General features: G+C 71.7%; 53 protein-coding genes (1 of these 53 only partly in view). 26 read left to right on the top strand and 27 right to left on the bottom strand.

What is annotated here, in order from left to right; genetic code table 11:
- From ACZ56U_RS18795 to ACZ56U_RS18780, 4 genes are all read right to left on the bottom strand, one after another.
- Positions 1 to 159 carry the 5' portion of a hypothetical protein gene (locus tag ACZ56U_RS18795; RefSeq protein WP_469085115.1) on the bottom strand. It extends 711 nt beyond the left edge of the window, so only the first 159 of its 870 coding nucleotides appear in the window; it begins with the start codon at positions 157 to 159; its stop codon lies off the left edge, out of view.
- A gap of 64 nt (positions 160 to 223) precedes the next feature.
- Positions 224 to 877, bottom strand: coding sequence for a zf-HC2 domain-containing protein (locus tag ACZ56U_RS18790; protein WP_469085114.1), 654 nt, complete (start codon positions 875 to 877; stop codon positions 224 to 226).
- Positions 878 to 1048: 171 nt separating this feature from the next.
- On the bottom strand, positions 1049 to 1558 hold the full coding sequence (locus tag ACZ56U_RS18785; protein WP_469085113.1) for a hypothetical protein: 510 nt from the start codon (positions 1556 to 1558) through the stop codon (positions 1049 to 1051).
- A gap of 176 nt (positions 1559 to 1734) precedes the next feature.
- Entirely contained in the window at positions 1735 to 2280 is a 546-nt protein-coding gene (locus ACZ56U_RS18780; protein WP_469085112.1) for a sigma-70 family RNA polymerase sigma factor, read from the bottom strand.
- 203 nt (positions 2281 to 2483) lie between these two features.
- On the opposite strand from ACZ56U_RS18780, the gene ACZ56U_RS18775 reads away from it, so the two are divergent.
- The gene (locus ACZ56U_RS18775; protein ID WP_469085111.1) at positions 2484 to 3641 is read left to right on the top strand and encodes a CapA family protein; all 1158 of its coding nucleotides are present in this window, start codon (positions 2484 to 2486) and stop codon (positions 3639 to 3641) included.
- Positions 3642 to 3667: 26 nt separating this feature from the next.
- On the opposite strand, the gene ACZ56U_RS18770 is transcribed toward ACZ56U_RS18775, so the two are convergent.
- Complete coding sequence (locus ACZ56U_RS18770) at positions 3668 to 4141, bottom strand: MarR family winged helix-turn-helix transcriptional regulator (RefSeq protein WP_469085437.1); 474 nt, start codon at positions 4139 to 4141, stop codon at positions 3668 to 3670.
- A 72-nt stretch (positions 4142 to 4213) separates the two neighbouring features.
- On the opposite strand from ACZ56U_RS18770, the gene ACZ56U_RS18765 reads away from it, so the two are divergent.
- Positions 4214 to 5032, top strand: a complete 819-nt coding sequence (locus ACZ56U_RS18765) for an alpha/beta fold hydrolase (protein ID WP_469085110.1) — start codon at positions 4214 to 4216, stop codon at positions 5030 to 5032.
- A gap of 6 nt (positions 5033 to 5038) precedes the next feature.
- On the opposite strand, the gene ACZ56U_RS18760 is transcribed toward ACZ56U_RS18765, so the two are convergent.
- Positions 5039 to 5500 (bottom strand): universal stress protein, encoded by a 462-nt coding sequence (locus ACZ56U_RS18760; protein WP_469085109.1) that lies wholly within the window; start codon positions 5498 to 5500, stop codon positions 5039 to 5041.
- Positions 5501 to 5589: 89 nt separating this feature from the next.
- On the opposite strand from ACZ56U_RS18760, the gene lysX reads away from it, so the two are divergent.
- Together lysX and ACZ56U_RS18750 are read left to right on the top strand one after the other, a co-directional pair.
- On the top strand, positions 5590 to 8868 hold the full coding sequence (lysX, locus tag ACZ56U_RS18755) for a bifunctional lysylphosphatidylglycerol synthetase/lysine--tRNA ligase LysX (protein ID WP_469085108.1): 3279 nt from the start codon (positions 5590 to 5592) through the stop codon (positions 8866 to 8868).
- A gap of 89 nt (positions 8869 to 8957) precedes the next feature.
- The gene (locus ACZ56U_RS18750; RefSeq protein WP_469085107.1) at positions 8958 to 9806 is read left to right on the top strand and encodes a polysaccharide deacetylase family protein; all 849 of its coding nucleotides are present in this window, start codon (positions 8958 to 8960) and stop codon (positions 9804 to 9806) included.
- 30 nt (positions 9807 to 9836) lie between these two features.
- On the opposite strand, the gene ACZ56U_RS18745 is transcribed toward ACZ56U_RS18750, so the two are convergent.
- Positions 9837 to 10505, bottom strand: a complete 669-nt coding sequence (locus tag ACZ56U_RS18745) for a class F sortase (RefSeq protein WP_469085106.1) — start codon at positions 10503 to 10505, stop codon at positions 9837 to 9839.
- A 332-nt stretch (positions 10506 to 10837) separates the two neighbouring features.
- Between ACZ56U_RS18745 and ACZ56U_RS18740 the strand changes: the two genes are divergently transcribed.
- On the top strand, positions 10838 to 11350 hold the full coding sequence (locus ACZ56U_RS18740) for a hypothetical protein (RefSeq protein WP_469085105.1): 513 nt from the start codon (positions 10838 to 10840) through the stop codon (positions 11348 to 11350).
- 115 nt (positions 11351 to 11465) lie between these two features.
- On the opposite strand, the gene ACZ56U_RS18735 is transcribed toward ACZ56U_RS18740, so the two are convergent.
- From ACZ56U_RS18735 to ACZ56U_RS18725, 3 genes are all read right to left on the bottom strand, one after another.
- On the bottom strand, positions 11466 to 11996 hold the full coding sequence (locus ACZ56U_RS18735; RefSeq protein ID WP_469085104.1) for a hypothetical protein: 531 nt from the start codon (positions 11994 to 11996) through the stop codon (positions 11466 to 11468).
- 199 nt (positions 11997 to 12195) lie between these two features.
- Complete coding sequence (locus ACZ56U_RS18730) at positions 12196 to 12960, bottom strand: bestrophin-like domain (protein ID WP_469085103.1); 765 nt, start codon at positions 12958 to 12960, stop codon at positions 12196 to 12198.
- Between the two features lie 16 nt (positions 12961 to 12976).
- A complete protein-coding gene (locus tag ACZ56U_RS18725) occupies positions 12977 to 13105 on the bottom strand; it encodes a hypothetical protein (protein WP_469085102.1) in 129 nt (42 codons plus the stop codon).
- Between the two features lie 10 nt (positions 13106 to 13115).
- On the opposite strand from ACZ56U_RS18725, the gene ACZ56U_RS18720 reads away from it, so the two are divergent.
- The 5 genes from ACZ56U_RS18720 (at position 13116) to ACZ56U_RS18700 (ending at position 18427) form a co-directional block, all read left to right on the top strand.
- Complete coding sequence (locus tag ACZ56U_RS18720; RefSeq protein WP_469085101.1) at positions 13116 to 13595, top strand: hypothetical protein; 480 nt, start codon at positions 13116 to 13118, stop codon at positions 13593 to 13595.
- 222 nt (positions 13596 to 13817) lie between these two features.
- Entirely contained in the window at positions 13818 to 14768 is a 951-nt protein-coding gene (locus ACZ56U_RS18715) for an SCO0930 family lipoprotein (RefSeq protein WP_469085100.1), read from the top strand.
- A gap of 271 nt (positions 14769 to 15039) precedes the next feature.
- The gene (locus tag ACZ56U_RS18710; protein WP_469085099.1) at positions 15040 to 15861 is read left to right on the top strand and encodes an SAM-dependent methyltransferase; all 822 of its coding nucleotides are present in this window, start codon (positions 15040 to 15042) and stop codon (positions 15859 to 15861) included.
- Positions 15858 to 17993 (top strand): putative bifunctional diguanylate cyclase/phosphodiesterase, encoded by a 2136-nt coding sequence (locus ACZ56U_RS18705; protein WP_469085098.1) that lies wholly within the window; start codon positions 15858 to 15860, stop codon positions 17991 to 17993. Before ACZ56U_RS18710 ends, ACZ56U_RS18705 begins: the two co-directional genes overlap by 4 nt.
- Before the next feature lie 50 nt (positions 17994 to 18043).
- Entirely contained in the window at positions 18044 to 18427 is a 384-nt protein-coding gene (locus ACZ56U_RS18700) for a nuclear transport factor 2 family protein (RefSeq protein ID WP_469085097.1), read from the top strand.
- 19 nt (positions 18428 to 18446) lie between these two features.
- Here ACZ56U_RS18700 and ACZ56U_RS18695 read toward each other — a convergent pair whose 3' ends face one another.
- Positions 18447 to 19331, bottom strand: a complete 885-nt coding sequence (locus ACZ56U_RS18695) for a LysR family transcriptional regulator (protein ID WP_469085096.1) — start codon at positions 19329 to 19331, stop codon at positions 18447 to 18449.
- Positions 19332 to 19451: 120 nt separating this feature from the next.
- On the opposite strand from ACZ56U_RS18695, the gene ACZ56U_RS18690 reads away from it, so the two are divergent.
- The 6 genes from ACZ56U_RS18690 (at position 19452) to ACZ56U_RS18665 (ending at position 25379) form a co-directional block, all read left to right on the top strand.
- On the top strand, positions 19452 to 20123 hold the full coding sequence (locus ACZ56U_RS18690) for a succinate dehydrogenase (protein WP_469085436.1): 672 nt from the start codon (positions 19452 to 19454) through the stop codon (positions 20121 to 20123).
- Positions 20124 to 20125: 2 nt separating this feature from the next.
- Positions 20126 to 22075: a fumarate reductase/succinate dehydrogenase flavoprotein subunit gene (locus ACZ56U_RS18685; protein WP_469085095.1), complete on the top strand. Its 1950-nt coding sequence runs from the start codon at positions 20126 to 20128 to the stop codon at positions 22073 to 22075.
- Positions 22072 to 22818: a succinate dehydrogenase/fumarate reductase iron-sulfur subunit gene (locus tag ACZ56U_RS18680; RefSeq protein ID WP_391238809.1), complete on the top strand. Its 747-nt coding sequence runs from the start codon at positions 22072 to 22074 to the stop codon at positions 22816 to 22818. Before ACZ56U_RS18685 ends, ACZ56U_RS18680 begins: the two co-directional genes overlap by 4 nt.
- A gap of 216 nt (positions 22819 to 23034) precedes the next feature.
- The gene (locus tag ACZ56U_RS18675; protein WP_469085094.1) at positions 23035 to 23802 is read left to right on the top strand and encodes a GNAT family N-acetyltransferase; all 768 of its coding nucleotides are present in this window, start codon (positions 23035 to 23037) and stop codon (positions 23800 to 23802) included.
- Positions 23802 to 24608, top strand: coding sequence for a lysophospholipid acyltransferase family protein (locus tag ACZ56U_RS18670; protein ID WP_469085093.1), 807 nt, complete (start codon positions 23802 to 23804; stop codon positions 24606 to 24608). The genes ACZ56U_RS18675 and ACZ56U_RS18670 overlap by 1 nt, the downstream gene beginning before the upstream one ends.
- A 222-nt stretch (positions 24609 to 24830) precedes the next feature.
- On the top strand, positions 24831 to 25379 hold the full coding sequence (locus tag ACZ56U_RS18665) for a DUF1062 domain-containing protein (protein WP_469085092.1): 549 nt from the start codon (positions 24831 to 24833) through the stop codon (positions 25377 to 25379).
- Between the two features lie 42 nt (positions 25380 to 25421).
- On the opposite strand, the gene ACZ56U_RS18660 is transcribed toward ACZ56U_RS18665, so the two are convergent.
- The 4 genes from ACZ56U_RS18660 to rpmF are packed head-to-tail and all read right to left on the bottom strand — an operon-like array spanning position 25422 to position 30224.
- Positions 25422 to 27776, bottom strand: a complete 2355-nt coding sequence (locus tag ACZ56U_RS18660; protein WP_469085091.1) for an ATP-binding cassette domain-containing protein — start codon at positions 27774 to 27776, stop codon at positions 25422 to 25424.
- A gap of 11 nt (positions 27777 to 27787) precedes the next feature.
- The gene (locus tag ACZ56U_RS18655; RefSeq protein WP_469085090.1) at positions 27788 to 28786 is read right to left on the bottom strand and encodes an LLM class flavin-dependent oxidoreductase; all 999 of its coding nucleotides are present in this window, start codon (positions 28784 to 28786) and stop codon (positions 27788 to 27790) included.
- A gap of 49 nt (positions 28787 to 28835) precedes the next feature.
- A complete protein-coding gene (locus ACZ56U_RS18650) occupies positions 28836 to 30047 on the bottom strand; it encodes a GTP-binding protein (protein ID WP_469085089.1) in 1212 nt (403 codons plus the stop codon).
- Positions 30048 to 30053: 6 nt separating this feature from the next.
- On the bottom strand, positions 30054 to 30224 hold the full coding sequence (gene rpmF, locus ACZ56U_RS18645) for a 50S ribosomal protein L32 (RefSeq protein ID WP_353691126.1): 171 nt from the start codon (positions 30222 to 30224) through the stop codon (positions 30054 to 30056).
- A 187-nt stretch (positions 30225 to 30411) separates the two neighbouring features.
- Between rpmF and ACZ56U_RS18640 the strand changes: the two genes are divergently transcribed.
- Entirely contained in the window at positions 30412 to 30903 is a 492-nt protein-coding gene (locus tag ACZ56U_RS18640; RefSeq protein ID WP_469085088.1) for a phosphatase domain-containing protein, read from the top strand.
- A gap of 134 nt (positions 30904 to 31037) precedes the next feature.
- Here ACZ56U_RS18640 and ACZ56U_RS18635 read toward each other — a convergent pair whose 3' ends face one another.
- From ACZ56U_RS18635 to egtA, 5 genes are read right to left on the bottom strand one after another with little or no spacing between them, the layout of a single operon-like run.
- Positions 31038 to 31253 carry a dodecin gene (locus ACZ56U_RS18635; protein WP_469085087.1) on the bottom strand — a complete coding sequence of 72 codons (216 nt, stop codon included), beginning with the start codon at positions 31251 to 31253 and terminating at the stop codon, positions 31038 to 31040.
- A 43-nt stretch (positions 31254 to 31296) separates the two neighbouring features.
- The gene (gene egtD, locus ACZ56U_RS18630) at positions 31297 to 32259 is read right to left on the bottom strand and encodes an L-histidine N(alpha)-methyltransferase (RefSeq protein WP_469085086.1); all 963 of its coding nucleotides are present in this window, start codon (positions 32257 to 32259) and stop codon (positions 31297 to 31299) included.
- Positions 32256 to 33032 carry an ergothioneine biosynthesis protein EgtC gene (egtC, locus tag ACZ56U_RS18625; RefSeq protein ID WP_469085085.1) on the bottom strand — a complete coding sequence of 259 codons (777 nt, stop codon included), beginning with the start codon at positions 33030 to 33032 and terminating at the stop codon, positions 32256 to 32258. Before egtC ends, egtD begins: the two co-directional genes overlap by 4 nt.
- Positions 33032 to 34342, bottom strand: a complete 1311-nt coding sequence (egtB, locus tag ACZ56U_RS18620; RefSeq protein ID WP_469085084.1) for an ergothioneine biosynthesis protein EgtB — start codon at positions 34340 to 34342, stop codon at positions 33032 to 33034. The genes egtC and egtB overlap by 1 nt, the downstream gene beginning before the upstream one ends.
- The gene (gene egtA, locus ACZ56U_RS18615) at positions 34339 to 35628 is read right to left on the bottom strand and encodes an ergothioneine biosynthesis glutamate--cysteine ligase EgtA (RefSeq protein ID WP_469085083.1); all 1290 of its coding nucleotides are present in this window, start codon (positions 35626 to 35628) and stop codon (positions 34339 to 34341) included. Before egtA ends, egtB begins: the two co-directional genes overlap by 4 nt.
- A gap of 277 nt (positions 35629 to 35905) precedes the next feature.
- Here egtA and ACZ56U_RS18610 point away from each other — a divergent pair, with 277 nt between their 5' ends.
- Positions 35906 to 36715 (top strand): TIGR02452 family protein, encoded by an 810-nt coding sequence (locus tag ACZ56U_RS18610; RefSeq protein ID WP_469085082.1) that lies wholly within the window; start codon positions 35906 to 35908, stop codon positions 36713 to 36715.
- 6 nt (positions 36716 to 36721) lie between these two features.
- Here the strand turns inward: ACZ56U_RS18610 and ACZ56U_RS18605 are convergent, their stop codons facing one another.
- The 4 genes from ACZ56U_RS18605 to ACZ56U_RS18590 all read right to left on the bottom strand — a co-directional run bounded on the left by ACZ56U_RS18605 (position 36722) and on the right by ACZ56U_RS18590 (position 40499).
- Entirely contained in the window at positions 36722 to 37168 is a 447-nt protein-coding gene (locus ACZ56U_RS18605) for a type II toxin-antitoxin system PemK/MazF family toxin (protein WP_469085081.1), read from the bottom strand.
- Positions 37169 to 37211: 43 nt separating this feature from the next.
- Positions 37212 to 38693 (bottom strand): SPFH domain-containing protein, encoded by a 1482-nt coding sequence (locus ACZ56U_RS18600; RefSeq protein WP_469085080.1) that lies wholly within the window; start codon positions 38691 to 38693, stop codon positions 37212 to 37214.
- Between the two features lie 133 nt (positions 38694 to 38826).
- Complete coding sequence (locus ACZ56U_RS18595) at positions 38827 to 39045, bottom strand: hypothetical protein (protein WP_391238756.1); 219 nt, start codon at positions 39043 to 39045, stop codon at positions 38827 to 38829.
- A 26-nt stretch (positions 39046 to 39071) separates the two neighbouring features.
- Positions 39072 to 40499: an amidase gene (locus ACZ56U_RS18590; RefSeq protein WP_469085079.1), complete on the bottom strand. Its 1428-nt coding sequence runs from the start codon at positions 40497 to 40499 to the stop codon at positions 39072 to 39074.
- A gap of 283 nt (positions 40500 to 40782) precedes the next feature.
- Between ACZ56U_RS18590 and ACZ56U_RS18585 the strand changes: the two genes are divergently transcribed.
- Positions 40783 to 42162 carry a glycoside hydrolase family 43 protein gene (locus ACZ56U_RS18585; RefSeq protein WP_469085078.1) on the top strand — a complete coding sequence of 460 codons (1380 nt, stop codon included), beginning with the start codon at positions 40783 to 40785 and terminating at the stop codon, positions 42160 to 42162.
- Between the two features lie 10 nt (positions 42163 to 42172).
- Here the strand turns inward: ACZ56U_RS18585 and ACZ56U_RS18580 are convergent, their stop codons facing one another.
- From ACZ56U_RS18580 to ACZ56U_RS18570, 3 genes are read right to left on the bottom strand one after another with little or no spacing between them, the layout of a single operon-like run.
- Entirely contained in the window at positions 42173 to 43222 is a 1050-nt protein-coding gene (locus tag ACZ56U_RS18580; RefSeq protein WP_469085077.1) for a TolB family protein, read from the bottom strand.
- The gene (locus ACZ56U_RS18575; protein WP_469085076.1) at positions 43219 to 44646 is read right to left on the bottom strand and encodes an MFS transporter; all 1428 of its coding nucleotides are present in this window, start codon (positions 44644 to 44646) and stop codon (positions 43219 to 43221) included. Before ACZ56U_RS18575 ends, ACZ56U_RS18580 begins: the two co-directional genes overlap by 4 nt.
- Positions 44647 to 44671: 25 nt before the next feature.
- A complete protein-coding gene (locus tag ACZ56U_RS18570; protein ID WP_469085075.1) occupies positions 44672 to 45526 on the bottom strand; it encodes a glycosyltransferase family 2 protein in 855 nt (284 codons plus the stop codon).
- Between the two features lie 246 nt (positions 45527 to 45772).
- On the opposite strand from ACZ56U_RS18570, the gene ACZ56U_RS18565 reads away from it, so the two are divergent.
- The 7 genes from ACZ56U_RS18565 (at position 45773) to ACZ56U_RS18535 (ending at position 55931) form a co-directional block, all read left to right on the top strand.
- The gene (locus ACZ56U_RS18565) at positions 45773 to 47212 is read left to right on the top strand and encodes an exopolysaccharide biosynthesis polyprenyl glycosylphosphotransferase (protein ID WP_469085074.1); all 1440 of its coding nucleotides are present in this window, start codon (positions 45773 to 45775) and stop codon (positions 47210 to 47212) included.
- Between the two features lie 23 nt (positions 47213 to 47235).
- Positions 47236 to 48291, top strand: coding sequence for a Gfo/Idh/MocA family protein (locus ACZ56U_RS18560; RefSeq protein ID WP_469085073.1), 1056 nt, complete (start codon positions 47236 to 47238; stop codon positions 48289 to 48291).
- A gap of 56 nt (positions 48292 to 48347) precedes the next feature.
- Positions 48348 to 49322 (top strand): NAD-dependent epimerase/dehydratase family protein, encoded by a 975-nt coding sequence (locus ACZ56U_RS18555; protein ID WP_469085072.1) that lies wholly within the window; start codon positions 48348 to 48350, stop codon positions 49320 to 49322.
- Positions 49319 to 50458, top strand: coding sequence for a DegT/DnrJ/EryC1/StrS family aminotransferase (locus ACZ56U_RS18550; RefSeq protein ID WP_469085071.1), 1140 nt, complete (start codon positions 49319 to 49321; stop codon positions 50456 to 50458). The genes ACZ56U_RS18555 and ACZ56U_RS18550 overlap by 4 nt, the downstream gene beginning before the upstream one ends.
- Positions 50455 to 51144: an acetyltransferase gene (locus ACZ56U_RS18545; protein WP_469085070.1), complete on the top strand. Its 690-nt coding sequence runs from the start codon at positions 50455 to 50457 to the stop codon at positions 51142 to 51144. Before ACZ56U_RS18550 ends, ACZ56U_RS18545 begins: the two co-directional genes overlap by 4 nt.
- Complete coding sequence (locus ACZ56U_RS18540; RefSeq protein ID WP_469085069.1) at positions 51141 to 52259, top strand: DegT/DnrJ/EryC1/StrS family aminotransferase; 1119 nt, start codon at positions 51141 to 51143, stop codon at positions 52257 to 52259. Before ACZ56U_RS18545 ends, ACZ56U_RS18540 begins: the two co-directional genes overlap by 4 nt.
- A 69-nt stretch (positions 52260 to 52328) precedes the next feature.
- A complete protein-coding gene (locus tag ACZ56U_RS18535) occupies positions 52329 to 55931 on the top strand; it encodes a DUF4082 domain-containing protein (protein WP_469085068.1) in 3603 nt (1200 codons plus the stop codon).
- Positions 55932 to 56070: the final 139 nt, after the last annotated feature.

The raw sequence follows: 56070 nt of genomic DNA, 5'->3' as shown, positions 1-56070 counted from the left end.
CTCGGCCGCCCGGGAGCCGTCCCAGGCCTCGGCGACCTTCCGGGCGCGGGACTCGGAGCCGCGCGTCTGCGCGCGTGAGCCGTGTTCGTCGCCGCAGCCCGCGAGCAGCAGGGCGAGTGGGACCAGCAGGCCGATGGTGCGGGCGGCGCGTGTACGCATGTGTTCCCCCAGGACCGAACGGATGTCGTTCCTGAGACGTGGGAACCGTCTCGCGCGTTCGGGCTCAGGCGGACTTCAGGGTCACCAGTCGCTCGCCGTCCATGGTGCGGACCTCGTACCGGGCGATCTGGTCGGAGCGGTAGGACGAGGCGCCGTTCATGACGAGCTCACGGGCGTCGTGGCGCGGGACGCCCCAGGTGGTGACGGTCTCCTCGGAGCCGTCGTGACCGACGACCACCAGCCGACAGGTGCGGGGGCCCGCCCCGTCCTTCACCTTCAGCTCCACCTGGGTGCCCGAGGTCTCGTCCGCCGCGGTGACCTGGGCCCATACGCCGGAGCGCGCGTCGGTCGCCTCCATCCGCGAGGCGCCGTCACCGCCCCGGCCGGCGGCGACCACGACGCCGGGCCCCGCCACCGCGAAGGCCACGGTCGCCGCCACGGCGCACAGGAACCGCCTGCGGCCGGTCCGGTGGCGCGTCCCGACCTCGGAGAGCAGCCGGTCCAGCATCCGGGGGCCGGGCTGGGCCAGCGGGCTGACGAACTGCGGGGTGGAGCGCCGGTACAGCATCAACTGCCGGGTGATGGGGCCGAATTCGGTGACGGAAGCCGCGCACCGAGGGCACTCCATGAGGTGATCCTCGAAGCGGAAGGCATCCGCCTCGTCCAGCACGCCGAGCGCGTACGCGGCGACGTCGCGATGCCTCTCCTGGGACCTCATGCGGAATCCTCGTGCCGTTGGGTGGGGGTGGGGTCACTCCTTGCTCCCACCCGTACGCACCGGACCGCCGAATCACTCAAGCACCGCACAGAATCGCAACCAAGGGATTCGGAGCGGGCCGGAGCGAGGATTGGTCCCGTCCGAAAAAAGTCCGGGACCGTGCGTTCGTGGCTAGAACAGGTGAATCGCGAGGTGCCCCAGCGGCAGTCCGAGCTGCCAGGCCTTCGTCCACACCTGGGGGCCCTCGTCCTCTCCGACGCCCGGTCCGCCGCCCGGTACCGCGTTGAGGTCGGGGGCCAGCAGCTCGGTCTCCTCCAGCCACTGCCAGGCCAGCTCGGCGAGGTCCAGGTCGGGGGAGGGGGACTCGGAATCCATCACCTCGGCCGCGAGCACCGCCATGCGTTCGCGCACCCAGTCCTGCCAGGGCTGGTCGTACGCGGTCAGGGACAGCCAGGTCTCCAGCTGGGTGACGACCCGGATGCCGGAGAGCTCGCCGTCGGTGTCGGCCAGGAAGATGGTCAGCGCCAGCGCGTCGCGCCCGGCACGGAACTCGAAGGACGTCGGCGGCATCAGATCGCCGGTCCGCAGCAGCTCGTCGGCGATGTACTCGGCGTACAACCAGGCCATGGGAACGGTGAGTTCGCCGCCGCCGTCCGTGCTCTCTTGACCTCTGTGCAGCATCCCTTCCTGCCTTCCTCCGGTGCGTGCGCGTCGCCCGTTACCGGGCCTCGGGGGCCTGGCGCGGGATTCCCACCTGCCGCGTCGGACCCCGTCCGGGAACACGGATGAAGACAGCCGATTACTCAACCATGGTCGTCAGCAAGGCACTTTACGGAGCCTTTGCCGCACCATGAGTTTCACCGCAGGTCGGCCGCGTATCCCGGGAGGACCCGGCGCAGGGCGCGCAGCGCGTAGTACGCGCGGGACTTCACGGTACCGGGCGGAATCCCGAGGGCTTCCGCGGCCTCCGCCACACTCGCCCCCTGGAAGTACACGAGCACCAGGACGTCACGGTGCTCCCGAGTGAGTGTCTTCACAGCCTCGCGTACGTCGATGCCCGCCGCCGCCCGCTCGGCGTGGTCCGCGCACACCCGCGCGTTCTCCAGGACCGCGTCCCCGACCTCGGGCGGACGCGCCTGCCGGGCCCGCCGCGCGTCGATCGCGAGCCGCCGTCCCACGGTCAGCAGCCACGGCCGGACGGACTCGAAGTCGTCGGCGCGCAGCGCCTCGGGGTGCTGCCAGGCCCGTACGAGGGTCTCCTGCACCAGGTCCTCGGCGCGCTGCCGGTCCCCGTCGCACAGCCGGAGGAGCAGGGCGAAGAGGGGCCGGCCGTGCTCCCGCTGCAGTGCGGCGAGCTCGTGCTCGGCGGTCGTCGCGTTCGTGAGTGTGATTCCGGCCGTCATGGCCGTATGGCATCGCAGCGTGACCGTGAGGGACAGGCCATCTACCCGGATCTGCGGCGGACGGTCGATCGCGTCGACGAACGGTACGACGAACGGTTCCCTCCGCCTCGCCCATCGGGCGAATGAACAGGCCCGGGCAGTTTGCGGCTGTGCTCATCTTCGTACCTATTTGTAAGGAAATATGATTACAGAGGGGTGAGCCGATGATTGCACGCAGACGACAGGTGGCCCTGGCCCTCACGGCCCTCCTGGCCGCGGGCGCCGCCTGCCAGGCCCGGCACCAGGACCCACCCGAACACCCCGGCCGCCCGGCCCCGTCCGCCGATGGGCCGCGCGGCTTCACCCTCGTCGCCTCCGGCGACGTCCTCCCGCACAGCTCCATCATCGACCGCGCCCGCTTCGACGCGGGCGGTACCGGCTACGACTTCCGCCCGATGCTCGCCGGCGTCGAACCGGTCGTCTCCCGCGCCGATCTGGCGCTGTGTCACATGGAGACCGTCTACGGCGCCGACGGCGACTACACCGGATACCCCGCGTTCAAGTCCCCGCCCGAGGTCGCCAAGGGCCTCGCCGCGACCGGCTACGACGGCTGCTCCACCGCCTCCAACCACAGCCTCGACGACGGCGCCGACGGCATCCGCCGCACCCTCGACGCACTCGACCGCGAAGGGGTCAGACACGCCGGTTCCGCGCGCACCGAGGCCGAGGCGGGCACGGTCACCATCCTGCGCGCGGGCACCGCGAACGTCGCCCACCTCGCGTACACCTACGACACCAACGGCTACCCGCTGCCGCCGGGGCAGCCCTGGGCCGTCGGTCTCGTCGAGGAGAACAAGATCCTCGCCGACGCCCGTGCCGCCCGGCGGGCCGGTGCCGACGTGGTCGTCGTCTCCGTGCACTGGGGCACGGAATGGCAGGACGCCCCCGACGACCGGCAGCTGACCCTGGCCCGCTCGCTCACCGCGTCCCGCACCGCCGGGCGCCCCGACATCGACCTGATCCTCGGCACCCACGCCCACGTCCCGCAGGCGTACGAGAAGGTCAACGGGACCTGGGTGATCTACGGCATGGGCGACCAGATCGCGGGCGAGATGTTCAACCACGAGGGCGCCCAGGACCCACGCGGCAACCAGTCCACGATCGGCCGCTTCACCTTCGCCGCGCCGGTGAAGCCGGGCGGCCGCTGGGAGGTGAGGAAGGCCGAGTTCGTCCCGCAACTGTTCGACGTCGACGCCGGCCGGGCGCTGAACCTCAACGAGGCGATCGCGGCGGGTGCCGAGCTGACCGGCGTGCGCGACCGCATCCGGGAGGTCGTGCTCAGCAGGGGCGCGGCGAAGGACGGGCTGACGATGGGGCGCTAGTCTTCTCTCTCACAACAGGCCCTGGGTCACTCCGCGTCGGCGTGGTCGAAGGTGCGCAGCATCTCCTTCAGCACCCGGGTGCACGCCCGCAGTTCGGCCTCGGTCAGCTCGCCGCCGACCTGCCGGTTCAGGGCGTGCTCGCGGTCGAGGACCGCGGTGACGACGGCCTCGCCGTCCCCGGTGAGCCGGATCAGCGAGGACCGCTGGTGCGCGGGGTTGGGCGCGGTCTCGGCCCAGCCCCGGGCCAGCGCGTCGTTGGTCATGCGCTGCACGAACTGCCGGGTCAGCGTCATGAGCCGGGCCATCTGGGGAACCGTCATGGGCCCGTACCGGTGCAGCAGGACCAGCACGGAGCGCACGCCGACGGAGACCCCCTCGATCTCCTCGCCCTGCTCCAGCTTGCGCAGGCCGCGCCGGTAGAGCGCGCCGATCAGGTCGAACACCTCGCTGACCCGATGGCCGAGTTCGTCGGGGGGCAGGGGCGCGTCGATGTCGTTCACCAGGACATCATGCACCGGCCCATCATGACAACCAGGTTGTCAAAGTATCCAGAAGATGACACCTTGGTTGTCATGACAGCTGCTTCGGAACTGAGTTATTTCACGTCCAGCGACGGCGACCTCGCCTACCGCGACATCGGTACGGGCGACCTCGTGGTCCTGCTCCACTCCGGTTACACCGACCACCGCCTCTTCGAGGCACAGATACCGGCCGTCGCCGCGGCCGGGTACCGGGTGGTCGCGGCCGACATCCGCGGCCACGGCTGGTCCGCCAACGCGAGCGAGCCCTTCCGCTGGGCCGACGACCTCGCGGGCCTGCTGCGACACCTCGACGCCGGCCCCGCGGTGCTGGTCGGTGTGTCGATGGGCGCGGCCGTCGCGAGCGACACGGTGATCGAGTACCCGGAGCTCGTCCGAGGGGTCGTCCTCGGCGGTGCCACGGTCAGCGAGTTCCAGTACTCGGATCCGCGCACCCTTCAGTTCGTGGCCGAGTCCGCCCGCACCCTGAACGCCGGTGACATCGAGGGCTGGCTGAAGGTGTTCCTGGAGGCGGTGGCCGGCGTCAACCGCACGGTCGACGACGTCGACCCCACCATCCTGGAACGGGTCCAGGAGATGGCCCTGCACACCATCGCCAAACACACCCCGGGCGAGCACAACTGGCACGTCCCCCTGACCGACACCTGGCCCCGGGTACCGAAGATCGACGTCCCGGTGCTCATGGTCAACGGTGCTCTCGACTCACCCGACCTGCTGGCCGACGCGGAGAGGTTCGCCCGTACCGTCCCCGACGGGCGCTCGGTACTCATCGAGGACACCTCGCACTACCCGAACATGGAGAAGCCCGAGCAGTTCAACGAGATCCTGCTCGACTTCCTCCGCACCCTCTGAACGGTCCTACGGGACCACGGTCACCGGCCACCGTCCGGCCTTCACCAGTCGCACCGCGACCGAGCCGACGATCCGATGCCCGGCCTGCTCGGAGGCGCCCACCACCACGGCGTCCGCCGTGAGTTCGTCCGCGGCCTTCACCAGACCGCTGTACGGGTCACCACGGAACGTGTGGAACTCCCAGCGCACGTCGAATATCCCCTTCGTGCGCTCGGTCGCCTCCCGGATCTGCGCGACCAGGTCCTCGGCGATCTCGTCGGTCGTCTCCGCGACCGGCGCCCCGAGGGCCGCTCCCGCCGCCATCACCGGCTGCACGTACACGACCGCGAGCAGCGCGTGCTGGCGGCGGGCCAGGCCACCGGCGTACGCCGCCGCTCGGAGGGAGGAGTCGGAGCCGTCCACCCCGACCACGATGACCTTCGGCCCGTCCGTGCCCCGCTCGAACCGGTGCGAGTGCTGTTCCGTCACGGCAGGGAGGCTATCGGAAACCCCAGGTCCCACCCGTGGCCGGGCCCTCCCGACGGGCGGCGCGGCCCGGCTGTTCCTACAGTCGGAACATGAGTGCCACCGTCGAGGCCGGACCGGCCAAGGACACCGAGGGCCGACACAAGCGGCCCGGCAGCGGCCTCCTCGGCAGGGTGCCGGAAGGCTTCGCGGCCTTCTTCGGGGCCCTCGGACTGCTGTGCCTGCTGCTCGCGCTGATCCCCCCGCTGCGCCGGCTGCTCCGGCCCGTCGTCCGCCTCCTCGACCTGCTCATCGTCCCGGTCAGCGCCAACCTCGCCTACGCCGTCTTCCTCTTCCTCCTCGCCGGCGCCACCGCCGCCCGCAAGAAGGTCGCCTGGTGGCTGGTCGTGGTCTACCTGGGCCTGCTCGTCCTCGTCGACGCCCTGGGCGTGGCGGTCGGCCTCTACGCCGACTCCCTCCCCTCCCTCGTGGTGTGCGCTCTCGCGCTGGCCCTGCTCGTCGTCGCCCGCCGCGAGTTCTACGGCGCCTCCCGCCGCGCCGCCGTCCGCCGGGCCGTCCTCGTCCTGCTGGCCGGGCTCGCCCTCGGCATCCTCGTCGGCTGGGGCCTGCTGGAGCTCTTTCCCGGCACCCTGCCACGCGGTCAGCGGCTGCTGTGGGCCGCCAACCGGGTCTGCGGCGGCCTGGTCCCCGCCCGCTCCTTCGACGGCGAACCACCGCACCCCCTGTTCTTCCTCCTCGGCCTGTTCGGCGCGCTCGCCCTCCTCAACGCCGCCGCCACCCTCTTCCGCTCCCAGCGCATGGAAGCCGCCCTGCACGGCGACGAGGAGGCCCGGATCAGGGCCCTGCTGAAGGCCTACGGCGAGCACGACTCCCTCGGCTACTTCGCCACCCGGCGCGACAAAGCCGTCGTCTTCTCGCCCAGCGGCAAGGCCGCCGTCACCTACCGCGTCGAGGCCGGCGTCTGCCTCGCCAGCGGCGACCCCGTCGGCGACCGCGAGGCCTGGCCGCACGCCATCGACGCCTGGCTCGACGCGGCCCGCCGGCACGCCTGGGCCCCTGCCGCGATGGGCGCCTCCGAGGACGGCGCCACGGCCTACGCCCGCGCCGGACTCGGCGCCCTCCAACTCGGCGACGAGGCGATCCTGCACGTCACCGACTTCGACCTCGGCGGACGCGACATGCGCGTCACCCGCCAGGCCGTGAACCGGGTCCGCCGCACCGGCGCCCACTGCCGCGTCCGCCGCCACAGCGCCCTCACCGACGCGGAGATGGAAGCCATCGTCGACAAGGCCGACGCCTGGCGGGACACCGAGACCGAACGCGGCTTCTCCATGGCCCTGGACCGCCTCGGCGACCCGGCCGACGGCGACTGCCTCCTGGTGGAGGCCCTCGACGAGGACGGCAGCCTCCTCGCCCTGCTGTCCTTCGTGCCCTGGGGCACCGACGGCGTCTCCCTGGACCTGATGCGCCGTGACCGCGGCGCACCCAACGGCGTCATGGAGTTCATGGTCGCCGAACTGTGCGCGGTGGCCCCCAAACTGGGCGTACGCCGGATCTCCCTCAACTTCGCCGTCTTCCGCTCGGTCTTCGAGGAGGGCGCCCGCATCGGCGCCGGACCCGTGCTGCGCCTCTGGCGCCGCCTGCTGCTGTTCTTCTCCAGATGGTGGCAACTGGAGGCCCTGTACCGCTCCAACGCCAAGTACCGCCCCGCGTGGTACCCACGCTTCATCTGCTACGGCGAGACCGGCGCCCTCGCCCGCATCGGCCTCGCCTCCGGGATCGCCGAGGGCTTCGTCTCCGTACCCTCCCTGCGCAAACTCTGGGGAAAAGGGCACCCGAAAGCGGGACCGCGGCCGGCCACCACCGAAGGCCTGCCGCCGCTGTCGGCGCTCGGCCTCGCCGGAGGGGACGAGGCCGGGTCCGCCGGCCCGGATGCGGGCCTGCCCGAGCAGGCCCGCATCCGGCACCGGACGCTGGACCGACTGCGCGCCGAGGGCATCGACCCCTACCCGGTCGGCATCCCGCGGCGCACCCACGCCCTCGCGGACGTCCGCGACGGCGACGAGGTCACCGTCGCCGGCCGGGTCATGCGCGTGCGGGACTTCGGCGGCATCGTCTTCGTCACCCTGCGTGACTGGTCCGGCGACCACCAGCTCGCCCTCACCCGCGCTCTGTCGGGCACGGAACTGCCCCGCTTCACCGCCGACAGCGACATCGGCGACCACATCACCGCGACGGGCACGGCGGGCACCAGCGACAAGGGCGAACCCACCGTCTTCGTCACCACCTGGCAGCTCACCGGCAAGTGCCTGCGCCCGCTCCCCGACAAACGCCGCGGCCTGAGCGACCCCGAGGCCAAGGTCCGCATGCGCTACCTCGACCTGGTCGCGAGCCCCGAGGCCCGCGACGTGGTCCGCGCCCGCTCCACCGCCGTACAGGCCCTGCGCCAGGGCCTGCTGGAGCGCGGCTACCTCGAGGTCGAGACCCCGATGCTCCAGCAGATCCACGGCGGCGCCAACGCCCGCCCCTTCACCACCCACATCAACGCCTACGACCTCGACCTGTACCTGCGCATCGCCCCCGAGCTGTACCTGAAACGGCTGTGCGTCGGCGGCCTGGAGAAGGTCTTCGAGATGGGCCGCACCTTCCGCAACGAGGGCGTCTCCTACAAGCACAACCCCGAGTTCACGATGCTGGAGGCCTACCAGGCCTTCGCCGACTACGACGTGATGCTCGACCTGACCCGCGAACTGATCCAGGGCGCCGCCACCGCCGCCTTCGGCACGCCGGTCGCCCGCAAGGACGGCACCGAGTACGACATCTCCGGCCAGTGGCCCGTCAAGACGGTCCACGCCGCGATCTCCGAGGCCCTGGGCGAGGAGATCGACGCCGACACGGAACTGCTGCGGCTGCACCGGCACTGCGACCGCGCGGGCGTGCCGTACACCGCCGACGACACCCGCGGCGACGTCGTCCTGGAGATGTACGAGCGGCTGGTCGAGGAGCGGACCCAGCTGCCCACCTTCTACAAGGACTTCCCCACCGACGTCTCCCCGCTCACCCGGCAGCACCGCACCGACCCGCGGCTCGCCGAGCGCTGGGACCTCGTCGCCTTCGGCACCGAACTCGGCACGGCCTACTCCGAGCTGACCGACCCCGTCGAGCAACGCCGTCGCCTCACCGCCCAGTCGCTGCTCGCCGCCGGGGGAGACCCCGAGGCGATGGAGCTCGACGAGGACTTCCTCGACGCCCTGGAGTACGCGATGCCGCCCACCGGAGGCCTCGGCATCGGCGTCGACCGGCTCGTCATGTTCCTCACCGGACGCACCATCAGAGAGACGCTGCCGTTCCCCCTGGTGCGCCGCCGCTGACGGCGAGCCCTGGGCCGGGCGGGTGTTTTCCTGCCGCCGCACCGGTCATGTCCTGGTGCGTCGGCCATGGTTCGGGCGACTGATGAGTCATGACGAAGGATCAGTTGCTCACCCGGCTGCTCTCGCGACGCCGGGCCCTGCTCGCCGGCGCCGCCGCTGTCGGGGCGGCCGGCACGGCCGCACTGTTCGCCGCGGGCACCGGCGACACCCCGGCGCGGCCCGCGCTCCCCGCCCCCGGCCCCCAGGCGCGCCGCCCGCTCCAGCCCTCCGCGTACCGGCTCCAGCCCCTGACCGGCTACGGACCGCCGCGCACCGCCCCCCGCCGCACCCTGGTACGCCGCGAGCCGCTGCTGAAGGTCTCCGGACGCGGCCGCACCATGGTGCTGACCTTCGACGACGGACCCGACCCCCGCTACACCCCGCACATCCTGGACATCCTGGCGCACTACGACGTCCGCGCGATGTTCTTCGTGTGCGGGGAGATGGCGGTCGACAACAAGGAGCTGCTGGAACGCATGGCCGACGAGGGCCACGTCGTCGGCAACCACACCTGGTCCCACCCCCTGCTCACCCGCCTGACCCGCGGCCGGATCCGCTCCGAGATGGAACGCACCTGCGACGTCATCGAGGAGGCGTACGGCGAACGCCCGCAGTGGTTCCGCGCGCCCTACGGGGCCTGGAACCGCGCCGCCTTCCAGCTCGGCGCCGAACTCGGCATGGAGCCCCTCGCCTGGACCGTCGACACCCTCGACTGGACCGCCCCCGCCGCCCGCACCATCGTCGGCCGGGTCGAGAACGGCGCCGCCCCCGGCGTCGTGGTGCTCTCGCACGACGCCGGGGGCGACCGCTCCCAGAGTGTCCGGGCGCTGCGCGACTATCTCCCGCAGCTGCTGGACTCCGGCTACCACATCACCGTCCCTCGACGGCGCTACGTGTAGACAGGGCCCACCCGCCCGGTCGGGGAACGCTCAGCGGACCTCGACCAGGCGGGCGAAGGCGACCACGTTCCCCGCGTAACCGCTCTGCTTGGAGAAACCGCCGCCACAGGTGATGACCCGCAGTTCGGCGGTGCCCTTGGAACCGTAGACGCGGTCGCCGGGGAAGTTGTCCTTCTCGAAGACCTCGATGCCGTAGATCTCGAAAACGGCCGTCTTCCCGTCCCCGCGCCGCACCTCGACGCGATTGCCCTTCTTCAGGGCCCCGAGTCCGTAGAACACGGCCGGACCCATCTTGTTGTCGACATGGCCCACCACGACGGCCGTGCCCTTCTCGCCGGGAGAGACGGCGCCGGTGAACCAACCGGCCAGGTTCGCGTCCTCCGGCGGCGGCGCGGCCACCCAGCCGTCGGCGTCCAGGCCGACGGGCATGACCGGTGCGTCCACCTGGATCGCGGGGATCCGCACCCGGTCCGGCAGGGAGTACGGCAGCGGCGCCACCGATCCGGCGAAGGTGCCGGGAACACGGCTGTCCGCCGCAGCGGCGGTCGCCGGCTGCGGCGGACCCACGTCGAACTCTCCCGAACCATTTCGAATGAGAGCGAGGCCGGTCAGCAGAACAAGCGCTATCACGCCCCAAGGAGCACGCTTTTTCCGCCGCTCCTCCTCCTCGGCCAGCTCGGCCAGCTCGGACGCAGACATTCGACTTCCCCTCTCGACGCGGCCGTCGCCCCGTCACTCGCGCATACGAGAACGCTAAGGACCGCGGACGGAACCGGCGACGCGACAAAGGCGAACGGGTGGTGCCCCCGTCCGGGGGTGCGCCATCCGAGTTGCCCTTGAAAGGAAATTTCTGACGGTCCGTGACCTGCGGCAATATCCGATTGTGTGCTTTTCGCTCGGCGTGTCCTCTCACCAGGACGGACCATTGTCGAAATGCGCCCGCGCGCAGGGCATCTGAGGGTCTTTCTGGGAGGCGTTTTCTCGCCGATCGACCGGGGACCGTTCCCGGGGCGCCTTCCGCGGAGGATCACATGCGTACTACCCGTGCCCTGGCGGCCTCTGCCGCCGCGGTCGCCGCCCTCGGACTCGCCGCCCCCGCCGCCGTAGCGCGCGACGGGATGCCGGGCGGTCCGGGCGGCTCCGTCAGCCCGAGCAACATCGTCGCCCTGCCCAGCGTCATCGCCCGCGGTGGTCAGCTGACCATCACCGTCGACAACTGCTCCGGCGGCGGCACCGCCACCTCGCCGGCGTTCACCGGTTCGGTGATCCTGACCCCTGGCAACCCGGCCAGGGGCACGGCCACCGTCAGCTCGACCGCCCGCCCGGGCCTGTACTCCATCACGGTCAACTGCACCGGTGGCCGCAACCCGCTCACCAGGAACGACGCCTTCACTGTCATCGGCGGTGTCCGCGGCGGTCTCGGCGGCAGCAGCTCCTCCGGTGCCACCCCGACCGACATGGCCATCGGCGGCGGGCTGGTCGCCGCGGCCGTCATCGGCGGCGGGCTGTTCTGGATGCGCCGCCGTTCCGAGAAGCAGTTCTGACCTCGCCCCTTCGAAGAGACACCCCCTTCGGAAAGACACCCCCTCGAAAGACACGCACAGGCCTTCGCCCCGGACCCTGGGAAGGGTTCCGGGGCGAAGGCCTGTGCGGGAGCGGTCAGCCGCCGTCCTCACCGGTGCGGCGGCGCGAGAAGTGGTACGCCGCGCCGACCGAGCCCACGATGAGCGCGGCCCCGAGCCCGATCTCCTTGAGGTCGAACCCGGCGACGGTACCGCCCTCACCGGCGTGCACACCCCGGTTGTACGGGTACGGCTGGGGCGTGGGGTGGGTGCGGCCGGAAGCGATGGTCAGGTTGGTCGAACCGCTCACCCCGTCACAGGAGAACGTCACCTTGTAGGCCGCGCCCGGTTTCGCGTCCCAGTCGACGACGGCGGTCGCCGAGGACCGGTTGCCCGGGATGCTGATCGTGTCGAACACCCCCGAGCTGACCGTCGCGGACCCGGTACAGCCGCCGTTGTCCCGGTCCAGTTGCAGGGTGACCTGGCCGCCCGCCGCGATGGTCGAGGGCAGGACGCTGAAACCGAACGGCGTGATGTTGTGGTCGCCCTTGGCGACCGCTGCCGGCGCGGCGAGGGCGAGGGCGCTGACGCCCAGCAGTGCGGCCGAGGCTACGCGTATCGCGCGCATGGTGAATCCTCCGGGTCCCCGAGGAGCGGCCGCGGACCTTTTCCGCCGGCGCCAGAAATGCACCTCGATGATCAAAACGCTAGGAAGGTGCGCACATGCGCGCGAACGCTGTGGGGCGAATGGGGCATGGATGTGGGCCGGTCGGGGGACGCCGACGGCGTGGCGGCGTCCCCCGACCGGCCCGTGGGGTGCGGGCGGGTCAGGGCCTGGCGTCGGGGAAGAGGTTCACGAACGGCTCCGCCGACGCGGTGATGCCCCGGCTGTAGGGCGCGTCGAAGTCCCAGATCAGGAAGAGCAGGAAGGCGATCAGCGCGGAGAAGATCCCGGCGAGGATCAGCTCACGCGGCGTCCGCCGGATCTGGAGGGCCAGCACCATGCCGATCGTGACGACGGCCCCGCCGATCAGCCCGAACCAGACCACGCCCGGCATGGTCGCCCCCATCGAGTTGATACGGGCGATGCGGGCCTGGTCGGCCGCGGCGACCTGGTCGACCAGGGGCTGGTAGGCCTGCGCCTGGAAGTCGGTCGCCGGTTCGTAGTCGGTGACGTCCTGGCGGATCCGGTCGAGCAGGTCGGTGCCCCGCTGGGTGGCCCGGCCGTCGTCGGCCATGCTCTTCCACTCGGTGTTCACCACGTGTCCGACATAGGCGTTGACATCGCCCCGAATACGGTCACGGACGTCGGCCGGGTAGACCCGGACCCGCTCCGAGATCTCGTGCAGGGCCACCGCCTCCGTCTGGACGTGCTCCTGGGCGGCGCTGCGGCCCTCCCAGACGCCCGCGATGGCGAGGCCCAGGACGATGGCGTACACCACGCCGATCCACATCGTCATGTACTCGATGACGTCCGGGGTCTCGCTGGGGTCCTCGTCATCGTCCGCCGCCTTGTGACGGAAGACCGAGATGGCGACCACCACGGCACAGGCGGCCAGCATCGCGAGGGTGAGAACAAGCCATTCAGGCAAGAGGTGCCTCCAGTGATCAGCGCGGACGCAGCGCGGCGACGGCCACCACTGCGGGCACCGTGATGAGCAGGACGAAGGTGAGCGGCGAGGTACTGCCGCGGCTCGGACGCCGGGGCGCCGGTGCCTCGTACGCCGGGTAGTGCACGGGAGCCGCGGTGGGGGCCGGGGCCGGCTCGGCCGGGGGCGTGGGGCTGGGGGTGGGCGTGGGGGTCGGTGTCGGCGTCGGGACGGGCGTGGGCCTGGGCGCGGGGGCCGGTGGGGGCTCGGGCATCGCCGGTCGTGGCGCGGGGCGTGGCGGTGTCGGGGTGGGTGTGGGTGTGGGGGTGGGGGTGGGCGTCGGGGGTGGGGTCGGGGTCGGGGTGGGCTTCGGCTTCGGCGGCGGAGGGGGCTTCGGTGACGGTTCCGGCTCGCAGGTCGGTGTCGGGGTGGGGGTGGGTTTTGGGCTCGGTGTGGGTTTCGGGCAGGTCGGGGGCGTCGGCCAGGTGAGGCTTCCGGCCACCGCCACCGCCGTGATGCCGTCCGGCCCGGTGGAGGCGGAGGCGCAGGCGTCGGCCGAGGCCGTGTCCGCCGGTCCGCCGACGGCCAGCCACGTCAGGGTCAGAAGCAACAACACCCGTATGGCCGGTGCATATTGAGTCGGTTCGGGTCGCTGCACGACGCAGATCATGAACCCAGAACGCGTTCTCACGTGTCGGGGTACCGGGGGAATACCCCGAACGAGTGATCGGCCCGCTACACAGGTTCTGAAAAGAAAAATGTGCCCGCGTTGAACACAACAGCCACTTCCGTCCGTACCCATGGACGTGCGGCGACGCAGTAGGGCGTCGCAACACCCGTACGATATTGGGGAGTTGACGATGAAGACCTCCTGGCGGAGCGCCTCACTCGTGGCAAGCGCTGCGGCGGTCCTGGCGCTGACGACGGGGTGCGGCCAGGAAGCGGCCCCGTCCGCGAGCAGCCAGAACGTGGGTGCGACGGCCGCGGCCGGCGACTACGGAAGCGCGGGCGCCGGCATCGGCTCCGGCCTCGGCAACGCCACCGCGAGCCCCTCGGCCTCCGCGGGCGGCGGCCAGGTCGCCGGCGCGGGCAAGCTGGCCGTCGTCACCAATCCCGAGCTCGGCAAGGTACTGACGGACGCCGGCGGGCTGACCCTGTACCGCTTCGACACGGACACCGCCGAGCCGCCGAAGTCCAACTGCGACGGCGACTGCGCGACCACCTGGCCGCCGGTGCCCGCCGACGACGCCTCGGCCGGTGAGGGCATCGACAAGTCCCTGCTCGGCGAGGTGACCCGCCCCGACGGCAGCAAGCAGCTGACGATCGCGGGCTGGCCGGCGTACCGCTACGCCAAGGACGTCAACGCCGGGGACGTCAACGGCCAGGGTGTGGGCGGCAAGTGGTACGCGCTCGCCCCGACCGGCAAGAAGGCCTCGCTGAGCGAGCTGCCGGGGCTGTCCACCCGCCAGGACCCCAACCTGGGCGAGATCGTCGTCGACAAGAACGGCATGACGGTCTACCGCTTCATCAAGGACATCGCCTGGCCGGACCCGATCTCGAAGTGCACCGGAGCCTGCCTCGAGAAGTGGCCCGCGGTCGCGCCCGTGGAGGCGAACGACACCAAGGGCGTCGAGAAGAAGGGCCTGATGAGCTTCACCCGGCCCGACGGGGTCAAGCAGCAGACCATCGACTGCTGGCCCATCTACACCTTCGCCCAGGACAAGGAGCCGGGTGACACCAACGGTCAGGGCGTCGGCGGCACCTGGTACGCCGTCTCGCCCGACGGGAAGCCGGTCGGCGCGAAGAAGTAGAGGTCAACTCCCCAGGGCCTGACCGCCCCACCCGTCCAGGCGAACCGGACGGCACGCACCGCGCACGACCACCGGCCCGCCCCCCTGTGACCGCACACAGGGGGGCGGGCCGGTTTGCCTTGTTTCAGCGGGAGTTGGGCAAGGTCGACCCGGCACGTGCCGCAGGCAGTGACCGGGAACGGACGGTCAATTTCCGGTTCCGCTCGCTCCTTTGGCAGGCGATCAGTAGCCTCAGCTCGAACACCGGATCGCCTACGCCTTGGAGAGATAGATGGAGCGTCCCGCCTGGGCCCCACGAAGCATCGACATCTCGGTGCCTAGCGTTTCGCGGATCTACGACTTCTACCTGGGCGGTTCGCACAACTTCGAGGTCGACCGGGAGGCGGCCCGCAAGGCGATGGAGTTCATGCCGGGGCTCCCCAAGATCATGCAGGCGAACCGGGCGTTCATGCGCCGAGCGGTGCGCTTCGCGGCGGATCAGGGCATCACCCAGTTCCTGGACGTCGGCTCCGGCATCCCGACCTTCGGCAACGTCCACGAGGTGGCCCAGTCCGCCAGTCCCGGTGCCCGGGTCGTCTACGTGGACCACGACCCGGTGGCCGTCGCGCACAGCGAGGCCGTCCTCGCGGACAATCCGGACGCGGGTGTCGTCGCGGCGGACCTCCGCAAGCCCCAGGAGATCCTCGCGAGCGCCGAAGTTCAGCAACTGATCGACCTGAACCGGCCGGTGGCCCTGCTTCTCGTTGCCATACTGCACTTCGTGGAAGACGAGGACGACCCCTACGATGCGGTGGCCGAGCTGCGTGACGCGCTCGCGCCCGGCAGTCTGCTGGTGCTCACGCACGCCTCGTACGAGGGAGTCCCGCTGCCGGCGGAGCGGGCCGGAGGCGCGGTGGACGTGTACAAGGACATCCGCAACCCGCTGATCATGCGCTCGCGCGACGAGATCGCGCGGTTCTTCGAGGGGTACGACATGGTGGAACCGGGACTGGTGCCGATGCCGCGCTGGCGGCCGGAGACGGAGACCGGGGACCCCGACGACGAGGATCCCTGGGCCTTCTCCGGGTTCGCCGGCGTGGGGCGTACCGCGTGAGCGCCGAGCCGGACGGACCGGAGGACAGACTGCGCCGGTTCGCGACGATCTGGAGCCGGGCGGTGTTCCCGGTGACCACGACGTCTTCGACCCGCCCCGAGTTCGAAAAGCAACTCCTGCCGCTGGCCCGCCGGTTGAGCGAGGCGCTGCGGGCGAGGACCTTCGACGCGGACGTCGGCAGGTCGGTCGGCGCCGCGCTGGTCACGGTGCACTGCACCGACCCGGAGGCGCTCAGCCGGAGCCTGGACTGCGTCGACGCCTACCTGGTGCTGTACTGCGGCGGCGACGGCGACCAGCAGGACCTGCGGGTGCGTGCCTCGCGGCTCCAGCACGCCATGGCCGCCGGTTTCGCCGCGGCGCTGCGCGAGCGGACGCTGACCGAGCAGGAGGCGATCTCCGCCGCCGCGCTCAAGGCGCAAGGGGTGGTGGCGCAGGCGCTGCACGCGAGCGAGGCCCGCTTCCGCGCGGTCTTCGAGGGCGCCGCCATAGGGATCGGCATGGCCGACCTCGACGGCAACATCCTCCAGGTCAACGAGGCGCTGCTGCGCATGTTCGGCCTCTCCGAGCCGGTGCTGCGGGGCCGCAACGTCCGGGAGTGGACGCACCCCGAGGACGCGCCCCAGACGTGGACCCTGTACGACGAACTCGTCCGCGGCGAGCGTGAGCACTACCACCTGGAGAAGGCGTTCTCCCGCCCTGACGGAACGGTCCTGTGGACCAACCTGACGGTCTCCCTGCTGCGGGACGCGGACGGCAACCCGCAGTACCAGCTGGCGTTGATGGAGGACACCACCGAGCGCCGGCTGCTCAACCTCCGGTTGCGCTACGAGGCCACGCACGACGCGCTCACGGGCCTGCCCAACCGCACCTTCTTCTTCGAGCGCCTGGAGAAGGCCCTCGGCGCGGGGGCGGGCCAGCGCTTCGGGCTGTGCTACCTCGACCTGGACGGTTTCAAGACCATCAACGACAGCCTCGGTCACGCGGCCGGCGACCGGCTGCTCGTCGAGGTCGCCGACCGGCTCCAGTCGTGTGCGACGGCGCCCGGTGAGATGGTCGCCCGTCTGGGTGGCGACGAGTTCGTGGCGCTGACCACCGGGACCGACACCGAGCGCGAGGTCGACGAGCTGGCCTCACGGATCATGAACGCGCTGATCAACCCGATCAGTGTGGACGGCCGTGAGCTGACCGTGCGCGGCAGCATCGGCATCGTCGAGGGTCCGGCGGGGGAGCGCAGCGCGGCCGAGGTGCTGCGCAGCGCCGACATCACGATGTACCGGGCCAAGTCGGCCGGCGGCAACCGCTTCGAACTGGCGGACGCCGAGGCGGACGCGCGGGCCATCACCCGCCACGGCCTGACCACCGCCCTGCCGACGGCCCTGGACCGCGGCGAGTTCTTCATCGAGTACCAGCCGCTGGTCCACCTCGGCGACGGCAGCGTGCGCGGTGCCGAGGCGCTGGTGCGCTGGCTGCACCCGCAGCACGGCGTGCTCGGCCCCGACCGTTTCATCGCGCTCGCCGAGCACACCGGACTGATCGTCCCGCTGGGGCGCTGGGTCCTGGAGCACTCGGTCCGGCAGGCCCGCGCGTGGCGGGAACGGCACGCGGACGCGGGGCCCCTGCGGATCAACGTCAACCTCTCGCCGTGCCAGCTCACCCATCCCGGCCTGGTCCAGGACACGGTGGACATCCTGGAGCGCGCGGGTGTGGAGCCGGACGCGCTCTGCCTGGAGGTCACCGAGTCGGCCCTGATCGGCGCCGACGACGACCTGCTGAAGCCGTTGCGCCGGCTCGCCGAGATGGGCGTCGACATCGCCCTCGACGACTTCGGCACCGGCTACTCCAACCTCGCCAACCTGCGCCGGCTGCCGGTGAGCGTCCTGAAGCTGGACCGCTCCTTCACCCAGAGCATGCAGCAGTTCCCGGCGGACCCCGTCGACCTCAAGATCGTCGAGGGCATCGTCTCCCTCGCCCACAGCCTCGACCTCGCGGTCACGGTGGAGGGCGTGGAGACCGGCGCGCAGGCCGAGCAGCTGCGGATACTGGGCTGCGACACCGCCCAGGGCTGGTACTACGCCCGTCCGGGCCCGCCGGAGCGGCTGCACGAGCTGGCGTTGGTGGACGCGACGGGCTGAGGCGGCAAACCGGTTGCGCGGGGAGCGGGGGCGCCCGCGATCATGGCTGGGTGACCCCTGCATCAGACGAGGTGACCGCGGCGATCGCGGGTGAACTGCGCCTCCTGGACCCCGCGGTCCGCTCCTCCGCGGAGGCGGCCCGGCTGCTCGACCCCGAGTTCGTGGAGGTCGGCGCCTCGGGTCGGCGCTACACGTACGAGGAGACGGTCGCCGGGCTGCCCACCCAGCCAGGCAGCTCGGCGGACGGCCCGCGGTACGAGCCGTCGGCGATCACGGGCGTGCTGCTGGCCCCCGGGCTGGTGCACCTGACGTACGAGACGTGCTTCGAGGGCCGGCGGGCCCGTCGCAGCTCGCTGTGGCGCAAGGTGAGCGAGGAGACGGGCTGGCGCATGTACTACCACCAAGGCACACCGGTGCCTCCGGACGTGACCTGAGCCCGGGGGAGCGGCCCGCTCACCGTTCGAGCAGCATCCGCTGCAACTCCCGCGCCGCCCGCGGCGGGGCCACGTCGCTGCGGTGGGCCAGCGCGATGGTCCGGTGCAGCCCCGGCCGGGCGAGCGGCGTCACCCGCAGCCCCCGGCCCGACCGGGCCGCCACCATGCGCGGTACGACCGCCACGCCCAGCCCGGCCCGCACGAACCCCAGGACGGCGTCCATCTCGCCGCCCTCCACCGCGAGGTCGGGCTCGAACCCCTCCGCACGGCACGCGGCGACGGTCAGCTCCCGCAGGTCGTAGCCGTGCCGGAACATCACCATCCGCTCTCCCTCCAGGTCGGCGACGCGCACGCTGCGGTGCCCCCGGCCCGGCCTGGGCGCCTCCGGCGACGACACCACCACCAGGTCCTCCCGGAGCAGCTCCACCGTCGTCAGGGCCGGTGAGGGGGTCGGCAGCGGGAGGACGACCAGCGCGAGGTCGAGGGCGCCGCGGGCCAGTTCCCGCACGAGGTCGTGGGAGCCGCTCTCCTCGATCAGCAGGCGGATTTCGGGATAGCGGTCGTGGAAGGCGCGCAGCACGTCCGGCAGCAGTCCCGTGCACAGGCTCGGGGTCGCGCCCAGCCGCACCCGGCCGCTGCGCAACTGCGCCAGTTCCTGCACCTCGTGCCGGGCGGTGTCCGCGTCGGCGAGGATCCGCCGGGCCAGCGGCAACAGCGCCTCGCCCGCGTCGGTGAGGGTGATGTTGCCCCGCGCTCGGAGGAAGAGATCCGCCCCGAGCTCCCGCTCCAGCGCCTTGATCTGCTGGGACAGGGAGGGCTGTGCGACATGGACCAAATCGGCGGCCCGGGTGAAGTGCCGGGTCTCGGCGACCGCCACGAAGTACTGGAGCTGCTGGAACTGCATCCCCGTACGATAGCCGCTGCCTATCGAATCAAGCCGGACCATGTCTTGGACCGATCGGGCTGTCCGGCCCTAGCGTCTTGAGTCATGGCTCTGGCAACGCGGACGGACCGACGGCCGTCGATGGCGCGCACGGTATGGGACAGCTCCGTCGGCAAGAAGACGGTGATGGCCCTCAGCGGCCTGATCATGCTGCTGTACCTGGCCGTCCACATGCTCGGCAACCTGAAGATCTTCTTCGGTCCCGGCGAGTTCAACCACTACGCGCACTGGCTGCGCACGCTCGGCGAGCCGTTCATGCACTACGAGTGGACGCTCTGGCTGATCCGCGTCGTCCTCGTCGTCGCGGTCGTCGCCCACGCCACCTGCGCCTACCAGCTCAGCCGCCGCGACATCAAGGCCCGCCCGACGAAGTACGTCCACCACAAGGCGCGGGCCAGTTACGCCACGCGCACCATGCGCTGGGGCGGTGTCATCCTCGGCCTGTTCATCGTCTGGCACCTCCTCGACCTGACGACCGGCACGGTCCACACGGGCGGCTTCGAGGAGGGCCGCCCCTACCAGAACGTGCTGGACACCTTCTCCACCTGGTACGGCAACGTCATCTACATCACCGCGGTGCTCGCGCTCGGCCTGCACATCCGCCACGGCTTCTGGAGCGCCGCCCAGACCCTCGGCGCCGGCAGCCGCACCCGCGACCGCGCCCTGAAGGCCACGGCCGACGTCCTCGCACTGGTGCTCACGGCCGGCTTCCTCGCCGTACCCGTGGGCGTCATGACCGGATTGGTGAGCTGAACATGAACGCATTCGCGGACTACGGGACCGGCGAGCCGCTGACGGACGGCAAGGCCCCCGCCGGGCCGGTCAACGAGCGCTGGGACAAGCGCCGTTTCGAGGCGAAGCTGGTGAACCCCGCCAACCGCCGCAAGCACACGGTGATCGTCGTCGGGACGGGGCTGGCCGGTGGCTCGGCCGGCGCCACCCTCGCCGAACAGGGCTACCACGTCGTGCAGTTCTGCTTCCAGGACTCACCGCGGCGGGCCCACTCGATCGCCGCGCAGGGCGGTATCAACGCGGCGAAGAACTACCGCAACGACGGCGACTCGATCCACCGCCTGTTCTACGACACGGTCAAGGGCGGCGACTTCCGCGCCCGGGAGTCCAACGTGCACCGGCTCGCGCAGATCTCGGTGGAGATCATCGACCAGTGCGTGGCGCAGGGCGTGCCGTTCGCCCGGGAGTACGGCGGTCTGCTGGACACCCGCTCCTTCGGCGGCGTCCAGGTCTCCCGCACGTTCTACGCCCGCGGCCAGACGGGTCAGCAACTGCTGCTGGGCGCGTACCAGGCCCTGTCGCGGCAGATCGCCGCCGGCAACGTCGAGATGCATCCGCGCACCGAGATGCTCGACCTGATCGTCATCGACGGCCGTGCGCGCGGGATCGTGGCCCGGGACCTCGTCACCGGCCGGATCGACACCTACGTCGCGGACGCCGTCGTACTCGCCAGCGGTGGATACGGCAACGTCTTCTACCTGTCGACCAACGCGATGAACTCCAACGCCACCGCGGTGTGGCGGGCGCACCGGCGTGGCGCGCACTTCGCCAACCCGTGCTTCACCCAGATCCATCCGACGTGCATCCCGCGCACCGGTGACCATCAGTCGAAGCTGACCCTGATGAGCGAGTCGCTGCGCAACGACGGACGGATCTGGGTGCCGAAGGCGCGGGGCGACACCCGCCCGGCGAACAAGATCCCGGAGGAGGAGCGCGACTACTACCTGGAGCGCCTCTACCCCTCCTTCGGCAACCTCGTCCCGCGTGACATCGCCTCACGCGCCGCGAAGAACGTCTGCGACGAGGGGCGGGGCGTCGGGCCCGGTGGGCAGGGCGTCTATCTCGACTTCGCCGACGCCATCGAGCGGATGGGCCGCGAGGCGGTGGAGGCCAAGTACGGCAACCTCTTCGACATGTACCAGCGGATCACCGACGAGGACCCGTACCAGGTGCCGATGCGGATCTACCCGGCGGTGCACTACACGATGGGCGGGCTCTGGGTCGACTACGACCTCCAGACCACCGTGCCGGGCCTGTTCGCGATCGGCGAGGCGAACTTCTCCGACCACGGGGCCAACCGGCTCGGTGCCTCGGCGCTCATGCAGGGGCTCGCGGACGGCTACTTCGTGCTCCCGGCCACCATCAACGACTACCTCGCCCGCCACCCCCACCAGGAGCCCGTCTCGGTCGAACACCCCGTGGTCCAGGAGGTGCTGGCCGAGACGGAGGACCGCCTCAACCTGCTCCTGTCGGTCGACGGCGATCGCACTCCGGACTCCTTCCACCGTGAAGTGGGCGAGCTGATGTGGGAGTTCTGCGGCATGGCCCGCACCGACTCCGGGCTGCGCAAGGCCCTGGAACGCATTCCGCAGATCCGCGAGGAGTTCTGGCGGCGCATCAAGGTCCCCGGCACGGGCGAGGAGTTCAACCAGTCGCTGGAGAAGGCCAACCGCGTCGTGGACTACCTCGAGCTGGCCGAGCTGATGTGCCTGGACGCCCTGCACCGCGCCGAGTCCTGCGGCGGCCACTTCCGCGAGGAGTCCCAGACCCCGGACGGCGAGGCGGCCCGCAAGGACGACGAGTTCGCCTACGTGGCCGCCTGGGAGTTCACCGGCACCGGCGAGGCCCCCGTCCTGCACAGGGAAGACCTCGTCTTCGAGTACGTCCACCCCACCCAGCGGAGCTACGCATGAAGCTCACCCTGCGCGTCTGGCGGCAGAAGAACGCCGACGCCGACGGCGCGATGTCCACGTACGAGGTGGACGGCATCTCCTCGGACATGTCCTTCCTGGAGATGCTCGACACCCTCAACGAGGACCTCATCCTGCGCGGTGAGGACCCCGTCGCCTTCGACCACGACTGCCGTGAGGGCATCTGCGGCGCCTGCTCGCTCGTCATCAACGGCGACGCGCACGGCCCGGAGCGCACCACGACCTGCCAGCTGCACATGCGGTCCTTCAAGGACGGCGACACCATCGACATCGAGCCGTGGCGGGCCTCGGCGTTCCCGGTGATCAAGGACCTCGTCGTCGACCGGTCCGCCCTCGACCGGATCATCCAGGCCGGCGGGTACATCACCGCCCCCACGGGCGCGGCTCCCGAGGCGCATGCCACGCCGGTGCCGAAGCCGGACGCCGACCTCGCGTTCGAGCACGCCGAGTGCATCGGGTGCGGCGCGTGTGTGGCGGCCTGTCCCAACGGGGCGGCCATGCTGTTCACCTCGGCGAAGGTCAACCACCTGAACGTGCTGCCGCAAGGAGCGCCCGAACGGGAGACACGGGTGCTGGACATGGTGGCGCGGATGGACGAAGAGGGCTTCGGCGGCTGCACGTTGACGGGGGAGTGCGCGACGGCCTGCCCGAAGGGCATTCCGCTGGTGTCCATCACCGGGATGAACAAGGAGTGGCTGCGGGCCACGCGGAAGGTGAAGCGGTAGCACGGCAGGGGGACTCGTCCGGGCGCGGCCGCGGGGCAAACGTAACTGGTCGCGGTCGGCCGGCGGACCGTTCCGTTCAGCAAGCTCACATCCCGGCTCTCGCACGCGGTCATGTACCGGCCAGACGGCATCGGAAGAACGGTTACGCGCAGGTTCCGTACCCGGCCTGCGCGTTCTTCCGCTCAGGCCGTACCGGCCCGTGACCTGGAGTGAGCCATGACCGCCGTATCCGCCCTGGACTCCCCGCCCCTGTCCGCGCTCCCCACGCGGTACACCGTCACCCTCGCCCGCGACGAGTCCGACGTACGGGCCGCGCAGCGGCTGCGGCACGACGTGTTCGCCGGGGAGATGGGCGCCCGGCTGACCTCCCCGCAGCCGGGCCACGACATCGACCCCTTCGACGCCTACTGCGACCACCTCCTCGTCACCGACACCACCACCGGGCAGGTCGTCGGCACCTACCGGCTGCTGCCGCCGGAGCGCGCCGCGGTCACCGGACGGCTCTACTCCGAGAGCGAGTTCGACCTGTCCCGGATCGACCGCCTGCGTCCCGGCCTGGTCGAGGTCGGCCGCTCCTGTGTGCACCCCGCTCACCGGGACGGCGCCGTCATCGGACTGATCTGGGCCGGCATCGCCCGCTACATGATCGACCGGGGCCACGAGTGGCTGGCCGGCTGCTGCTCCATCCCGCTCACCGACGGCGGCACGCTGGCCACCGCCACCTGGGACCGGGTGCGGGACAAGCACCTGGCGCCGCAGGAGTACCGGGTACGGCCGCTGCTGCCCTGGACCCCGGGGGAGCCGGAAGGCGTCCGCACCGAGCTGCCCGCCCTGCTGCGCGGCTACCTCCGCCTCGGCGCCTGGGTGTGCGGGGAGCCCGCGCACGACCCGGACTTCGGGGTCGCCGACCTGTACGTGCTGCTGTCGATGCGCCGGGTCGACCCGCGCTATCTGCGGCACTTCCTCTCCCTCGTACCGGCCTGATGGGCGGCTGGCTGCCCAGCGCGCCCTGCACCCCGGGGGCGTGCGTGGAACCCGCCGGGCCCGGCGCGGCGCTGCCGCGGGCCGTGCTGCGACTGGTGGCGGTGGCGGCCCTGGTCCTGACCGGGGTCGTGCTGTCGCCGCTCGGCGGGCTGATCCCCGCCGGGCTGGTACGCCGGTGGTGCCGGTGGATCGTGCGGGCCGCGGGGGTCAGGATCCGGGTCACCGGCACCACCGCGCCCACCGGCGGAGTGCTGCTGGTCGCCAACCACATCTCCTGGCTGGACATCCCGCTGCTCGCCGCCGTACGCCCGGCCCGGATGCTCGCCAAGTCCGAGATCCGACGGTGGCCGGTGGCCGGCGCGCTGGCCGGTCGCGGCGCCCTGTTCATCGACCGGGACCGGCTGCGGGCCCTGCCGGACACCGTCGCGCGGATCGCCCGCTCGCTCGGCGCGGGCAACGCCGTCGCGGTCTTCCCCGAGGGCAGCACCTGGTGCGGTCGCGCCCAGGGCACCTTCCGCCGGGCCGTCTTCCAGGCCGCCCTGGACGCCGAGGTCCCCGTGCAGCCCGTGCGACTGGGCTACCGGTGCGACGGGGGCGCGGCCAGCACCGCGCCCGCGTTCGTCGGCGAGGACACCCTGCTCGCCTCCGTGTGGCGGGTGGTCTCGGCACGGGGACTGGTGGCCGAGGTGGAGGTCCGGGACGTCATCCCGCCCGGCAGCCATCCCGACCGCCGTACCCTCGCCCGGGCCGCACAGCCGACGGCCTCGCCCCAACCCCACTGGGTCCACTCGGTGTTGGTCGCCTAGACGCGGTGGTCACGCGCCGCCGCACCGCCCGGTGGAGCGCGCCGAAAACCGGTTGATCGGCCCCGCACCGCGCCCCTATCGTCCTGCCTGCCCAGTCGTCCGAGTGAGGATGTGCCGTTGTACACCGTGTGAGACACCCCGAGCGCTGAATCGTCGCGCGTCGCGCCCTGTGCGCCGCGCTCCTTCTTGCTGCGGACTTCTCACTGAAACCGGTGTACTTCTGTGCTCAATAGCTGGGTGGTCATGCCCACCTGCCTGCCGCTCGTTCGGCGTCGCTGCCACACCTGCGCCTCTGACCACTTCCGGGCGAACGGCAAGATCCGTGTCAACGCCCACCACAAACGCCTCGACGTCTGGCTCCTCGTGCTCTGCTCCGGCTGCGGACGGACGGCGAAGCTCACCGTCCTGGAGCGGGTGAACGTGCGCTCCGTACGACCCGACCTGCTGGACCTGCTGCACGCCAACGACCTCGCCCTGACAGCCGAGTTGCTGCAAGAGCCGGCCGTGCGGCGCCGCAACCGCATCGCCCTCGACTGGAACGGCGCCTGGCGTCTGGACACCGGCGGCCCGGCCCATCTGGACCGCGAGGTGATCGACGTCTCGGTGCGCTTCGCGGCCCGCGTCCCGGTCCGGCCGGTGCGTCTGATCGCCGAAGGATGCGGTCTGCCGCGGGCCGAGGTCGAGCGGCTGATCGGGGAGGGGAGGCTCGTCTCCGCGGTCCGGCTGGGCGGGAAGGTCTCCGGCGACTTCACGTTCACGCTCAAACGCTGACCGGCGTGGGCGGCCGAGCCGCTTGAGCGGGGGCGCCGTGGGTCAGGCGTGGGACGAGGAGTGCGGTGGGCGGATCGCGGTGGCCAGATACGCCGCCGTGGCGCTCCCCTCGGCCCGCGCCACCTCCCCCGGTGCCCCCGCCGCCACGATCCGCCCGCCCGCGTCCCCGCCGCCCGGGCCGAGGTCGATCACCCAGTCCGCGCCCGCGACGACGGACATGTCGTGCTCGACCACGATGACGGTGTGCCCGGCGTCGACGAGCCCGTGCAACTGCCGCATCAGGACCTCGACGTCGGCCGGGTGGAGCCCGGTCGTCGGTTCGTCGAGGAGGTAGAGGGTGTGGCCGCGCCGCCCCCGCTGCAACTCGCTGGCGAGCTTGATGCGTTGGGCCTCGCCGCCGGACAGTTCGGTGGCGGGCTGGCCCAGCCGCAGATAGCCGAGGCCGACGTCGAGGAGCGTGCCCAGGCTGCGGGCGACGGCCGGGGTGCCGGCGAAGAACTCCGCCGCACTCTCCACGGTCAGGTCCAGCACCTGGGCGATGTTCCGTCCCCGGTAAGTCACGTGCAGCGTCTCGGGGTTGTAGCGGGCCCCGCCGCAGGCCGGGCAGGGAGCGTAGGTGCTCGGCAGGAAGAGCAGCTCGACGCTGACGAACCCCTCGCCCTGACAGGTCTCGCAGCGCCCGCCGGCCACGTTGAACGAGAACCGGCCGACTCCGTAGCGGCGTGCGCGGGCCTCCTCGGTGGCCGCGAACTCCTTGCGTACGACGTCGAAGAGGCCGGTGTAGGTCGCCAGGTTGGAGCGCGGGGTGCGTCCGATCGGCCGCTGGTCGACGGAGACCAGCCGACCCACACCCGCCAGATCCTCGGTGATCTCGCCGATGAGCGTGGACTTCCCGGACCCCGACACACCGGTGACCGCCGTCAGGACGCCCAGCGGGAACTCGGCCGTCACCCCACGCAGGTTGTGGCGGGAGACGGGACCGACCTTCAACTGGCCGCGAGCGGAACGCACTTCACGTACGGGCGTGGGCCGGCGGTCGAAGAGGAAGCGTGCCGTCTCCGACTCCGCGAGCGAGGCCAGCCCCGCCACCGGCCCGCTGTAGAGCACCTCACCCCCGTGCTCCCCGGCGCCCGGACCCACGTCCACCAGCCAGTCCGCGCCGCGCACCACGTCCAGGTGGTGCTCCACGACGAACACCGAGTTGCCGGCTGCCTTGAGCCGCGCCAGCACGGTCAGCAGCGCCTCGGTGTCCGCCGGGTGCAGTCCGGCGGAGGGCTCGTCGAGGACGTACACGACTCCGAACAGGCCCGAACGCAACTGGGTGGCGAGGCGCAGCCGTTGCAGTTCACCGGCCGAGAGGGTGGGGGTGGCGCGGTCGAGGCTGAGGTAGCCGAGGCCGAGTTCGAGGACGGGGGCGATCCGGGAGGCGAGGTCGTCGGTGAGGACACGGGCGGTCTCGCCGTCGGCCACCAGGTGGCCCATGAGCTCCGTCAGCGGCAGCCGCGCGAGGTCGGCGATGGTCCGCCCGGCGAAGGTCACCGCCAGCGCCTCCGGGCGCAGCCGGCTGCCGCCGCAGGCCGGGCAGGGCGCACTGCTGAGGAACCGCTCCGCCTTCGCCCGCAGCGTCGGGCTCTTGGAGTCGGAGAAGGTCTTCATCACATACCGCCGGGCGCTCATGTACGTGCCCTGGTACGGCCGTTGGATGCGATCGGCGTCCCGTACCGGGTGCACGGTGACGACCGGCTGCTCGTCGGTGAACAGCACCCACTCCCGCTGCTCGGCGGGCAGCTCCCGCCAGGGCCGGTCCACGTCGTACCCGAGCGCCTCCAGGATGTCCCGCAGGTTCTTGCCCTGCCAGGCGCCGGGCCACGCGGCGATCGCGCCCTCCCGGATCGACAGCGACGGATCGGGGACCAGCAACTCCTCGGTCGTGCCGTGGACTTGACCCAGGCCGTGGCACTCCGGGCAGGCCCCGGCCGCCGTGTTGGGGGAGAAGGCGTCCGAGTCGAGCCGCTCGGCCCCCGGCGGGTAGGTCCCGGCCCGGGAGAACAGCATCCGCAGGGAGTTCGAGAGGTTCGTGACCGTACCGACCGACGATCGCGACGTCGGTGCGGAACGCCGCTGCTGGAGCGACACGGCCGGCGGCAGCCCCGTGATCTCCCCGACCTTCGGCGCCCCCACCTGATGGATCAGCCGCCGGGCGTACGGCGCCACGGACTCGAAGTACCGCCGCTGCGCCTCCGCGTAGATCGTCCCGAACGCGAGCGACGACTTCCCGGACCCGGAGACCCCCGTGAACACGGCCAGCACATCCCGTGGAATGTCGACGTCCAACCCCTTGAGGTTGTGCTCCCGGGCGCCGCGGACTCGGACATAAGGGTCATGTGGGTGGTGCATGGAGAGGAACTCTAGTCGGAGGCGATCGCGGCCAGCCGCCGGTAGGAGTCCAGCAGCGCGTCACGGTCGTACGTGCTGGTGGTGACCAGGAGTTCCTGGGCGCCCGTCTCCTTCAGGACCGTCTCCAGCTCGTGGGCGACCTGGTCCTCGGTGCCCGCGATGTGGCCGGTGAGGCCGGACTCGTAGAAGCCGCGCTCCCTGGCGGTGAGGGGGAGGGCCTCCACGCGCTCGGCCGGAGGCAGCGGCGGGAAGGTGCCGTGGGTGCGGGAGTGGGCCATGGACCAGGCCTCCGGGATCAGGAGGCGGTGGGCCTGGTCCGGGGTCGCGGCGACCGCGACGGTGCCGGAGATGACGACGTACGGCTCGGCGGCCCAGGGGGAGGGGCGGAAGTGGGTGCGGTAGTGGTCGATGCCGCGCCGCATCTTCTCGCGGTTGCGGAGGTCGCCGATGACCATGGGCAGGCCGGCCTGGGCCGCGATCGTGGCGCCCTCGCCCATCGCCAGGACGAACGGCGGCACCGTCAGGCCCTCCGTAGGCCGGGCGTGCACGCCGGTCGGGGAGGTGCCGCGGAACCAGCCGAGCAGCTCGTCGAGCTGGGCGGCGAAGTCGTCGGCGTCGTCCTTGTCCCGGCCGAGCGCCTTGCGGACGCCGTCGGTGAAGCCGACCGAGCGGCCGAGACCCATGTCGATACGGCCGGGGAAGAGGGACTCCAGCACGCCGAACTGTTCCGCCACGACCAGCGGGCGGTGGTTCGGCAGCATCACGCCCCCCGTCCCCACGCGGATCGTCCGCGTCGCCGCGGCCACGGCGGCGGCCAGCACGGTGGGCGCGGAGCCGGCGACCCCCGGCACCCCGTGGTGCTCCGAGACCCAGAAGCGGTGGTACCCGAGCGCCTCCACCTGCTGCGCGAACCGCACGGTGTCGCGCAGCGCCTCCGCGTTCGAGTGGCCCTCGCGGGTGCGGGAACGGTCGAGGACGGAGAGACGGGTGGTGGCGAGCGGGGAAGTCACACGAGGTGCAACGTCGCGGGAGCCGTGGCATTCCCGGCGCCACCCGGGGTCACCGCGCGGACACGGCGTGTTCGTGCTCGCAGGCGTCGTCGATGCCGTAGGTGTCCCACGCCGGGAAGGGGTCCGGGAACGGCGCGCTCTCACCCGGGGACAGGAGGCAGGCCGTGAGGGCCCCGTGCAGTTCCGCCGCGTTCAACCCCGTGCCGATGAAGACCAGTTCCTGCGCGTACGGTGCGTCTTCGTCGCGCGCGGCCGACGGCTCGAAGCGGGCCACCGAGCCGGCCTGGGACCACAGGCCCGTGACGTGCGGGCGGCTGGCCAGGGTGAAGAAGCCCTTGGAGCGCAGGATGCGGCCGTAGGCGCCGCTGTCCATGTCGTCACTGACGAACGACCACAACCTGGCGGGGTGGAAGGGGAGTTCGGAGCGGAAGACGGTGGAGGAGACGCCGTACTCCTCGGTCTCGGGAACATGCTCGCCGTTGAGTTCCTGGACCCATCCGGGCGCCTGCTGGGCGCGGTCCAGGTCGAACAGGCCGGTGCCGAGGACCTGGTGGAGGTCGACCCGGCCGTGCCGGGCCTCGACGATCCGGGCGACGGGGTTGAGTCTGCGCAGGGCGGCGTGCAGCCGGGCGGCGGCGTCCTCGTCGACCAGGTCGAGCTTGTTGAGCACGATCACGTCCGCGAACTCGACCTGGTCGACGAGCAGATCGCTGACCGTGCGCTCGTCGTTCTCGAAGGGGGCGAGGCCCCGCTCGGCGAGTTCGTCGCCGCTGTCCAGCTCGGGCAGGAAGTTGGCGGCGTCCACGACCGTGACCATCGTGTCCAGGGCCGCCACGTCCCCGAGCGTGGCCCCGTCGTCGCGGGCGAAGGCGAACGTGGCCGCCACCGGCATCGGTTCGGAGATGCCGGAGGACTCGATGAGAAGGTGGTCGAAGCGGCCCTCACGGGCCAGCCGGTCCACCTCCTGGAGCAGGTCGTCGCGGAGGGTGCAGCAGATGCAGCCGTTGGTCATCTCGACCAGGCGCTCCTCGGTCCGCGACAGCGCGGCCTCGCCGCCCCGCACCAGCGCGGCGTCGATGTTGACCTCGCTCATGTCGTTGACGATCACGGCCACCCGCAGGCCCTCGCGGCCCGCCAGGACATGGTTGAGCAACGTGGTCTTGCCCGCTCCGAGGAACCCGGACAGAACGGTGACCGGGAGCCGGTCGTGGGACGGGGGCAGGTCGTGGGACGGGGGCAGGTCGTGGGACGGGGACGGCATGCGGGTTCAGCCCTCGGGGCGCAGCAGGCCGCGCTCGTAGGCCTTCACCAGGTTCTGCGGCACGAGGTGACGCACGCCGTCGATCGTGACGGGCACCAGCGACGGCGTGGTCGCCTTCCACTGCGCGCGGCGGTGGCGGGTGTTGCTGCGGGACATCTTCCGCTTCGGGACAGCCATGACAGGGGACCTCCTCGGTGGGACGGCGAGCGAGCACCGAGGACGCTACATGAAAATGGATCCCATTAACAATTGCGGAGGGCGGAGGGCGGAGGGCGGAGGGCCGAGGGCCGAGGGCGGTGGGCGGTAGGCCGTGCGCGGTGCGCGGCCACGGCGGTGAAGAGTGCCGGGTTCTAGGGTGGGGCGCGTGACCGACAGCAGAAAACGCCCGCTCGCCGTGTTCGACCTGGACAACACTCTCGCCGACACGGCCCACCGGCAGCGCTTCCTCGAGCGCAAGCCCCGCGACTGGGACGGCTTCTTCGCCGCCGCTCCTGAGGACCCGCCCCTTCCGCAGGGCATCGCCCTGGTCCTGGAGAGTGCCGAGGAGTGCGAGATCGTCTACCTCACCGGCCGGCCCGAACGCTGCCGCCGGGACACGCGGGAGTGGCTCGCCGCACAGGGGCTGCCCGAGGGGGACGTCCACATGCGGCGCGACCAGGACCGCCGGCCCGCCCGGCGCACCAAGCTGGAGATCCTCCGCCGCCTCGCCCGCACCCGCGAGATCCGGGTGCTGGTGGACGACGACGAACTCGTCTGCGAGGACGCCGAACGGGCCGGTTTCACCGTCGTACGGGCGCGCTGGACCGCCCCCTCCGCCACGCTGGAGACCGCGCAGGAGCGGGAGGGGCGGACCTGAGGCGCCCGGGAGGGGCGGACCTGAGACGCCCCGGAGGGACTGAGGCGCCCCGGCGAGACTGAGGCGCCCGGGAGGAACCTGAGGAGCCTGGCGCGGACCTGAGCGGCCCGCTCAGCCGACCAGGCTCGTCAGCGTCAGCCCGACTCGTCCAGGCGGAAGCCGACCTTCAGCCCCACCTGCCAGTGCTGGACCTGTCCGTCCTCGATCTGACCCCGCACCTGGGTCACCTCGAACCAGTCGAGGTTCCTCAGGGTCTGCGAGGCCCGGCTGATGCCGTTGCGGATCGCCTGGTCGACGCCGTCGGGCGAGGTGCCCACGATCTCGGTCACCCGATAGGTGTGATTCGTCATGGGTCCACCGTGCCCCAGGTGGCGGCGGAGCGCGAGACGTACGTCATCGCACCCTGCTCAACGACAGCGCGAACCGCCCCTGTTCGTCCGTCCACCAGTGGGACAACTCCAGCCCCGAGTCGGCCAGTTCGGCGCGCACGCCCTCCTTGCGGAACTTCGCCGACACCTCGGTGCGCAGCTCCTCGCCCGCCGCGAAGTCCACGGCGAGGTCCAGGGCGGGGATCTTCACGGTCTGCGCGGTACGGGAGCGCAGCCGCATCTCGATCCACTCGTTCTCCGCGTCCCAGAGCGCCACGTGGTCGAAGGCCCCGGGGTCGAAGTCGGCGCCCAGCTCGCGGTCGACGACCGTCAGGACGTTCTTGTTGAACTGAGCCGTCACCCCCGCCGCGTCGTCGTACGCCGGGACCAGCACGTTCTCGTCCTTGACGAGGTCGGTGCCGAGCAGCAGGGCGTCGCCGGGGGAGAGCAGGGCGCGGACGGAGGCGAGGAACTCGGCCCGTTCCGCCGGGAGCAGGTTGCCGATCGTGCCGCCCAGGAACGCCACCAGTCGGGGCCCCGGTGTCTCGGGCAGGGTGAGCTCGGCCGTGAAGTCGGCGATCAGGGCGTGGATCTCCAGCCCCGGCCGCTCCTCGGCCAGCGCCTGCCCGGCCTGGGTGAGGGCGCTCTCGCTGACGTCCACGGGTACGTAGGTGTGCAGCGCGGTGAGCGCGTCGATAAGGTGGCGCGTCTTCTCCGAGGAACCGGAGCCGAGTTCGACGAGGGTGCGGGCTCCGGTCGCCGCCGCGATCTCGCCGGCGCGCGCGACGAGGATCTCCCGTTCCGCGCGGGTCGGGTAGTACTCGGGCAACTCGGTTATCCGGTCGAAGAGTTCGCTGCCGTGGGCGTCGTAGAACCACTTCGGCGGGAGGGTCTTCGGGCTGCGGGTCAGGCCTTTGAGGACGTCGGCGCGCAGGGCGGCGTCCGTGGCGTCCTCGGGCAGGGTGCGGGTGAGAAGGAACGGACTCAACGGCGGGGCTCCTTCAGTGGTTCCATGGACGGTTCCTTGAGAGGTGTCAGCAGGACATCCGTGCCGCTCGCCGCGAGGAGTGTGCGGTCGGGGACCTCCCGCCAGCGCGGATCGTCGTCGTAGGGCTCGGAGGCGACCACCGTGCCGTGCGGGCCGGTGCGGTACCACAGGGTGTCGCCCCAGGTGGTGGCGGCGATGGACGCGCCGTTGGTGAGCAGCAGGTTGAGCCGGGAGCCGGGGGCGGCCTCGGCGACCTCCAGGACCGTGTCGGCCAGCGCCTGCCCCACCTCGTCGCCGGCCCGCAGCCGGGCGAGGACCAGGGCCCAGACGAACGCGGAGTCGTTGCGGGCCTCCATCGCCAGCAGGTCCGCGGCGGGCAGGGTCCGGGTCAGCGGCGCCAGGGAGCCGGGCCAGCCCTTGACGGCGCCGTTGTGGCTGAACAGCCACGGCCCGCTCGCGAACGGTGCCGCGGCGGCCTCGGCGTCCGCGCCCGCCAGGGTGGCGTCGCGGACCGCGGCGAGCAGCGCACCGGTCCGTACCACCCGGGCCAGGTCCGCGAAGGACTGGTCCGCCCAGATCGGTCCGGCGCGACGGTAGCGGGCCGGTACCGGGTCGCCCTCGGCGTACCAACCGACCCCGAAACCATCGGCGTTGACCGTGCCGTGCTTCTGGTGCCGCGGTGCCCACGACTGCCGGTACAGGCTGTGCGGCGGCTCCACGAGGAGGGCGCCGAGGGGTTCGGCGGTTCCCAGGTAGGCCAGGTGACGGCACATCAGACGCCCTCCGCGGACCGGGCGGTGCGGAAGCCGGAGAAGATCTGCCGCCGGATCGGGTAGTCCCAGTTGCGGAACGTGCCCCGGCAGGCCACCGCGTCCACGGCGAAGGAACCGCCGCGCAGCACCTTGTACTCGGGGCCGAAGAACACGTCCGAGTACTCCTTGTACGGGAACGCCTCGAAGCCCGGGTAGGGCAGGAAGTCGCTCGCCGTCCACTCCCACACATCGCCGATCAACTGCCGTACACCGAGCGGGGACTCGCCCTCCGGGTAGCTGCCCGCCGGGGCCGGGCGCAGATGGCGCTGGCCCAGGTTGGCGTGCTCGGGCGCCGGGTCGGCGTCGCCCCACGGGTAGCGCATCGAGCGGCCTGTGGTGGGGTCGTGGCGGGCGGCCTTCTCCCACTCGGCCTCCGTGGGCAGCCGCCGCCCGGCCCAGCGGGCGTAGGCGTCGGCCTCGTACCAGCTCACGTGCACGACCGGCTCGTCGGGCGGGACGACCTCGGTGACCCCGAAGCGCCGGCGCAGCCACTGGTTCCCGTCCCGGCGCCAGAACAGCGGGGCGTCGATGTCGTGCTTGCGGATGTGGTCCCAGCCCGCCGGTGTCCACCACCGCTGCACCCGGTAGCCACCGTCGTCGATGAACTCCTGGTACGCCTCGTTGGTGACCGGAGCCGTGTCGATGTGGAACGGCGCCACCTCCCGCCGGTGTGCCGGGCGTTCGTTGTCCAGCGCCCAGGGCTCGTCGGAGGTGCCCATCGTGAACGGCCCGCCGGGGACGAGGACTTCGGCCGGGCCGGTGTACAGCGGTGCCGGCTCCGGATCGGGGGCGGTGAGAGCCTGGGGGCCCTTGCGGAGCTGATGGGTGATCAGCATCGTCTCGTCGTGCTGCTGTTCGTGCTGGGCGATCATCCCGAAGACGAAGCCCGCCTCCGTGAGCCGCGTGCCGTGGAAGGCGGTGGACTCCAGCAGGTCCAGCACCCGGCCGCGCACCTCCGCCGCGTACCGCCGAGCCTCGTCCGGCGGCAGCAGCGGCAGCTTCGGCCGCTCCGCGCGCGGGTGTTCGAAGGCGTCGTAGAGGCCGTCGATCTCGGGACGCATCGCCTCCCGCCCGGCGACGCCCCGCAGCAGCCAGATCTCCTCCTGGTTGCCGATGTGCGCCAGGTCCCACACCAGCGGGGACATCAGCGGTGAGTGCTGGGCGGTGAGGTCGGGGCCGTCCACGCAGTCGGTCAGCAGGGTCGTGCGGTCGCGCGCGGTGGTGAGGGTGTGCAGCGCCCGGACGCGGAGCGTCTCGGCGTCGTCGGTCATGAGAGCGAGTCCTTCCCGTGCAGCCGGTCCAGCAGATCGTCGGCGGGGCAGCGGCCCTTCAGGACGTACTGCTCCAGGTACGCCGAGACGGCACCCGTGACCTCGGCGGTCGCGCCGAGCCGGGGCAGGGCGTCGAGGGCGGCCGTGAAGCACTCGACGGCCACGTCCCGCAGTTCGGGGTCGCCGAGGCCGGTGCGGGCCGCGTCCAGCCACAGCGGGTTGTGCGGCGCGGGCAGCCCCAGCGCCCGCTCGGCCAGCGGCTTCACCGCGCGGTAGGCGGTCTCGGCGGCCTCGGCGTCGTCGAAGAGCGCCGTGGTCACGGCGAGCGGCACGATCCAGCCGTCGTCGCCGGGCTGGGCGTCGATCATGCGCAGTTCGAGGTGACCGCGCGGTCTGACCGGCGGGAACAGCGTGGTGAGGTGGTAGTCGAGGTCCTCGCGGGTCGGCGGCCGGGGGCTCGCGGAACGGGTCCACTCGCGGAAGGTCATGCCGTCCGGGACGTCCCAGGCGCGGTCGTCCCGGCGGATGCACATCACCGGGGCGTCCAGCACATGGTGGGCCCAGGCCGCGCGCGGGTCCCCGTCGAGCGGGGGAGCGCCGGCCCGCTCGGCGCCGATCTCCATCCACAGCAGCTGCCGGGTGGAGACCCAGCCGGTGGGCTCGCCGTCCGCGAGGGGCGAGTTGGCGAACGCCGCGACCAGGACCGGGCCCAACTGGTGGGCCAGCCACCAGCGCCGCCCGTGCCCGAGCGGGCCGGGCTCCTCGTGGCCGGCGTCCAGGGACACCTGCACCGAGGCGGAGGTGCACATCATGGCGCGGCCGGCCGGGCCCGTGCGGTCGAGACAGGTCTCCATCGCGTCGTAGCGGGGTTCGCGCAGATACCGGCGGGGCGTGTGCCAGGGGTCGTTGCCGACGCCGACGAGGCCGAGACCGTGCCCGGCGAGCGTCGCGCGGACGGCGTCCAGATCGGCGGAGACGGTGCCCACGCACTCCATCAGGGAGGCGGCGGGCGGCGAGCTCAGTTCCAGCTGGCCGCCGGGCTCGACGGTGAGCGCCGAGCGCAGGGGCACGGTCCGCAGGGCGGCATAGGCCGCCTCGAGTCGTTCGGGTGTGACGGGGAGCTGCGGCCGGCGCAGCTCGTGGACGAGCCATTCCACCTCGACCCCGACGGTGCGGGGCGGTCCGGTCTTGAAGCAGATGCCCCTGACCAGGGCCTCCACCTCGGCGGCGGACAGAGCGGTGCGGGGCTCCGTACAGTCGCTGGAGTCGGTTACTGAATCGGACATGCCAGGATCCTCCTGAGATTCCACCATGCCACCGGCCCGGATGATGGTGGCCGGACCGGCATCGCTCGTCCCACCCAAAACCCTCGGAGCGAATCGCACAAGGGTGCACATCCCCGCATTAAGGGCTGACGATCTCCGTTTCCTCTCCGTTGGCCCGGTGTTCCCGGGGCCCGGAAATTCCGTTGCACCGCCTGACCAGCATCGCCCACGATGCCTGCATGAGCACGACGGGGGAGCGCGCACGGCGCGCGGTCGAGGCGCCCACGGGGGTGGCGCCATGAGCGCGCGCCTGCGGGGTATCGCACAGCAGACGGAGCAGATCGTCGAGGCGGGGCGCTACCGCGCGGGTGACGGGCGCGAGGTCTCCCTCGCGGCGCGGATCGAGGCCGCGCGGGCCGGTACGCGGATGTACGGGCCGGAGCCCGTGCCGGTGCCCGAGGTCCCGCCCGCGGACACGTGCGTCGAGGTCACCGGCGAGAGCAGCCTGGGGGCCGCGCGACGGCTCGGGGGCGTCCCGGCCGTACTGAACTTCGCCTCGGCCCGCAATCCGGGCGGCGGCTACCTCAACGGCGCCCAGGCCCAGGAGGAGGCCCTGTGCCGGGCCTCCGCGCTCTACGCCTGCGTCCGGGAGGTCCGGGCGTTCTACGACCACCACCGGACCCACCGCGATCCGTTCTACACCGACCGGGTCATCCACTCACCGGCCGTGCCCGTCTTCCGCGACGACCGCGGCCGCCTCCTCGACGAGCCGTACGACGCCGGGTTCCTCACGTCCGCCGCACCGAACGCGGGAGTCGTCCGGCGTACGGCGCCGGAGCGCGCGGCCGAGCTGCCGCACGCCCTGGCGACACGCGCCGAGCGGGTGCTGGAGGTGGCCGTCGCCGAGGGCTACCGGCGGCTGGTGCTCGGCGCCTGGGGATGCGGGGTGTTCCAGAACGACCCGGCGCAGGTGGCGGGCGCGTTCCACGCGCTGCTGGGGCCGGGCGGACGGTTCGCGGCGGCCTTCGAGCACGTGGTGTTCGGGGTGCTGGACCGCACGCCCGGGACCGTGATCCGAGCCGCCTTCGAGAAGACCTTCCAGCGCTGAGACCTGTCAGGTCCAGCCGTAGCGCTCGTGCAGCCGCTGCCTGACCAGGTTGAACCGCATCCGGTCCAGGGCGCAGGCCTCCCGGCGCATGCCGGCCTCGTGGAGCCGCAGGATCCGGTCGACGGCGCCCCAGGAGTCCCGCCCGGTGCGGTCCCAGGGCCCACTGCCGATCGCCACCCACTCCCGGTCGCCGTCGTGCCGCCTGCTGGACAGCTGTACGGCGAGGAAGGTACCGGCGGCCTCCCGGGCGACGACCAGCACGGGCCGGTCCTTGCCGCGCCCGTCGTTCTCCTCGTAGGGCACCCAGGTCCACACGATCTCACCGGGGTCGGGGTCGCCGTCGTGAGCGGGGGAGTACTCGGTGCGCACCCGGCCCACCTCGCGGGGGTCGGCCTCGGTGGTGGCGGAGCGGCCCGAGCGGCCGGGAATGTTCTCATCGGTAGACGCAGTCACGGGGGCACCTTAGAGGCTGCCCCCGTGACGGTCGGACCAGGGCCTACTGGTCGTCCACCGGCACCTTCCGGGCCGGCGGTGTCGCGTTGCCGTTGAGGGCCGAAGTCCCCGCCGGGGTCTGCCCGTCCTGGTTCATGGACGCCAGCAGCTGACGGGCCAGGCCCAGACCGGTGCCGCCCATCGTGAGCGCCTTGGCGAACATGTCCGCCACGCCGTCGGCACCGTTGAGGACCACCATGTTGTCGACGTTGCCGAACGCGGACGCGCCCGCCCGGACGATCTCCGGCCAGTTCTCGGCGAGTTGCTGGGCGACCACCGCCTCCTGGTTCTCGGCGAGGGCGGCGGCCCGCGCCTTGATGGCCTCCGCCTCGGCGAGTCCCTCGGCCTTCGTCGCCTCGGCCTGCGCGAGCCCCCTGGCCTGGGCCGCGGCGGCCTCGGCCTCACCGGTGGCCCGGGTCGCCGCCGCCATGGCCGTGCCGCGTGCCGTGGTCGCCTCGGCCTCGGCGCCCGCGGCCGTCTTGACCCGGGTCGCCTCGGCCGCGGCCGCCAGTTCCGTCTCCTTCGCCTTGGCCTGCGCCGCCGAGATCCGGGCGTCGCGCTCGGCCTCGGCGATGGTGCGCTTCTCGTACGCCCTCGCGTCCGCGGGTTTGCGTACATCCGCCTGGAGCTGCTGCTCGGTGCGCTGCGCCTCCAGTTCGGCGACCCGGGTCATCTGCACGACGACCTCCTGCCGGGCGGCGGCGTCGGCGAGCGGTCCGGCCTGCTGGGCCTTGGCGGCGGCCTTGTCGCGCTCCGCCTGGTAGCCGGCCTGGAGGATCTCGCTGTCCCGGGTGGCCTCGGCCATCCGCGCGAACGACTGCTGCTCGGCCTCGGTGGCCAGCCGGTTCGCCTCCGCCTGGGCGATCCGCGCGTCCCGCTGGACGGCGGCCGCGTGCGGCATCGCCAGGTTCTGGATGTAACCGGTCGGGTCCTCGATCTCGTGGATCTGCAGCGAGTCCACGATCAGGCCCAGCTTCTCCATCTCCGTCCCGCACGCGGCCCGCGTCTGCCCGGTCAGCTTCTCCCGGTCACGGATCATGTCCTCGACCGTCAACCCGCCCACGATGGACCGCAGATGACCGGCGAACACGTTGTGCACCCGCTCCGACATCAGCTTCTGCTGGTCCAGGAAACGCCGTGCCGCGTTGGCGATCGACACGAAGTCGTCGCCCACCTTGAAGATGACCACGCCCCGCACCTTCAGCGGAATGCCCTGGTGGGTCACGCAGTCCACGTGCAGCTCGGTCTCGTTGAGGTCCAGCGACAGCTTGCGCACCGCCTGCACGCCGGGCAGCACGAGCGTGCCGCGCCCCGTGACGATCCTGAAGCCCATGCCCTCCTCGAGGCCCTCGGTCCTGTGCTTGGAACCGGAGATGATGAGCGCCTCGTTGGGCTCGGCCACCCGCCACATCATCTTGAACACACCGATCAGCGCGAGGAAGGCGGCTACCGCAATCCCCGCGACGACGCCGACGACCATCGGCATTCGCCCCCTTTGGATGGTGCCCTCTCGGCACCGAACGAAGGGAGTGTGCGCCTCGGCGGGGCCCGGGTACAGGCTCTTGCCGTTCCTTGTCACAACCTTGACGCGGAACGCCCTCACCTGCGGCTGAGCACGCTCAACTGTCGTACGCGGACTGGACGTAGACCGTTCTCGGGGCCTGGTACTCCACCACCATCACCACCGTGCCGCGCTCGATGCGGTCGGTGCCGGTGGCCGGGTAGGCGAGGAAGTGCTCGGCGCCGCCGCGCACGCGGACGATCACCTCGCCGACGAGCCCGGGTCCGACCGTTCCGGTGACCCGTCCCATGAGCCCGACCATCGGCGCATCGTCCATGGGCACAGGGTAAGGGGCGAACACCGTCACGCGGCCGGGGAGTCCGCCGCGTTGTGCCGCACCGGCGGCCACGCCTCGTGCCAGCGCAGCTCCGCCTCCAGCTGCGCGGCCAGCGACAGCAGCAGTGGCTCGCTGTGGGCCGGGCCGAGCAACTGCGCGCCGACGGGGAGCCCTTCGCCGACCAGACCGGCGGGCACGTTGACACCCGGCCAGCCCAGCACGTTCCACGGCCAGGCGTAGGGACAGGCCGCGATCATGGCCCGGTCGGTGGCGAACCCCCCGAGGCCGAGCAAGGCGCCGATCCGGGGTGGGGGCGCGGCCGTGGTGGGGGCGAGGACCACGTCGTACGAGGTGAAGAAGGCTCCGATACGGCCGTGCAGGACCGCCTCCGCGCGCCGTGCCGCCCGCAGTGGCGCCCCGCCGAGCAGGCGTCCGAGCCGGGCGGCGTCCCGGGTGCGCCGGTCGAGCAGGGCAGGGAAGGGCGCCTCGCCGACCCGTTCCGCGATGCCGGCCGTCGCGCGCGGGACGAAGGTGAGCCCGATCTGCCCGTAGGGCGGGTCCGCCTCCTCGACGGTGTGCCCCAACGCGGCCAGTTTCTCGGCGAGTTCGACGACCTTAGTCCGTACCGCCGGTTGCAGGCGGGCGGGCACCGCGGTGAACGGCGGTTTGAGGGCGAGCGCGATGCGCAGCCGGCCGGGGTCGCGCCCGACGGCGTCGACGGCGTTCACGGCGGGCGGCCGGTGCGGGTCGAGGGCGTGGTTGCCGCTCGCCGCGTCCAGCAGGAGGGCCGCGTCGGCGACCGTGCGGGCCAGGGTGCCGTTGACGGTGATGCCGTGGAAGGACTCGCCGCGCGGCCAGGTGGAGACGCGGCCGCGCTGCGGCTTGATGCCGACGAGATGGGTCCAGGAGGCGGGGATGCGCACCGATCCGGCGCCGTCGGAGCCGAGCGCGGCCGGGACCAGCCCGGCGGCGACGGCGGCCGCCGAGCCTCCCGAGGAGCCGCCGGGGGTGTGCTCCGTGCTCCAGGGGTTGCGGGTCGCGCCGAAGGCGGGTCCCTCGGTGAACGGCCACTGCCCGAACTCGCAGGTGTTGGTCTTGCCGACGACGACGGCCCCGGCCGCGCGCAACCGCCGTACCGCTTCCCCGTCCTCGGCCACCGCCGGGAACTCGCCCTGGCAGCCGAACGCGGTGGGTTCCCCTGCCACGTCCATGTCGTCCTTGACGGCGACCGGCACCCCGAGCAGCGGGGCGCGCGCCCCGGCGGCCAGTCGCTCGTCGGCCGCGTCGGCCTCGGCGAGCGCCGCCTCGGCGCGGACGATCCGGAAGGCGTTGAGGGTGGGCTGGGTCGCGTCGATCCGTGCCAGTGCCCGTTCCACGAGGGCCCGGGACGTCACCTCCCCGGCGGCCAGCGCGCGGGCGGACTCCGCGAGGCCTGCGGCACGATCGAGCGCCATGGGAACTCCTCGTCTCCGGTTGTTGCCGGTCGTATCCAGTCGTCTCCGGGAGCGCGTTGTCTACCGAACGGTAACCTCGGGAAGCGGTTGCCCGGAACGCCTCGAACCGGACCGGATCCAGCCACCGGATCCGGGCGTACGGCACAGCGAGCCCACTGCGCTCTGCGGTCCTGCGCAAACCATTGACGCGATTCCGTCCCACCCCTACCTTCTGATCGACTTTCCGAACTGAGTTCGGTATTTCGGACGCGAGAGCCGCGTTGTGCCCGAGGGAGAGCCGCCCGTGACCACACGACCCCCCAAGCCGTCCCGTCGTACCCTGTTGCGCGCGATGGCGGCCCTGCCCGCCTCGGCCGTCCTGCTCGGTGAGCTCCCCGGCGCCGCCCACGCCGCCGCCCCGCCCAGCGGCTCCGCGACCCGGTACACGATCGTGCCGTTCCTCAACAGCGACGACGGCACGGTCAACGTCTACCAGTCGGACGACGCCCTCGACTTCCGGCTGGTGAAGTCCTCCGCGTTCACCCCGCCGGCCAACCGCATCCGCGACGCCAGCATCTTCAAGCACACCAACGGCTACTACTACATCACCTACACCACCCACACCTGGCAGGACGTCAGCACCACCATCGGCTTCGCCCGCAGCTCCGACCGGGTCAACTGGACCTTCCTGTACGACTACACGGTCCCCCTCGCCAATCTCTCGCGGGCCTGGGCGCCGGAGTGGTTCGTCGACAGCGACGGCAGCGTCAACGTCATCGTGTCCTGCTCCACCACCGACGACGAGTGGATCTTCACCCCGTACCTGCTGAAGGCGACGAACTCGGGTCTGACCGCCTGGAGTTCACCGGTGGCCCTGGCGGGCATCGGCAAGAACCACATCGACACGTTCATCGTGAGGATCGGCTCGACGTACCACGCGTTCACCAAGAACGAGACGACCAAGTACATCGAGTACGGCACCGCGACCAGCCTCGCCGGCCCCTACACCATCACCAGGACCGGCAACTGGGCCGGCTGGGGCAGCTACCGGGAGGGCCCGGCGCTGGTGCAGCTCGACAACGGCGCCTGGCGGCTGTTCTTCGACGGCTACGGCGACGGCAACTACTACTACAGCGACAGCTACGACACGTTCGCCACCTGGTCCGCCCCCGCGGCCCTGCCCGTGGTCTCCGGTACGGCCCGCCACTTCACGGTCATCAAGGAGACCGTGTCCGGCGGTCCGGCACTGGCGAAGAACGTCACGCGCTCCTTCCGGTCGGGCAACTACTCCACCCGCTACTGGCAGTCGCAGTCCTCCCTGCTCAACCTGCCGGTGGTGACCAGCTCCAGCACCTCGGCCGAGAAGACGGCATCGACCTTCACGGTCGTGGCGGGCCTCGCGGATGCCAATGGCTACTCGTTCCGGGACTCGGCCGGGAACTATCTGCGCCACTGGGACTACCGCGCCCGCTTCGACGCGAACGACGGCACCTCGACCTTCGCCAAGGACGCCACCTTCGTCGCCCGCACCGGCTCGGCGAGCGGCTCGATCAGGTTCGAGTCGTACAACTACCCCGGGTACTACCTGCGCCACTACAACTACCAGCTACGGGTGGAGCGTTCGAACGGCACGGACCTCTTCCGGCAGGACAGCTCCTTCGTGCCGGTGACCGCCTGGGCCTGAGCCGCCGGGTCTACAGCGGCGCCGGTGACGAGGCGCCGGCGATGAGCAGACGGGGCGTGCCCGTGCCGTCGGCGGGCACGCTCCACAGGTCGCTGCTGCCGACCTTGCCGTCGGCGGGCAGGGCGTAGGCCACGGTGTCGTCGTCCAGCCAGGTGGCCTGGTCGTCGACGCTGTGGCGCTCGGCCAGCGGCGTCTGCTTCCGGGTCCTGAGGTCCAGGACGTACTCGCGCCACAGCGCGGCGTTCGACAGGACCCGCTTCTTGAAGACGACCCTGGTCTCGTCGGGCGACAGTGACGGGCACTCCACGTTCTCCGCGAGGGTGGTCACCGTCCGCCGGGAGAGCGAACCGCGCACCAGGTAGGTGCTGTTGGCGGTGTTGAGGGTGGCGTAGAAGGTGTCGTCGTCCTTGGCGAAGGTCACGCCCCAGAAGTTGACGTCCGCCGCGCGGTAGGGCGTGCCGTCCTTGACGATGGAGAACGTCTCCAGGCTGGGCGTCAGCTTCATGGTGCGGGTGTCCAGGACCGAGGTCCGGGTGGAGAAGTACGCGGAGGCGTAGGACTCGCCGGAGACGAAGACCGTCCAGGCGACGAAGCGGCCGCTGGGCGAGACCCGGGCGCGGCTGGGGGTGCCGGCGAGCGCGTAGGTGTGCCGGGTGTTCAGGTCGGCGTCGAGCAGCAGGGCGCGGTTGTTCTGCTTGAGGACGCCGGTGTCGGACTGGAGGCAGACGCCGGTGCCGGCCGCCGCGTAGAAGCGCGCGCACTTCAGGTCCGAGGCGGTGCGTCCGCTCCTCGGCTCGTTCGACGGCACGGCGGCGACGGCCGTGCGGTGCGGGCCGGGAGCGGCGTTGACGAACATCAGTCGATCCTTCTGACCCAGCGTCAACTTGCCGCCGTTGAACGCGGGTCCGCCCGCCTGCGGCCGGTTCTTCTGGTCCGCGCGGTCGGCGGCGTGCAGCACCATGCCGGTGGCCACGCCGGCGAGCAGCAGGACCGCCGTGACGAGAACGATCAGGCGGCGGCGCAGCGATGTCATCTGGTTCCTTGTGGCTGTCGTGGTCATCTGGTCCCGCCCCTTCGCGGGCTCGGCCTCAGCATCAGGCCCGCGAGGGCGGCGCAGCACAGCAGTCCGACCGCCGAGCCGGCCAGCGCCGGTCCGTCGCCCCACACCGTCCAGGCGGCACCGAACGCCAGCGAGCAGCAGAAACGGGCCAGCGCCTGGCTGGTGCCGACGATGGCGAGACCGCTGGCCCGCAGGTGCTCCGGCACGGTGGCGGCCAGGGCGGCGGGGAGCACCCCGTCCGTCGCGGCGTAGAAGAGCCCGTGCAGGCCGAGGACGGCGAAGGGCAGGGCGGGGGTGTCCGGGGCCCACAGCAGCAGGGCGTAGGCGGTGAGCAGCGCCGCGTGTCCCGCGAGGAACACGGTGTGCCGCCCGATCCGGTCGGCGAGTGTGCCCAGCGGCACGGCCAGTAGCAGGAACACCACGGCGGTACCGAGCGGCAGGAGCGGGAACCAGCCCTCGTCGAGGCTCGCGCGCCGCTGGAGGAGCAGGTAGACGAAGGCGTCGCTGACGGTAGTCAGGCCCAGCAGGGCGGCGCACCCGGCCAAGGCCCGCAGCCGGGGGAGACGCAGCAGCGCCAGCGCCTCCCGCATCCGCACTGGCGGTCTGCCGCCCGTCGGCCCTGGGTCCCCGGAGCTCGCGGACGGTGGTGCCGCGCTGTGCACGGGCGGTCTGCCGCCCGCCGAACGTGGGCCCTCGAAGCCCGCGGACCGTGGTGTCGCGCTCTGCACGGGCGGTCTGCCGCCCGTCGGCCCTGGGTCCCCGGAGCTCGCGGACCCCGGTGCCGCACTCTGTCGTCGGCCGGGGACGAACAGCATCAGCACCACCACGCCGAGCACCGCGACGCACGCGCTGACGCCGAAGACCGCGTCGTAGCCGTCGGCGGCCGCGCTCAGGATGAGGAACGCGGCCAAGGGGCCGAGCATCGCGCCGGTGGTGTCCATCGCCCGGTGGACGCCGAAGGCGCGGCCCTGCCTCTCGGGCGGTGTGGACAGGGAGATCAGCGCGTCGCGCGGGGCGGTGCGCAGGCCCTTGCCGGTGCGGTCCAGGGCGAGGACGGTGCCGAGGGCGCCGATGCTGCTCGCCAGCAGGAGCAGGGGTTTGCACAGGGCGGACAGGCCGTAGCCGAGCCCGGCGATCAGCTTGTGGTCGCGCACCCGGTCCGCGAGGTGGCCGCCGGTGAGCTGCACCAGCGCGCTGACGCCGTTGTAGACGCCGTCGAGGGCGCCGAAGCCGAGCGGGCTGAAGCCGAGGGTGGTGACGAGGTAGAGCGGCAGGACGGCGGTGACCATCTCCGAGGAGATGTCGGTGATCAGGCTGACCGTGCCCAGCACGAGCACGACCGGGGCGACCCGGGGGCGCGGGCCGCGTCTTCGGTCCCGTTCGGGCTCCGCCCCGGCGGGCGCGGCGCGGTCGGTGAGGTACATGTCCGGAACTCCAGGTGCGGTGCGTTCAGTTCTGCCGGCTGCTCTCGTCCCGCAGCCAGGTGCCGAAGTCCTGTGCCGCGACGGCCTTCGCGGCCTTGCGCCGGGCGACGACGGCCGCGGCGACGAAGACCACGACGCTGCCGAGGAGCCTGGGCTGTGCGCGCAGCAGGGCGGTGAGATCCGCCTTGCTGGTGCGGGCCGTCGCCTCCTCCGGTCGCTGGTGCTGCTCGACCTGGGCGGTGGAGACCGCGGCCCTGATCCGACGCCTGATCAGATCCGGCCAGGTGCGTGGCGGGCGGACCACGACGCGGGCCGACTCGACCACCCGCCGCTCCTCGGGGCCGAACGCGAGCGACGCCGCCAGGTCGTCCGCCATCAGCGGCGGCAGTGCGGTGATGCGGGCGTGCCCGGCCTTCGAGACCGCGATGACACCCCGGCCGAACAACCCCGCGCGTACCGCCGGGAGTTGCTGCCACACCCGGTAGTAGCACCGCACCCGCCACGCGCAGGCGTCCAGTGGGATGTGCCGTTCCGGTGCGGTGGCGAGGATGCCGGACGTGGCGTCCTCCAGGGGCTCGGTGAGGGCGCGGACGTCGGCGTGCGTGATCACCACGTCGGCGTCCACGTAGACGCGCGGAAAGCCCCGGGCGTGCTCGTCCCCCGTCCGCAGGGCGGCGTGCTTGGAGGGGGTGGGGATCTCCACCACCCGTACGTGCGGGCCCCGTTCGGCCGCGACCCGCGCGGTGTCGTCCGTGCAGCCGTTGCAGACGACCACGATGTCGGTCCCGTCAGCGCGGGATGCGGAATCGGCCAGAAGGGCGTCGAGGAGCCGGCCGATGACTTGCGCTTCGTTGTGGGCCGGGATCACGATGCTCGTCACCTGGGCAGTATGCAGTCGATATCACTAACGCGATGTGTGTTTCGTCCAACTGTTCCCGTGACTGTGTTCGGTGGTCTAGATTGAGGGCCGCCGAGCGGGTTTGGGTGGGGATCGCGAGGCATCGGCCAACATGCAGGGGACATGGGGCGGTTGGGGAACCGCTGGGGCTTCTTTCTTTCATCAGCCGCTGTGCCGGGGGCACATCGGTGTTCGGTCAGGGGTAACCGCGCATGTGGTGGGGGGCGCATGACCATTGAGGTCACGCATGAGCAGCTGGTTGTGGACCGTCGAACTCCGCAAGGCCGTCGAAGACCGTGGGAACAGAAGTACCGGTTGGTGCTCCTGGTCACGGACGGCGTCGCCGCCACGGTCGCGGCGTTCGTGATCCACGCGGTCTACGGCCGCTGGGCGGTGGCCCTGGTGCTTCCCCCGACCTGGATCGTCGCCATGATTGTCCACCGGTCCTACGACCGCAGCGCCTTGGGGCTGGGGACCGAGGAGTACCGACGGGTGCTCCGGGGGGCCGTCGCGCTGCCCGCGCTGGCGGCGGTCGCGCACTGGTCGTTCACCCGCGATTCGGGTCTGTTCCATGACATGACCATGGCCGCGCTACCGGCAGCCGCGTTCGCCCTGCTCGCGCGGTACGCCCTGCGCCGCCGACTGCACCGCCGCTGGGCCCGGGCCCGCGGGCAGAGCGCGACACTCCTGGTCGGGCCCTCACGCGGCATCGTGGACCTGGTCGCCGTACTGCGGCGGGGCGGCGTGCAGGAGCTGCGGGCCGCCGGAGTGTGCCTGAGCGACCCGCAGAACGCGGCCGAGATCCGCCGCCTCGGGCTCCCCGTCCTCGGCGGCGTCGACACCATGGACGACGTCATCCGCGCCCTGGGCATCGGCACCGTGGTGGCGCTGCCCGCGCCCGAGTTCGACGCCTCCGTGCTGCGCCGGATGTCCTGGACCGCCGCCGTGCAGGGCGTCGACTTCCTGCTGGCACCGGTCCTGGCCGACGTCTCCGCCTCCCGCCTCGCGGTACGGCCCACCGGCGGCGTGCCGCTGGTACGCGTCAAGGCGCCGAACCTCTCCCCGGCCGCCCGGCTGCCCAAGGAACTGGTGGACCGCACGCTCGCGGGCGTGCTCCTGCTGCTCCTCGCCCTGCCCATGCTGATGATCGCCCTGATCGTCCGGCTGGACAGCTCCGGACCCGCCCTCTTCCGCCAGCAGCGGGTGGGCCGGTTCGGCGACCACTTCACCATGCTGAAGTTCCGCACGATGCGACCCGACTCCGAGTCGCTGCGGGCCGAGTTGGAGCACCTCAACCAGAACAGCGACGGACTGCTGTTCAAGGTGAAGGGGGACCCGCGGATCACCCGCGTCGGCTCCTTCCTGCGCCGCACCTCGCTCGACGAACTGCCGCAGCTGCTCAACGTGCTCGGCGGACACATGGCGCTGGTCGGCCCCCGCCCGTCCCTGCCCGAGGAGGTGGAGGAGTACGCGCCGGAGGTCAAACGGCGGCTGCTCGTCAAGCCCGGCCTCACCGGACTGTGGCAGGTGAGCGGCCGCTCCGACCTGCCCTGGGACGAGGCGGTCCGGCTCGACCTCGGATACGTGGACAACTGGTCGATGGGCCTGGACCTGTCGATCCTGGCGCGCACCGGTTCCGCCGTGGTGCGCGGAACGGGGGCCTACTGATGGACCGACGGAAGAGGACTCAAGTGACGCCTGCCACGGAGCCGTTGGGGGTCGCGGTCGTCGGGGCGGGCTACTGGGGCCCCAACCTCGTACGCAACTTCCAGGCCAGCGACCGCTTCCGGCTGCGCTGGCTGTGCGACCTCGACGTGGAGCGGGCCCAGCGCGTCCTCGGCGGCTACTCGACCGTCCAGCCCACCGCGGACTACGCCGCCGTCCTCGCCGACCCCGCCGTCGACGCGGTCGCCGTGGCCACGCCCGCCGGCACCCACCTCGACATCGCCCTGGCCGCGCTGCGCGCCGGCAAGCACGTCCTGGTGGAGAAGCCCCTCGCCGCGACCTACGCCGACGGGCAGCGCCTGGTGGCCGAGGCGGCGGAGCGCGGGCTCACCCTGATGTGCGACCACACCTACTGCTACACGCCCGCCGTGGGCCGGATCAGGGACATGGTCCACTCGGGCGAACTCGGCGAGATCCACTTCGTCGACTCGGTCCGGATCAACCTCGGCCTCGTCCAGAAGGACATCGACGTCCTGTGGGACCTGGCCCCGCACGACCTGTCCATCCTGGACTTCATCCTCCCCGCGGGCGTCGAACCGGTCGCCGTCGCCGCCCACGGAGCCGACCCGATCGGCGCCGGACAGGCCTGCGTCGCCTATCTGACGCTGACGCTCAACACCGGGGCCATCGCCCACGTGCACGTCAACTGGCTGTCGCCGACCAAGGTGCGCACCACCATGGTGGGCGGTTCCAAGCGCACCCTGCTCTGGGACGACCTCAACCCGCTGCAACGGGTGTCGGTCTACGACCGGGGCGTGGACATGGCCGCACCGCAGGAGATCGGCGTGGACGAGCGCCGGGAGATGCTCATCTCGTACCGCTCCGGCGACATGGTCGCGCCCGCGATCGGCGAGAAGGAAGCGCTGCGCAGCATGGTCGACGAGTTCGCCGCGGCCGTCGGCGAGAAGAGGCCGCCGCTGACCGACGGACGGGCGGGCCTGAGGGTGCTGGACATCCTCGAGGCGGCGTCCCGGAGTCTCGAGTTCAAGGGCGCGGTCGTCGGCCTGCGCGCCGGGCGTTGAGCCCGTCAGGCCCGGCTGTGCGTCAGCGCGGGCAATTCACCGAGAGGGCACAGCAGTTGAGCAGCCTACGTGGCAAGAAGATCCTGGTCACCGGGGGAGCGGGCACCATCGGCTCCCATCTGGTCGACCTGCTGGCCGAGGGCGGCGCCCGCGAGATCGTCGTACTCGACAACTTCGTGCGCGGGCGCCGGGCCAACCTCGCGAAGGCCCTGCCCAGCGGCGTGGTGGAGGTCGTCGAGGGCGACGTCCGGGACGTCGACACCGTGAAGAAGGTCACCGAGGGCGCCGACCTGGTGTTCCACCTGGCCGCGATCCGCATCACCCAGTGCGCGGAGGAGCCCCGGCTCGCCAACGAGGTGCTGGTCGACGGCACCTTCAACGTGCTGGAGGCGGCGGCCGCGGCAGGCGTCGGCAGGGTGATCGCCTCCTCCTCGGCGTCCGTCTACGGCATGGCCGAGGTCTTCCCGACCACCGAGCGCCACCACGCCTACAACAACGACACCTTCTACGGCGCGGCCAAAGCCTTCAACGAGGGCATGCTGCGCAGCTTCCACGCCATGTACGGGCTCGACTACGTGGCGCTGCGCTACTTCAACGTCTACGGCCCCCGGATGGACATCCACGGCCTCTACACCGAGGTGCTCATCCGCTGGATGGAGCGCATCGAGGCGGGCGAGCCGCCGCTGATCCTCGGCGACGGCACCCAGACCATGGACTTCGTCGACGTCCGCGACATCGCCAGGGCCAACATCCTGGCCGCCGAGTCGGACGTCACCGACGAGGTGTTCAACGTGGCCAGCGGTACCGAGACCTCGCTGCGCGAACTCGCCGACGGACTGCTGGAGGCCATGGGCGCCGAGGGGTTGGAGCCCGTGCACGGGCCCGCCCGCTCGGTGAACTCGGTGGTGCGCCGGCTCGCCGACACCACCCACGCGGCCGAACTGCTCGGCTTCACCGCGGAGATCGACCTGCGCACGGGCCTGAAGGACCTGGTCCAGTGGTGGCGCGCCGAGCGGGAGGCCGCCCGGTGACCACCGACCGCATCCCGGTGATGATCCCCTGGCTCGGCGAGGAGGAGGCCCAGGCAGCCTCCGAGGCGGTGCTGTCCGGCTGGGTGGCCCAGGGACCCCGGGTCGCCGCCTTCGAGCGGGCCTTCGCCGAGCGGGTGGGCGCCGAGCACGCCGTCGCGGTCAGCTCCTGCACCACCGCCCTGCACCTGTCGCTCGTCGCCCTCGGGCTGGGCGCCGGGGACGAGGTCGTGGTGCCCTCGCTGTCGTTCATCGCCACCGCCAACGCCGTACGGTACGTCGGTGCCGAGCCGGTCTTCGCCGACGTCGACCTCGCCACCGGCAACCTCACCCCGGCCACGATCGACGCGGCCCGCACCCCGCGCACCAGGGCCGTCCTCGCCGTCCACCAGGGCGGCGTACCGGCCGACGTGCACGCCCTGCGCGCCGCCTGCGCCGAGTGGGACCTGCCGCTGGTCGAGGACGCGGCCTGCGCCATCGGCTCGACCGCCGGCGGCAAGCCCGTGGGGCACGGCGCGCTGCTCGCCGCCTGGTCCTTCCACCCCCGCAAGCTCGTCACCACCGGCGAGGGCGGCATGGTCACCACCGACGACGCCGAGTGGGCCACACGCCTGCGCCGGCTGCGCGAGCACGGCATGAACGCCTCCGCGGCGGAGCGGCACGCGAGCAACCAGCCCGTTCTGGAACGGTACTTGGAGGTCGGCTTCAACTACCGGATGACCGACATCCAGGCCGCCGTCGGACTGGTCCAGCTCGGCAAGCTCGACGCGATGATCGCCCGCCGCCGCGAACTCGCCGCGCGCTACGACGCGTTGCTGCGCGACGTCCCGGGCCTCACCCCGGTGGAGGATCCCGCGCACGGCCAGAGCAACTTCCAGTCGTACTGGGTACTGCTCGCCGAGGACTTCCCCGTCGGCCGGGACGCCCTGCTCGCCGCGCTCGCCGAGGACGGGGTCTCCGCCCGCCGCGGGATCATGGCCGCGCACCTCGAACCCGCCTACGCGGACCACCCGAGCGGGCCGCTGCCGGTCACCGAGCGGATCAGCGGCGCCTCGCTGATCCTTCCGCTGTTCCACACGATGACCGAGGCCCAGCAGGACCGTGTCGTCGCCGCGCTGCGCGAACAGGCCCGCGGATGACCGGACTTGTCATCGTCGGAGCGGGCGGGTTCGCCCGGGAGGCCGCGCAGGCCGTGGTGGACACGGACGAGTTCGACCTGCTCGGGCACCTCGACGACAACGCGGATCTGCACGGCACCGAGGTGGACGGCGTACCCGTCCTCGGCGGCTGCGACCTGGTCCACGACCTGCCCGGGGCCCTCGCGGTGATCTGCGTCGGCAACCCGCGGGACTACGCGGCCCGGGCCCGCCTGGTCCGCCGCCTCGGCCTGCCCGTGGAGCGCTACGCCACCGTGGTCCACCCGACGGCGGCGGTCTCGGCGACCTCGCGGATCGGGCCCGGCTCGGTGCTCCTCGCGCACTGCGTGCTGACCGCCGCCGTACGGGTGGGCGCGCATGTCGCGGTGATGCCGCACGTCGTCCTCACCCACGACGACGTGGTCGAGGACTACGCCACCCTCACCTCGGGCGTCCGCCTGGGCGGGGGCGTCCGCCTGGAGCGGGGTGCCTATGTGGGCGCCGGCGCTCTGGTCAGGGAGGGCACGACGGTCGGCGCCTGGTCGCAGATCGGCATGGGGAGCAGTGTGCTCGGCGACGTACCGCCGGGCGAGGTCTGGGTGGGGAGCCCGGCCCGACGGCTGCGGGAGGCGGGCACGCCCGCGCTGGACGAACTCGCGACACCGACAGTGGGGGGACCGCTGACATGAACCGGATACCGCTGGTGGACCTCAAGGCGGCCCATGAGGAGGTCGCCTACGAGGTACGGGCCGGATTCGACCGGGTGCTGGCCGACACCGCGTTCGTCGGCGGCGACGAGGTCCGCGGGTTCGAGCGCGAGTACGCCGACTTCGGCGGGGTCGCGCACTGCGTGGGGGTCGCCAACGGCACCGACGCCCTCGAACTCGCCCTGCGCGCACGCGGGGTCGGGCCCGGCGACGAGGTCGTCGTGCCCGCCAACACCTTCATCGCCACCGCGGGCGCGGTCGCGCGGACCGGAGCACGACCGGTCCTCGCCGACTGCCGGCCCGACAGCTACCTGCTCGACCCGCAGGCGGCACTGGACGCGGTCGGACCGGCCACCCGCGCGGTGGTCCCCGTGCACCTGTACGGGCAGATGGCCGACATCACCGCGTTCTCGGGCCACCTGCCCGAGCGGGTACGGATCGTCGAGGACGCCGCCCAGTGCCAGGGCGCGAGCCGCGACGGCCGCACCCCGGGCAGCGGCCGGATCGCCGCCACCAGCTTCTACCCGGGCAAGAACCTGGGCGCCTACGGCGACGCGGGCGCCGTGCTGACCGACGACGAGGACGCGGCCGCGCTGACGCGGGCGATCGGCAACCACGGCGGTGTCGCCAAGTACCGTCACGACGTACCCGGCTTCAACAGCCGACTGGACGGGCTCCAGGCCGTCGTGCTGCGGGCGAAGCTGGCCCGGCTGGCGGACGGCAACGCGGCACGGCGCGCGGCCGCCGCCCGCTACGACACCCTGCTCGCCGATCTGGCGGCCACCGGACGCGTCGTGCTCCCGGTGACCGAACCCGGCAACGTCCACGTCTGGCACCTCTACGTCGTCCAGGTCGCCGACGCGGACCGCGACGACGTGGTCGGCAAGCTCAACGCCGAGGGCATCGGCGCCGGGGTGCACTACCCCGCACCGGTCCACCTCACCCCGGCCTACCGTCATCTCGGGTACGCCCGGGGCGACTTCCCGCACGCCGAGCGCACGGCGGACCGGATCCTGTCGCTCCCGCTCTACCCGCAGATCACCCCCGACCAGCAGCAGCGCGTCGTGGACACGCTCACCCACGCGCTGCGCGCCTGACCCGTCACGGTCCCACGCTCCACCCCGACTTCACGGGGCGCTCCTGCACAGCACCGCTGAGAGGTACATATGAACAGATGGAGCAGACGGCTCCGGGGCGGGCGCCTCGCCGTCGTCGCGGCAATGGTCTGGGCGGTGCTCCCGCAGGTGGGGACGGCCCAGGCGGCGTCCGACCCGTGCGGGTCGGGCTCGAACCCGATCGTCTGCGAGAACTCCAAGGCGGGCAGCCCCATGTCCGACTGGTACTCGCCCAACTCCTACGGTGACATCAAGGGGTTCACCACCAAGGAGAGCGTCCAGGCGGGCGACACCGTCCAGTTCAAGATCCAGTCGAAGACCCCGTACCAGATCCAGATCTACCGGCTCGGCTGGTACGGCGGCGACGGCGCCCGCCAGATCTCCACCGCCGCCCAGGCGGCCGTGACCTACCCGGCCAACTACACCAACAACCCCGCCGGTTGCACCACCAAGGCGGCCACCGGGCTGGTCGACTGCGGCAACTGGCCGGTGACCGCGACCTGGACGGTGCCCGGCGACGCCGTCTCCGGCCTCTACATCGCGAACCTGACCCAGACGAACGGCGACGGCCTGATGCCGTACCCGTTCGTCGTCCGCAAGGACGCCAGCACCTCCGACATCGTCGTGCAGACCAGCGACCAGACCTGGCAGGCGTACAACGACTACGGCGGCCAGGACCTCTACGGCGGCGCCGGACCCGCGCCCGACGGCCGTGCCTACGAGGTCAGCTACAACCGGCCGTTGGACATCGGCGGCGACAACGGCATCTACGGCTCCGAGTTCATGATGCTGTCCTGGCTGGAACGCAACGGCTACGACGTCAGCTACCTCTCCGGCGTGGACGTGTCGAACAACGGTGCCACCCTGCTGAAGAAACACAAGGTGTACCTGTCCTCCGGGCATGACGAGTACTGGACGCAGAACCAGTACAGCAACGTCCTCGCGGCCCGCAAGGCCGGTGTCCGGCAGGCCTTCTTCAGCGGCAACGAGGTGTTCTGGAAGACCCGTCTGACCCCGAGCATCGACGGCGCCAACACCGCCGGCCGCACCATGGTCTGCTACAAGATGACCAAGATGGTGCAGAACAACGGCGTCGCCGATCCCAGTGGCGAGTGGACCGGCACCTGGATGGACCCCAAGAGCACCGAGTACGGCCAGCCCTACCAGCCGCCGAACATCCTCACCGGCTCCATGTTCACCGTGAACGGCTACCGCGCCGACGCCATCACCGTGCCCGGCTCGTACGGCAGGAACCGGATCTGGCGCAACACCTCCATCGCGAACCTCACCTCGGGCCAGACCGCGACCTTCCCGGCCGGCACCCTCGGCTACGAGTGGGACAGCGACCTCGACAACAGCACCCGCCCCGCCGGGGCGATCCACCTGTCCTCCACGACGGTCGACATCGACGACGGCAAGCTCCGGCTCGACTGGGGCAACATGTACGGCAACGGCACCGCCACGCACAACCTCGTGGAGTTCCGCGACCAGGACTCCGGGGCCCTGGTCTTCGGGGCCGGCACCGTGCAGTGGTCGTGGGGCCTGACCAACCTGCCGACGTACGACCCCGATGACGTGGTGGTCACCGAGGACATCCGGATGCAGCAGGCGACCGTGAACGTCCTCGCCGACATGGGCGTCCAGCCGCTGACCCGGCAGACCAACCTCGTCGCCGCCACCGCCTCCACCGACTCCACGGGCCCGGCCATCACCGTCTCCAGCCCGGCGGGCGGAGCCACCGTCCCGGCGCTCAAGCCGGTCACCATCAAGGGCACCGCCACCGACTCGGGCGGGGGAGTGGTGGCCCGCGTGGAGATCTCCACCGACGGGGGAACGACCTGGAAGGCCGCCACCGGCCTGACGTCCTGGAGCTACAGCTGGACCCCGACGGCACCCGGCCCGGCCTCCATCAAGGTCCGCGCGGTCGACGACAGCGTCAACATCGGCGCCGTCACCACCATCCCGGTCACCGTCGGGCCGCAGGCCTGCCCCTGCACCATCTGGCCGGCCACCGCCGTCCCCGGCACCGTCAACGCGGGTGACGGCGGACCGCTGGAGATCGGCGTCAAGATCCGTACCACGGTGGCCGGTTCGATCACCGGCGTGCGCTTCTACAAGTCGCCCGCCAACACCGGCACCCACACCGGCAGCCTGTGGAGCGCCTCCGGCACCCGCCTGGCCACCGGCACCTTCACCAACGAGACCGCCTCCGGCTGGCAGCAGCTGAACTTCGCCACCCCGGTCAGCGTCAAGGCCAACACCACGTACGTCGCCTCGTACTTCGCCCCCAACGGCGGATACTCCTACGACGCCGGCTACTTCTCGGGCAGCGACGCGGGCCTCGCCCCGCTCACCGCCCTGAAGTCCGGCACCGACGGCGGCAACGGCGTCTACCGCTACACCTCCACCAGCGCCTTCCCGTCCTCGCAGTCCAGCGGCAGCAACTACTGGGTCGACGTGGTCCTGGACACCTCCACCGCCAGCACGACCCCGCCCACCGTCACCACCACCACCCCGAAGTCCGGGGCGACCGGGGTGTCGATCACGGCACCGGTGACCGCCGACTTCAGCGCGGCCATCGACGCCGACAACCTGACCTTCACCCTGAAGCGACCGGACGGCACCAGCGTGCCGGGCGCCAAGACCCTGCCCGCGGCGAACGAGGTCACCTTCACCCCGTCGTCGCAGCTGGAGCTCAACACCACCTACACCGCCTCGGTCCAGGCTTCCGACGTCTGGGGCAACGCGATGGCGAACCCGGTGACCTGGTCCTTCACCACCAGCTCCACCCCGCCCGCGGTCACCTGCCCGTGCTCGCTGTGGAAGCCCTCCACGGTGCCGGCCACCACCGCGGTCACCGGCGACCCCAACTCCGTCGAGCTGGGCACCCGGTTCACCTCCTCCGCGAACGGCTGGATCACCGGCGTCACCTTCTACAAGGGCGCCACCAACACCGGCACCCACACCGGCAGCCTCTGGGCGGACGACGGCACACTGCTCGCCACCGGGACCTTCACCGCCGAATCGGCGTCCGGCTGGCAGCAGATGACCTTCGCGACGCCGGTGGCTGTCACCGCGGGCACCGCGTACGTGGCCTCCTACCACGCGCCGAACGGCAACTACGCGGTGGACGGCGGCTACTTCGCCTCGGCCCACCAGTCGTATCCGCTGACCGCCACCGCCGACACCACCGCCCACCACAACGGGCTCTACAAGTACGGCGCCACCACGGCCTTCCCCACCGGTTCCTACGGCTCCGCCAACTACTGGGTGGGCCCGCTGTTCACCGCCGACAACCCCAGCGCCGCGCAGGCGCCGGGGACCTCGGAGGTGGCCTCGTCCACGGTGGAGTCCACCGCGGACCAGGACAGCCCGCTGGTGATGACCGTGCCCGCCTCGGCCGAGCCGTCCTCGGTCGAGGCGACCCTGACCGTCCTGCCGGGCGCCACGGCGGAACAGGCCAGGAAGCTCAAGGCCGACGCCGTCGCCTCCTACGACCGGGCCACCCACAAGGTGACCGTCCACCTCACCACCCCGCTGCCGGACGGCACCAGGTTCCGGGTCACGGCGACGGCCAGGGACGGCAAACAGCACGAGATCACGTCCCATAGTTGGAGCCTCACGAGCAAGTCCGTCCGTACGAAGAAGAACTGACCGACCAGAACCCACCGGTGGTGGGGGGGGGCGGGGGCGGAGGGGAGCCACAACAGGGGAGGGGGTGCCCCCCAGCGGAGCCAACCCAGGTTTTTCTCCCCCCCTGCCAAAAACGGCAACCCCCGCCCCAACTCATCAC

Source organism: Streptomyces sp. NPDC034103 (assembly GCF_055575395.1).
Note: the sequence above shows the minus strand (reverse complement) of the source record. Positions and strands in the feature narration are given on the sequence as shown.

What these genes read in the sequence shown, in the direction of transcription:
- ACZ56U_RS18790 (WP_469085114.1), bottom strand. Translation starts at nt 877, where the DNA reads ATGAGGTCCCAGGAGAGGCATCGCGACGTCGCCGCGTACGCGCTCGGC.
- ACZ56U_RS18785 (WP_469085113.1), bottom strand. Translation starts at nt 1,558, where the DNA reads ATGCTGCACAGAGGTCAAGAGAGCACGGACGGCGGCGGCGAACTCACC.
- ACZ56U_RS18780 (WP_469085112.1), bottom strand. Translation starts at nt 2,280, where the DNA reads ATGACGGCCGGAATCACACTCACGAACGCGACGACCGCCGAGCACGAG.
- ACZ56U_RS18775 (WP_469085111.1), top strand. Translation starts at nt 2,484, where the DNA reads ATGATTGCACGCAGACGACAGGTGGCCCTGGCCCTCACGGCCCTCCTG.
- ACZ56U_RS18765 (WP_469085110.1), top strand. Translation starts at nt 4,214, where the DNA reads ATGACAGCTGCTTCGGAACTGAGTTATTTCACGTCCAGCGACGGCGAC.
- lysX (WP_469085108.1), top strand. Translation starts at nt 5,590, where the DNA reads ATGAGTGCCACCGTCGAGGCCGGACCGGCCAAGGACACCGAGGGCCGA.
- ACZ56U_RS18750 (WP_469085107.1), top strand. Translation starts at nt 8,958, where the DNA reads ATGACGAAGGATCAGTTGCTCACCCGGCTGCTCTCGCGACGCCGGGCC.
- ACZ56U_RS18745 (WP_469085106.1), bottom strand. Translation starts at nt 10,505, where the DNA reads ATGTCTGCGTCCGAGCTGGCCGAGCTGGCCGAGGAGGAGGAGCGGCGG.
- ACZ56U_RS18740 (WP_469085105.1), top strand. Translation starts at nt 10,838, where the DNA reads ATGCGTACTACCCGTGCCCTGGCGGCCTCTGCCGCCGCGGTCGCCGCC.
- ACZ56U_RS18735 (WP_469085104.1), bottom strand. Translation starts at nt 11,996, where the DNA reads ATGCGCGCGATACGCGTAGCCTCGGCCGCACTGCTGGGCGTCAGCGCC.
- ACZ56U_RS18715 (WP_469085100.1), top strand. Translation starts at nt 13,818, where the DNA reads ATGAAGACCTCCTGGCGGAGCGCCTCACTCGTGGCAAGCGCTGCGGCG.
- ACZ56U_RS18710 (WP_469085099.1), top strand. Translation starts at nt 15,040, where the DNA reads ATGGAGCGTCCCGCCTGGGCCCCACGAAGCATCGACATCTCGGTGCCT.
- ACZ56U_RS18695 (WP_469085096.1), bottom strand. Translation starts at nt 19,331, where the DNA reads ATGCAGTTCCAGCAGCTCCAGTACTTCGTGGCGGTCGCCGAGACCCGG.
- ACZ56U_RS18690 (WP_469085436.1), top strand. Translation starts at nt 19,452, where the DNA reads ATGGCGCGCACGGTATGGGACAGCTCCGTCGGCAAGAAGACGGTGATG.
- ACZ56U_RS18685 (WP_469085095.1), top strand. Translation starts at nt 20,126, where the DNA reads ATGAACGCATTCGCGGACTACGGGACCGGCGAGCCGCTGACGGACGGC.
- ACZ56U_RS18680 (WP_391238809.1), top strand. Translation starts at nt 22,072, where the DNA reads ATGAAGCTCACCCTGCGCGTCTGGCGGCAGAAGAACGCCGACGCCGAC.
- ACZ56U_RS18675 (WP_469085094.1), top strand. Translation starts at nt 23,035, where the DNA reads ATGACCGCCGTATCCGCCCTGGACTCCCCGCCCCTGTCCGCGCTCCCC.
- ACZ56U_RS18670 (WP_469085093.1), top strand. Translation starts at nt 23,802, where the DNA reads ATGGGCGGCTGGCTGCCCAGCGCGCCCTGCACCCCGGGGGCGTGCGTG.
- ACZ56U_RS18660 (WP_469085091.1), bottom strand. Translation starts at nt 27,776, where the DNA reads ATGCACCACCCACATGACCCTTATGTCCGAGTCCGCGGCGCCCGGGAG.
- ACZ56U_RS18650 (WP_469085089.1), bottom strand. Translation starts at nt 30,047, where the DNA reads ATGCCGTCCCCGTCCCACGACCTGCCCCCGTCCCACGACCTGCCCCCG.
- rpmF (WP_353691126.1), bottom strand. Translation starts at nt 30,224, where the DNA reads ATGGCTGTCCCGAAGCGGAAGATGTCCCGCAGCAACACCCGCCACCGC.
- ACZ56U_RS18635 (WP_469085087.1), bottom strand. Translation starts at nt 31,253, where the DNA reads ATGACGAATCACACCTATCGGGTGACCGAGATCGTGGGCACCTCGCCC.
- egtC (WP_469085085.1), bottom strand. Translation starts at nt 33,032, where the DNA reads ATGTGCCGTCACCTGGCCTACCTGGGAACCGCCGAACCCCTCGGCGCC.
- egtB (WP_469085084.1), bottom strand. Translation starts at nt 34,342, where the DNA reads ATGACCGACGACGCCGAGACGCTCCGCGTCCGGGCGCTGCACACCCTC.
- egtA (WP_469085083.1), bottom strand. Translation starts at nt 35,628, where the DNA reads ATGTCCGATTCAGTAACCGACTCCAGCGACTGTACGGAGCCCCGCACC.
- ACZ56U_RS18610 (WP_469085082.1), top strand. Translation starts at nt 35,906, where the DNA reads ATGAGCGCGCGCCTGCGGGGTATCGCACAGCAGACGGAGCAGATCGTC.
- ACZ56U_RS18600 (WP_469085080.1), bottom strand. Translation starts at nt 38,693, where the DNA reads ATGCCGATGGTCGTCGGCGTCGTCGCGGGGATTGCGGTAGCCGCCTTC.
- ACZ56U_RS18595 (WP_391238756.1), bottom strand. Translation starts at nt 39,045, where the DNA reads ATGGACGATGCGCCGATGGTCGGGCTCATGGGACGGGTCACCGGAACG.
- ACZ56U_RS18590 (WP_469085079.1), bottom strand. Translation starts at nt 40,499, where the DNA reads ATGGCGCTCGATCGTGCCGCAGGCCTCGCGGAGTCCGCCCGCGCGCTG.
- ACZ56U_RS18580 (WP_469085077.1), bottom strand. Translation starts at nt 43,222, where the DNA reads ATGACCACGACAGCCACAAGGAACCAGATGACATCGCTGCGCCGCCGC.
- ACZ56U_RS18575 (WP_469085076.1), bottom strand. Translation starts at nt 44,646, where the DNA reads ATGTACCTCACCGACCGCGCCGCGCCCGCCGGGGCGGAGCCCGAACGG.
- ACZ56U_RS18565 (WP_469085074.1), top strand. Translation starts at nt 45,773, where the DNA reads ATGACCATTGAGGTCACGCATGAGCAGCTGGTTGTGGACCGTCGAACT.
- ACZ56U_RS18545 (WP_469085070.1), top strand. Translation starts at nt 50,455, where the DNA reads ATGACCGGACTTGTCATCGTCGGAGCGGGCGGGTTCGCCCGGGAGGCC.
- ACZ56U_RS18540 (WP_469085069.1), top strand. Translation starts at nt 51,141, where the DNA reads ATGAACCGGATACCGCTGGTGGACCTCAAGGCGGCCCATGAGGAGGTC.
- ACZ56U_RS18535 (WP_469085068.1), top strand. Translation starts at nt 52,329, where the DNA reads ATGAACAGATGGAGCAGACGGCTCCGGGGCGGGCGCCTCGCCGTCGTC.